This is a genomic window from Pseudomonas entomophila, assembly GCF_029478665.1.
GTDB lineage: Bacteria > Pseudomonadota > Gammaproteobacteria > Pseudomonadales > Pseudomonadaceae > Aquipseudomonas > Aquipseudomonas entomophila_F.
This window is the reverse complement of the sequence record NZ_JARPQB010000013.1, coordinates 1-57,077: the sequence shown is the minus strand read 5'-3', so window position 1 is coordinate 57,077 and position 57,077 is coordinate 1. Positions and strand designations below refer to the sequence as shown.

General features: G+C 62.6%; 52 protein-coding genes (1 of these 52 running past the window's edge). 34 read left to right on the top strand and 18 right to left on the bottom strand.

Features of this window, described 5'->3' with window-relative positions; all coding sequences use genetic code 11:
- From yidC to hcnC, 21 genes are all read left to right on the top strand, one after another.
- A protein-coding gene (gene yidC / locus P5705_RS08915; protein ID WP_011536513.1) for a membrane protein insertase YidC crosses the window boundary here: on the top strand, positions 1–1,171 show its 3' portion. The gene continues 515 nt to the left of window position 1, outside the view; only the last 1,171 of its 1,686 coding nucleotides appear in the window; its start codon lies beyond the left edge, outside the window; its stop codon occupies positions 1,169–1,171.
- A gap of 87 nt (positions 1,172–1,258) precedes the next feature.
- Positions 1,259–2,629, top strand: a complete 1,371-nt coding sequence (gene mnmE, locus P5705_RS08910; protein WP_277460469.1) for a tRNA uridine-5-carboxymethylaminomethyl(34) synthesis GTPase MnmE — start codon at positions 1,259–1,261, stop codon at positions 2,627–2,629.
- 545 nt (positions 2,630–3,174) lie between these two features.
- Positions 3,175–5,067 carry a tRNA uridine-5-carboxymethylaminomethyl(34) synthesis enzyme MnmG gene (mnmG, locus tag P5705_RS08905; protein WP_277460468.1) on the top strand — a complete coding sequence of 631 codons (1,893 nt, stop codon included), beginning with the start codon at positions 3,175–3,177 and terminating at the stop codon, positions 5,065–5,067.
- Positions 5,064–5,714 (top strand): 16S rRNA (guanine(527)-N(7))-methyltransferase RsmG, encoded by a 651-nt coding sequence (gene rsmG, locus P5705_RS08900; protein WP_011536510.1) that lies wholly within the window; start codon positions 5,064–5,066, stop codon positions 5,712–5,714. The genes mnmG and rsmG overlap by 4 nt, the downstream gene beginning before the upstream one ends.
- An 18-nt stretch (positions 5,715–5,732) precedes the next feature.
- Entirely contained in the window at positions 5,733–6,524 is a 792-nt protein-coding gene (locus P5705_RS08895; protein ID WP_011536509.1) for a ParA family protein, read from the top strand.
- Between the two features lie 9 nt (positions 6,525–6,533).
- Positions 6,534–7,406, top strand: coding sequence for a ParB/RepB/Spo0J family partition protein (locus P5705_RS08890; RefSeq protein WP_011536508.1), 873 nt, complete (start codon positions 6,534–6,536; stop codon positions 7,404–7,406).
- A gap of 149 nt (positions 7,407–7,555) precedes the next feature.
- A complete protein-coding gene (locus P5705_RS08885; RefSeq protein WP_011536507.1) occupies positions 7,556–7,963 on the top strand; it encodes a F0F1 ATP synthase subunit I in 408 nt (135 codons plus the stop codon).
- A 16-nt stretch (positions 7,964–7,979) separates the two neighbouring features.
- Complete coding sequence (gene atpB / locus P5705_RS08880) at positions 7,980–8,849, top strand: F0F1 ATP synthase subunit A (protein ID WP_277460467.1); 870 nt, start codon at positions 7,980–7,982, stop codon at positions 8,847–8,849.
- A gap of 143 nt (positions 8,850–8,992) precedes the next feature.
- Positions 8,993–9,250 carry a F0F1 ATP synthase subunit C gene (atpE, locus tag P5705_RS08875; protein ID WP_003097235.1) on the top strand — a complete coding sequence of 86 codons (258 nt, stop codon included), beginning with the start codon at positions 8,993–8,995 and terminating at the stop codon, positions 9,248–9,250.
- A gap of 58 nt (positions 9,251–9,308) precedes the next feature.
- A complete protein-coding gene (locus P5705_RS08870; protein WP_023383136.1) occupies positions 9,309–9,779 on the top strand; it encodes a F0F1 ATP synthase subunit B in 471 nt (156 codons plus the stop codon).
- Between the two features lie 12 nt (positions 9,780–9,791).
- Positions 9,792–10,328 carry a F0F1 ATP synthase subunit delta gene (locus P5705_RS08865; RefSeq protein WP_277460466.1) on the top strand — a complete coding sequence of 179 codons (537 nt, stop codon included), beginning with the start codon at positions 9,792–9,794 and terminating at the stop codon, positions 10,326–10,328.
- Positions 10,329–10,349: 21 nt separating this feature from the next.
- Positions 10,350–11,894, top strand: coding sequence for a F0F1 ATP synthase subunit alpha (atpA, locus tag P5705_RS08860; protein ID WP_277460465.1), 1,545 nt, complete (start codon positions 10,350–10,352; stop codon positions 11,892–11,894).
- A 48-nt stretch (positions 11,895–11,942) separates the two neighbouring features.
- Complete coding sequence (gene atpG / locus P5705_RS08855; RefSeq protein WP_028690020.1) at positions 11,943–12,803, top strand: F0F1 ATP synthase subunit gamma; 861 nt, start codon at positions 11,943–11,945, stop codon at positions 12,801–12,803.
- Positions 12,804–12,830: 27 nt separating this feature from the next.
- Positions 12,831–14,207, top strand: coding sequence for a F0F1 ATP synthase subunit beta (atpD, locus tag P5705_RS08850; protein WP_028690019.1), 1,377 nt, complete (start codon positions 12,831–12,833; stop codon positions 14,205–14,207).
- A 44-nt stretch (positions 14,208–14,251) separates the two neighbouring features.
- A complete protein-coding gene (locus P5705_RS08845) occupies positions 14,252–14,671 on the top strand; it encodes a F0F1 ATP synthase subunit epsilon (protein WP_028690018.1) in 420 nt (139 codons plus the stop codon).
- Between the two features lie 122 nt (positions 14,672–14,793).
- Positions 14,794–16,161 (top strand): bifunctional UDP-N-acetylglucosamine diphosphorylase/glucosamine-1-phosphate N-acetyltransferase GlmU, encoded by a 1,368-nt coding sequence (gene glmU, locus P5705_RS08840; protein ID WP_277460464.1) that lies wholly within the window; start codon positions 14,794–14,796, stop codon positions 16,159–16,161.
- Positions 16,162–16,421: 260 nt separating this feature from the next.
- Positions 16,422–17,198, top strand: a complete 777-nt coding sequence (locus tag P5705_RS08835; RefSeq protein ID WP_277460463.1) for a DeoR/GlpR family DNA-binding transcription regulator — start codon at positions 16,422–16,424, stop codon at positions 17,196–17,198.
- 2 nt (positions 17,199–17,200) lie between these two features.
- Positions 17,201–19,036, top strand: coding sequence for a glutamine--fructose-6-phosphate transaminase (isomerizing) (gene glmS, locus P5705_RS08830; protein ID WP_277460462.1), 1,836 nt, complete (start codon positions 17,201–17,203; stop codon positions 19,034–19,036).
- A 225-nt stretch (positions 19,037–19,261) separates the two neighbouring features.
- Positions 19,262–19,576 carry a cyanide-forming glycine dehydrogenase subunit HcnA gene (hcnA, locus tag P5705_RS08825; protein ID WP_277460461.1) on the top strand — a complete coding sequence of 105 codons (315 nt, stop codon included), beginning with the start codon at positions 19,262–19,264 and terminating at the stop codon, positions 19,574–19,576.
- A complete protein-coding gene (gene hcnB / locus P5705_RS08820) occupies positions 19,573–20,967 on the top strand; it encodes a cyanide-forming glycine dehydrogenase subunit HcnB (RefSeq protein ID WP_277460460.1) in 1,395 nt (464 codons plus the stop codon). Before hcnA ends, hcnB begins: the two co-directional genes overlap by 4 nt.
- Positions 20,968–20,969: 2 nt before the next feature.
- The gene (gene hcnC, locus P5705_RS08815) at positions 20,970–22,220 is read left to right on the top strand and encodes a cyanide-forming glycine dehydrogenase subunit HcnC (RefSeq protein WP_277460459.1); all 1,251 of its coding nucleotides are present in this window, start codon (positions 20,970–20,972) and stop codon (positions 22,218–22,220) included.
- A 56-nt stretch (positions 22,221–22,276) separates the two neighbouring features.
- On the opposite strand, the gene lpdA is transcribed toward hcnC, so the two are convergent.
- On the bottom strand, positions 22,277–23,677 hold the full coding sequence (lpdA, locus tag P5705_RS08810) for a dihydrolipoyl dehydrogenase (RefSeq protein ID WP_277460458.1): 1,401 nt from the start codon (positions 23,675–23,677) through the stop codon (positions 22,277–22,279).
- 209 nt (positions 23,678–23,886) lie between these two features.
- On the opposite strand from lpdA, the gene cfaB reads away from it, so the two are divergent.
- The gene (cfaB, locus tag P5705_RS08805; RefSeq protein WP_277460457.1) at positions 23,887–25,071 is read left to right on the top strand and encodes a C17 cyclopropane fatty acid synthase CfaB; all 1,185 of its coding nucleotides are present in this window, start codon (positions 23,887–23,889) and stop codon (positions 25,069–25,071) included.
- Positions 25,072–25,106: 35 nt separating this feature from the next.
- Here the strand turns inward: cfaB and cls are convergent, their stop codons facing one another.
- Entirely contained in the window at positions 25,107–26,546 is a 1,440-nt protein-coding gene (gene cls, locus P5705_RS08800; protein ID WP_277460456.1) for a cardiolipin synthase, read from the bottom strand.
- 130 nt (positions 26,547–26,676) lie between these two features.
- Between cls and P5705_RS08795 the strand changes: the two genes are divergently transcribed.
- Complete coding sequence (locus P5705_RS08795) at positions 26,677–27,204, top strand: DUF3617 domain-containing protein (protein WP_277460455.1); 528 nt, start codon at positions 26,677–26,679, stop codon at positions 27,202–27,204.
- Positions 27,205–27,209: 5 nt separating this feature from the next.
- Here P5705_RS08795 and folE2 read toward each other — a convergent pair whose 3' ends face one another.
- The gene (gene folE2, locus P5705_RS08790; protein WP_277460454.1) at positions 27,210–28,091 is read right to left on the bottom strand and encodes a GTP cyclohydrolase FolE2; all 882 of its coding nucleotides are present in this window, start codon (positions 28,089–28,091) and stop codon (positions 27,210–27,212) included.
- A 25-nt stretch (positions 28,092–28,116) separates the two neighbouring features.
- Positions 28,117–28,494 (bottom strand): glutamine synthetase, encoded by a 378-nt coding sequence (locus tag P5705_RS08785; protein WP_277460453.1) that lies wholly within the window; start codon positions 28,492–28,494, stop codon positions 28,117–28,119.
- Positions 28,495–28,604: 110 nt separating this feature from the next.
- Between P5705_RS08785 and zigA the strand changes: the two genes are divergently transcribed.
- The 3 genes from zigA (at position 28,605) to P5705_RS08770 (ending at position 31,543) form a co-directional block, all read left to right on the top strand.
- On the top strand, positions 28,605–29,813 hold the full coding sequence (gene zigA, locus P5705_RS08780) for a zinc metallochaperone GTPase ZigA (RefSeq protein ID WP_277460452.1): 1,209 nt from the start codon (positions 28,605–28,607) through the stop codon (positions 29,811–29,813).
- Complete coding sequence (locus tag P5705_RS08775; protein ID WP_277460451.1) at positions 29,810–30,430, top strand: DUF1826 domain-containing protein; 621 nt, start codon at positions 29,810–29,812, stop codon at positions 30,428–30,430. Before zigA ends, P5705_RS08775 begins: the two co-directional genes overlap by 4 nt.
- A gap of 138 nt (positions 30,431–30,568) precedes the next feature.
- On the top strand, positions 30,569–31,543 hold the full coding sequence (locus P5705_RS08770; RefSeq protein ID WP_277460568.1) for a CobW family GTP-binding protein: 975 nt from the start codon (positions 30,569–30,571) through the stop codon (positions 31,541–31,543).
- A 1-nt stretch (position 31,544) separates the two neighbouring features.
- On the opposite strand, the gene P5705_RS08765 is transcribed toward P5705_RS08770, so the two are convergent.
- Positions 31,545–31,937 (bottom strand): DUF3301 domain-containing protein, encoded by a 393-nt coding sequence (locus P5705_RS08765; protein ID WP_166889607.1) that lies wholly within the window; start codon positions 31,935–31,937, stop codon positions 31,545–31,547.
- A gap of 120 nt (positions 31,938–32,057) precedes the next feature.
- On the opposite strand from P5705_RS08765, the gene pdxY reads away from it, so the two are divergent.
- Positions 32,058–32,930 carry a pyridoxal kinase PdxY gene (gene pdxY / locus P5705_RS08760; protein ID WP_277460450.1) on the top strand — a complete coding sequence of 291 codons (873 nt, stop codon included), beginning with the start codon at positions 32,058–32,060 and terminating at the stop codon, positions 32,928–32,930.
- Here the strand turns inward: pdxY and P5705_RS08755 are convergent.
- Complete coding sequence (locus P5705_RS08755) at positions 32,927–33,412, bottom strand: acyl-CoA thioesterase (RefSeq protein ID WP_011536469.1); 486 nt, start codon at positions 33,410–33,412, stop codon at positions 32,927–32,929. The genes pdxY and P5705_RS08755 overlap by 4 nt on opposite strands.
- A 324-nt stretch (positions 33,413–33,736) precedes the next feature.
- Here P5705_RS08755 and P5705_RS08750 point away from each other — a divergent pair, with 324 nt between their 5' ends.
- Positions 33,737–35,497 (top strand): cation:proton antiporter, encoded by a 1,761-nt coding sequence (locus P5705_RS08750; protein ID WP_277460449.1) that lies wholly within the window; start codon positions 33,737–33,739, stop codon positions 35,495–35,497.
- Positions 35,498–35,635: 138 nt separating this feature from the next.
- Here P5705_RS08750 and P5705_RS08745 read toward each other — a convergent pair whose 3' ends face one another.
- The 3 genes from P5705_RS08745 to uvrD all read right to left on the bottom strand — a co-directional run bounded on the left by P5705_RS08745 (position 35,636) and on the right by uvrD (position 39,393).
- Complete coding sequence (locus P5705_RS08745) at positions 35,636–36,043, bottom strand: SMI1/KNR4 family protein (RefSeq protein ID WP_277460448.1); 408 nt, start codon at positions 36,041–36,043, stop codon at positions 35,636–35,638.
- A gap of 114 nt (positions 36,044–36,157) precedes the next feature.
- Positions 36,158–37,003 carry a Tim44 domain-containing protein gene (locus P5705_RS08740; protein ID WP_277460447.1) on the bottom strand — a complete coding sequence of 282 codons (846 nt, stop codon included), beginning with the start codon at positions 37,001–37,003 and terminating at the stop codon, positions 36,158–36,160.
- 206 nt (positions 37,004–37,209) lie between these two features.
- Positions 37,210–39,393 (bottom strand): DNA helicase II, encoded by a 2,184-nt coding sequence (gene uvrD / locus P5705_RS08735; RefSeq protein WP_277460445.1) that lies wholly within the window; start codon positions 39,391–39,393, stop codon positions 37,210–37,212.
- Positions 39,394–39,648: 255 nt separating this feature from the next.
- Here uvrD and P5705_RS08730 point away from each other — a divergent pair, with 255 nt between their 5' ends.
- Positions 39,649–42,510, top strand: a complete 2,862-nt coding sequence (locus P5705_RS08730; RefSeq protein ID WP_277460444.1) for an EAL domain-containing protein — start codon at positions 39,649–39,651, stop codon at positions 42,508–42,510.
- A 128-nt stretch (positions 42,511–42,638) separates the two neighbouring features.
- Here the strand turns inward: P5705_RS08730 and zwf are convergent, their stop codons facing one another.
- A complete protein-coding gene (gene zwf, locus P5705_RS08725) occupies positions 42,639–44,081 on the bottom strand; it encodes a glucose-6-phosphate dehydrogenase (protein WP_277460443.1) in 1,443 nt (480 codons plus the stop codon).
- Between the two features lie 103 nt (positions 44,082–44,184).
- Here zwf and hexR point away from each other — a divergent pair, with 103 nt between their 5' ends.
- Both hexR and P5705_RS08715 read left to right on the top strand, forming a co-directional pair.
- On the top strand, positions 44,185–45,051 hold the full coding sequence (hexR, locus tag P5705_RS08720; RefSeq protein ID WP_011536461.1) for a transcriptional regulator HexR: 867 nt from the start codon (positions 44,185–44,187) through the stop codon (positions 45,049–45,051).
- Between the two features lie 181 nt (positions 45,052–45,232).
- Positions 45,233–45,451 carry a PA3496 family putative envelope integrity protein gene (locus P5705_RS08715; RefSeq protein ID WP_277460442.1) on the top strand — a complete coding sequence of 73 codons (219 nt, stop codon included), beginning with the start codon at positions 45,233–45,235 and terminating at the stop codon, positions 45,449–45,451.
- Here the strand turns inward: P5705_RS08715 and P5705_RS08710 are convergent.
- The gene (locus P5705_RS08710; RefSeq protein ID WP_277460441.1) at positions 45,393–46,355 is read right to left on the bottom strand and encodes a LysR family transcriptional regulator; all 963 of its coding nucleotides are present in this window, start codon (positions 46,353–46,355) and stop codon (positions 45,393–45,395) included. The genes P5705_RS08715 and P5705_RS08710 overlap by 59 nt on opposite strands.
- 189 nt (positions 46,356–46,544) lie before the next feature.
- On the opposite strand from P5705_RS08710, the gene P5705_RS08705 reads away from it, so the two are divergent.
- Positions 46,545–47,960: an acetyl-CoA carboxylase biotin carboxylase subunit gene (locus P5705_RS08705; RefSeq protein WP_277460440.1), complete on the top strand. Its 1,416-nt coding sequence runs from the start codon at positions 46,545–46,547 to the stop codon at positions 47,958–47,960.
- A gap of 11 nt (positions 47,961–47,971) precedes the next feature.
- A complete protein-coding gene (gene oadA / locus P5705_RS08700; RefSeq protein WP_277460439.1) occupies positions 47,972–49,780 on the top strand; it encodes a sodium-extruding oxaloacetate decarboxylase subunit alpha in 1,809 nt (602 codons plus the stop codon).
- A 145-nt stretch (positions 49,781–49,925) separates the two neighbouring features.
- On the opposite strand, the gene P5705_RS08695 is transcribed toward oadA, so the two are convergent.
- From P5705_RS08695 to P5705_RS08685, 3 genes are read right to left on the bottom strand one after another with little or no spacing between them, the layout of a single operon-like run.
- On the bottom strand, positions 49,926–50,597 hold the full coding sequence (locus tag P5705_RS08695) for a GNAT family N-acetyltransferase (RefSeq protein ID WP_277460438.1): 672 nt from the start codon (positions 50,595–50,597) through the stop codon (positions 49,926–49,928).
- Between the two features lie 7 nt (positions 50,598–50,604).
- Positions 50,605–51,051 carry a GNAT family N-acetyltransferase gene (locus tag P5705_RS08690; RefSeq protein ID WP_277460437.1) on the bottom strand — a complete coding sequence of 149 codons (447 nt, stop codon included), beginning with the start codon at positions 51,049–51,051 and terminating at the stop codon, positions 50,605–50,607.
- Positions 51,052–51,063: 12 nt separating this feature from the next.
- Positions 51,064–51,693: an FMN-binding negative transcriptional regulator gene (locus tag P5705_RS08685; RefSeq protein ID WP_277460436.1), complete on the bottom strand. Its 630-nt coding sequence runs from the start codon at positions 51,691–51,693 to the stop codon at positions 51,064–51,066.
- Positions 51,694–51,783: 90 nt separating this feature from the next.
- Between P5705_RS08685 and P5705_RS08680 the strand changes: the two genes are divergently transcribed.
- Positions 51,784–53,310, top strand: a complete 1,527-nt coding sequence (locus tag P5705_RS08680) for a PLP-dependent aminotransferase family protein (RefSeq protein WP_277460435.1) — start codon at positions 51,784–51,786, stop codon at positions 53,308–53,310.
- Between the two features lie 48 nt (positions 53,311–53,358).
- Here P5705_RS08680 and P5705_RS08675 read toward each other — a convergent pair whose 3' ends face one another.
- The 4 genes from P5705_RS08675 to P5705_RS26370 all read right to left on the bottom strand — a co-directional run.
- The gene (locus tag P5705_RS08675) at positions 53,359–54,462 is read right to left on the bottom strand and encodes an extracellular solute-binding protein (protein ID WP_277460434.1); all 1,104 of its coding nucleotides are present in this window, start codon (positions 54,460–54,462) and stop codon (positions 53,359–53,361) included.
- Positions 54,463–54,464: 2 nt separating this feature from the next.
- Entirely contained in the window at positions 54,465–55,505 is a 1,041-nt protein-coding gene (locus P5705_RS08670) for a histone deacetylase family protein (RefSeq protein WP_277460433.1), read from the bottom strand.
- Between the two features lie 165 nt (positions 55,506–55,670).
- Positions 55,671–56,663 (bottom strand): AraC family transcriptional regulator, encoded by a 993-nt coding sequence (locus tag P5705_RS08665; protein WP_277460432.1) that lies wholly within the window; start codon positions 56,661–56,663, stop codon positions 55,671–55,673.
- A gap of 223 nt (positions 56,664–56,886) precedes the next feature.
- A partial coding sequence (locus tag P5705_RS26370; protein ID WP_431196934.1) for a hypothetical protein occupies positions 56,887–57,077 on the bottom strand: 191 nt, incomplete at its 5' end.

Sequence of the window (57,077 nt, the reverse complement as noted above, 5' to 3'; positions counted from 1 at the left end):
CGACCTGAAGTTCAGCGAGAACGGCGTCAACTACATCAAGCGCTTCAGCTTGAAGCGCGGCGAGTATGACCTGACCGTCAGCTACCTGATCGACAACCAGAGCGCCCAGGCCTGGAGCGGCAACATGTTTGCCCAGCTCAAGCGTGACGCCAGCTCCGATCCGTCGTCGAGCACCGCCACCGGCACCGCGACTTACCTGGGCGCCGCCCTGTGGACAGCTTCCGAGCCGTACAAGAAAGTGTCGATGAAGGACATGGACAAGGGCGGGCTGCAGGAAAACGTCGCTGGTGGCTGGGTCGCCTGGCTGCAGCACTACTTCGTGACCGCCTGGATCCCGAGCAAGTCGGACAACAACGCCGTCCAGACCCGCAAGGACAGCCAGGGCAACTACATCATCGGTTACACCGGCCCTGCGCTTAACGTCCCTGCCGGCGGCAAGGTCGAAACCAGCGCCATGCTGTATGCCGGCCCGAAGATCCAGTCCAAGCTCAAGGAGTTGTCCCCAGGCCTGGAACTGACCGTCGACTACGGCTTCCTGTGGTTCATCGCCCAACCGATCTTCTGGCTGCTGCAACATATCCACAGCCTGCTGGGCAACTGGGGCTGGTCGATCATCGTCCTGACCATGCTCATCAAGGGCCTGTTCTTCCCGCTGTCGGCCGCCAGCTACCGCTCGATGGCGCGCATGCGTGCCGTGGCGCCGAAGCTTGCCCAGCTCAAGGAACGCTTCGGTGACGATCGCCAGAAGATGTCCCAGGCGATGATGGAGCTGTACAAGAAAGAGAAGATCAACCCGCTGGGCGGCTGCCTGCCGATCCTGGTGCAGATGCCGGTGTTCCTGGCCCTGTACTGGGTACTGCTGGAAAGCGTCGAGATGCGCCAGGCCCCGTGGATGCTGTGGATCACCGACCTGTCGATCAAGGATCCGTTCTTCATCCTGCCGATCATCATGGGCGCCACCATGTTCATCCAGCAGCGCCTGAACCCGACGCCGCCGGATCCGATGCAGGCGAAGGTCATGAAAATGATGCCGATCATCTTCACCTTCTTCTTCCTGTGGTTCCCGGCTGGCCTGGTGCTGTACTGGGTTGTGAACAACTGCCTGTCGATCGCACAGCAGTGGTACATCACCCGTAGCATCGAAGCGGCGACCAAAAAAGCTGCCGCTTGACGGGCAACCCGGTTTGCCTGTGAATAAAAACGCCCCCTAGTGGGGCGTTTTTGCTATCTGACGAATTCGTTGTAGAGGCTTTCGAGCATGAACACTGTGCGTGAAACCATTGCCGCCATCGCTACCGCCCAGGGCCGCGGTGGTGTCGGTATCGTCCGCTTGTCCGGGCCGTTGGCCAGCCAGGCCGGGCTGTCCATCACTGGCCGCACGCTGACGCCGCGGCACGCCCACTATGGCCCGTTCCGCGACGCCGATGGCTTGGTCCTGGACGAAGGCATCGCCTTGTTCTTCCCCGGCCCGAACTCGTTCACCGGTGAAGATGTGCTGGAACTGCAGGGCCATGGCGGCCCGGTGGTGATGGACATGCTGCTGCAGCGTTGCCTGCAGTTGGGCTGCCGCCTGGCACGGCCTGGCGAGTTCAGCGAACGTGCGTTCCTCAACGACAAGCTCGATCTGGCCCAGGCCGAAGCCATCGCCGACCTGATCGAAGCCAGTTCCACCCAGGCCGCCCGCAACGCCCTGCGTTCGCTGCAGGGGGCGTTCTCCAAGCGTGTGCATGGGCTGACCGAGGCGTTGATTGCCTTGCGTATCTACGTCGAGGCGGCGATCGACTTCCCTGAGGAAGAGATCGACTTTCTCGCTGACGGCCATGTGTTGCGCATGCTCGATGATGTGCGCAGCGAGTTGTCCACAGTGCAGCGTGAGGCCGGGCAAGGTGCCCTGTTGCGCGACGGCATGACCGTGGTCATCGCCGGCCGTCCGAATGCCGGCAAATCCAGCCTGCTCAACCAGCTGGCCGGGCGCGAGGCGGCGATCGTCACCGATATCGCCGGCACCACCCGGGATATTCTGCGTGAACATATCCACATTGATGGCATGCCGCTGCATGTGGTCGACACCGCGGGCTTGCGCGACACCGACGATCATGTGGAAAAGATCGGGGTGGAAAGGGCGCTCAAGGCCATCGGCGAGGCAGATCGTGTGCTGCTGGTGGTCGATTCGACCGCACCGGAAGCCAGTGACCCCTTCGCGCTGTGGCCGGAGTTCCTCGATCAACGCCCTGATGTGGCAAAGGTCACGCTCATCCGTAACAAGGCCGACTTGAGCGGTGAGCGCGTGGGCATGGAGCAGAGTGACGATGGGCACGTGACGATTACCCTGAGTGCCCGCGAAGACGACATGGGGCTGGATCTGCTGCGAGATCACCTCAAGGCTTGCATGGGTTATGAACAGACGGCGGAAAGCAGCTTCAGCGCCCGTCGTCGGCACCTGGAGGCGCTGCGCCAGGCCAGTGCGCACCTGGAGCATGGTCGGGCACAGCTGACCCTGGCGGGTGCCGGAGAGCTGCTGGCAGAGGATCTGCGCCAGGCACAGCAGGCGTTGGGAGAGATCACCGGGGCGTTCAGCTCTGATGACCTGCTTGGTAGGATTTTCTCGAGCTTCTGCATCGGTAAATAGTCCACAACCCAGCGATACCAAGGCCGCTCCTCTCTGGAGCGGCTTTTTTTTGCCTCTGATTTACAGGTCAGCGCGTCGCATGACACCGGCGTGCCGGTGATCGCGGGTAAACCGCTCCTACAGGGTTTCAGGATTTCATCAACAGATGCGAACGACCGCTCAGGAGCTCTGTGGAAAAGTCGCCTTCAGCTCCGTTGATAAGTGGCCTTTTTTTCTGAGGACAAACGCGCCTGTGGGTAAGCGTCACTTTAATCCACAGGTTACACGCCGTTATCCAGAACCCTCAGCCCTACTACGCCACAGGGTTATGATTCCAGCAAAGCCACGTAGAATTTGGGCTAAAGCCACTTATCCACATGTGAATAGGTGCCTAAACATAAACATAAAAACAAAGCTTTTATAAATTTTTCCTCTTTGTTTACTTTTGCCTGCCACTCATCCACAGCCTGGTCAAATTTTGCTCAGAAGGTTCCTTTGAAGGGGGTGAATTCCCTATACTTGTCCGCTTACCTTCTCTATTCGCAAAAACAGGCACGAGGTGCGTGGTGGATTTCCCTTCCCGTTTTGAAGTGATCGTCATCGGCGGCGGCCATGCCGGTACCGAGGCTGCGCTTGCGTCCGCACGCATGGGGGTGAAGACCCTGCTGCTGACCCATAACGTGGAAACCCTCGGTCACATGAGCTGCAACCCGGCCATCGGTGGCATCGGCAAGAGCCACCTGGTCAAGGAGATCGATGCGCTCGGCGGCGCCATGGCGCTGGCCACCGACAAGAGCGGCATCCAGTTCCGCGTTCTGAACAACCGCAAGGGCCCGGCCGTGCGCGCCACCCGTGCACAGGCCGACCGCGCCATCTACAAGGCGGTCGTGCGTGAGATCCTGGAAAACCAGCCGAACCTGTGGATATTCCAGCAGTCGTGCGATGACCTGATCGTCGAGCAGGACCAGGTCAAAGGCGTGGTCACGCAAATGGGCCTGCGTTTCTTCGCCGATTCCGTGGTCCTGACCAGCGGCACCTTCCTCGGCGGACTTATCCACATCGGCCTGCAGAACTACTCCGGTGGCCGCGCCGGTGATCCACCCGCCAACGCCCTGGCTCAACGCATGCGTGAACTGCCGCTGCGCGTCGGCCGTCTGAAGACCGGTACGCCACCGCGTATCGATGGCCGTTCGGTGGACTTCTCGGTAATGACCGAGCAGCCAGGCGATACACCGATCCCGGTGATGTCGTTCATGGGCAATGCCGAGATGCACCCTCGCCAGGTGAGCTGCTGGATCACCCACACCAACGCCCGCACCCACGAGATCATTGCCTCGAACCTCGACCGTTCGCCGATGTACTCGGGCGTGATCGAAGGCATCGGCCCACGCTACTGCCCATCGATCGAGGACAAGATCCATCGCTTCGCCGACAAGGAAAGCCACCAGGTGTTCATCGAGCCGGAAGGCCTGACCACCCATGAGCTGTACCCCAACGGTATCTCGACTTCGCTGCCGTTCGACGTGCAGTTGGAGATCGTGCGCTCGATCCGCGGCATGGAGAACGCCCACATCGTGCGCCCGGGCTATGCCATCGAGTACGACTACTTCGACCCCCGAGACCTGAAGTACAGCCTCGAGACCAAGGTCATCGGTGGCCTGTTCTTCGCTGGCCAGATCAACGGCACCACCGGTTACGAAGAGGCCGGCGCCCAGGGCCTGCTGGCCGGTACCAACGCCGCGCTGCGTGCGCAGGGCCGCGAAAGCTGGTGCCCACGTCGCGACGAGGCCTACATCGGTGTACTGGTCGACGACCTGATCACCCTGGGCACCCAAGAGCCCTACCGGATGTTCACTTCGCGCGCCGAATACCGTTTGATCCTGCGCGAGGACAATGCCGACCTGCGTCTGACCGAGAAAGGTCGCGAGCTGGGTCTGATCGACGATGCGCGCTGGGCGGCTTTCTGCGCCAAGCGCGAGGGTATCGAACGTGAAGAGCAACGGCTGAAGAGCACCTGGGTTCGCCCAGGCACGCCGCAAGGCCAGGCCGTTGTGGATAAGTTCGGCACCCCGTTGGCACATGAATACAGCCTGCTGAACCTGCTTGCCCGTCCGGAAGTCGACTACGCTGGGCTGATCGAGGCCACGGGGGGCGAGGTCATCGATCCACAGGTCGCCGAGCAGGTCGAGATCAAGACCAAGTACGCCGGCTACATCGACCGCCAGCAGGAAGAGATCGCCCGTCTGCGCGCCAGTGAAGACACATGCCTGCCTGTGGATATCGACTACACCACGATTTCCGGTCTGTCCAAGGAGATCCAGGGCAAGCTCGGGCAGACCCGTCCGCAAACCCTGGGCCAGGCTTCGCGCATCCCGGGCGTCACCCCGGCGGCGATTTCCCTGTTGCTGATTCACTTGAAAAAACGCGGCGCAGGCCGCGAATTGGAGCAAAGCGCTTGAGTTCCCTGGTCACCCCGCAACACGCCGAAGAGTTGTCCACAGGTGCGCGCCAGCTCGGTGTCGAGCTGAGCGCGCAGCAGCACGAACTGCTGCTGGGTTACCTGGCCCTGCTGATCAAATGGAACAAGGCCTACAACCTGACCGCGGTGCGCGACCCGGACGAGATGGTCTCGCGCCACCTGCTCGACAGCCTGAGTGTCATGCCGTTTATCCACAATGACACCCAGCGTTGGCTGGATGTGGGCAGCGGCGGCGGCATGCCCGGCATCCCGCTGGCCATCCTGCATCCGCACAAGCAGGTGACCGTGCTCGACAGCAATGGCAAGAAGACTCGCTTCCTGACGCAAGTGAAGATGGAACTGAAACTGGACAACCTCACGGTTATCCACAGCCGGGTGGAAGAGGTCCAGCCCGAGCAGCCGTTCTGCGGGATCATCTCCCGCGCCTTCAGCAGCATGGAGAATTTCACCAACTGGACCCGCCACCTGGGTGACAGCCGCACGCAATGGCTTGCAATGAAGGGGCTGCATCCTGCCGATGAACTGGTAGCATTGCCCGCAGACTTCACAGTGGAAAGCGAGCAGGCCCTGACCGTTCCAGGTTGCCAGGGCCAGCGCCATCTGCTGATACTGCGCCGCAAGGCATGACTGGGAACACACGCAACAATGGCTAAGGTATTCGCAATCGCGAACCAGAAAGGTGGTGTGGGCAAAACCACCACCTGCATCAATCTCGCCGCATCGCTGGCCGCGACCAAGCGTCGCGTGCTGCTGATCGACCTCGATCCACAGGGCAACGCCACCATGGGCAGCGGTGTGGATAAACACGAGCTCGAACACTCGGTTTACGACCTGCTCATCGGGGAATGCGACCTGGCCCAGGCCATGCACTATTCCGAGCACGGCGGCTACCAGCTGTTGCCGGCCAACCGCGACCTGACCGCCGCGGAAGTGGTCCTGCTGGAAATGCAGATGAAGGAGAGCCGCCTGCGCAACGCACTGGCGCCGATCCGCGAGAACTACGACTACATCCTCATCGACTGCCCGCCGTCGCTGTCGATGCTGACGCTCAACGCCCTGGTCGCCTCCGATGGCGTGATCATCCCCATGCAGTGCGAGTACTACGCGCTGGAAGGTCTCAGCGACCTTGTGGATAACATCAAGCGCATCGCCGCCCGGTTGAACCCGGAGCTGAAGATCGAAGGCCTGCTGCGGACCATGTACGACCCGCGGCTGAGCCTGAACAACGATGTCTCGGCCCAGCTCAAGGAACACTTCGGCGATCAGCTGTACGACACGGTGATCCCGCGTAACATCCGCCTGGCCGAGGCGCCGAGCTTTGGCATGCCAGCCCTGGCCTACGACAAGCAATCCCGTGGCGCGCTCGCCTACCTGGCGCTGGCCGGGGAACTGGTACGCCGCCAGCGCCGTCCATCACGCATTGCACAAACAACTTAAGGAATCCGCATGGCCATCAAGAAACGCGGTCTCGGACGTGGGTTGGATGCACTGCTCAGTGGTCCTTCCGTCAGCGCGCTCGAGGCGCAGGCTGTCAAGATCGACCAGAAAGAACTGCAACAGCTGCCGGTCGAGCTGATCCAGCGCGGCAAGTACCAGCCGCGCCGCGACATGGATCCCGAGGCGCTGGAAGAACTGGCGCACTCGATCCGCACCCATGGCGTCATGCAACCGATCGTGGTGCGCCCGATCGGCGACAACCGCTACGAGATCATCGCCGGTGAACGCCGCTGGCGCGCCACGCAGCAGGCCGGCCTGGACACCGTTCCGGCCATGGTCCGCGAAGTGCCCGACGAAGCCGCCATCGCCATGGCGCTGATCGAGAACATCCAGCGCGAGGACCTCAACCCGCTGGAAGAGGCACTTGCCCTGCAGCGCCTGCAGCAAGAGTTCGAGCTCACGCAACAGCAAGTGGCCGACGCCGTCGGCAAGTCGCGGGTGACCGTGGCCAACCTGCTGCGCCTGATCTCGCTGCCCGAGGCGATCAAGACCATGCTTGCCCACGGTGACCTGGAGATGGGCCACGCCCGCGCCTTGCTCGGCCTCGAGGAAGATCGCCAGGAAGAAGGGGCGCGTCATGTTGTCGCACGTGGCCTCACCGTGCGCCAAACCGAGGCATTGGTGCGCCAGTGGCTCAATGGCAAGCCTGAGCCGGTCGAAGCGAGCAAACCTGATCCGGATATCGCTCGCCTCGAACAGCGTCTGGCAGAGCGCCTGGGCTCGGCGGTGCAAATACGCCATGGCAACAAGGGCAAGGGCCAGTTGGTTATACGCTACAACTCGCTTGACGAGTTGCAAGGCGTGCTTGCTCACATCCGCTGAAACAATTCCCGTTGTAGCGCGCAGTCGGAAATCACTACCGAAGAGTTGAATAGGGGTTAATCCACCCCTATACTCTGCGCGCATTTTGTCGGCACAAATTATGCCAAGTCATTGCTGACTAGGCGGTCGACTTTCGAGGAGCAGTTGTGATGGAAATCCGCACGCCAAACCGCCTGCCTTTCCATCGCTGGGCGGTTTTTCCGGTACTGCTGGCTCAATTTGTCGTGCTGCTGCTGGCAACGTTGGTGTTGTGGCAGTGGAAAGGGGTGGTCAGTGGATATTCAGGCCTCTGCGGAGGGCTGATTGCCTGGCTACCCAATGTGTATTTCGCCTGGAAGGCTTTTCGCTTCAGCGGAGCCCGGGCGGCGCAGGCCATCGTCAAGTCGTTCTACGCGGGCGAGGCAGGCAAGATGATTTTGACGGCAGTGCTTTTTGCACTGACCTTCGCAGGAGTGAAGCCATTGGCGCCGTTGGCAGTATTCGGCGTCTTCGTGCTGACCCTTTTGGTCAGCTGGTTCGCGCCCCTGCTGATGAATAAAAGACTTTCGAGACCTTAGGGCGTTTGAGGCAACCATGGCAGCAGAAACCGCTTCGGGCTATATCCAGCACCACTTGCAGAACCTGACCTACGGTCAACTACCAGACGGCAGCTGGGGCTTCGCCCATTCGGCTGCGGAAGCCAAGGCAATGGGCTTCTGGGCGTTCCACGTGGACACCCTCGGCTGGTCCGTTGCGCTGGGTCTGATCTTCCTGTTCATCTTCCGCATGGCGGCCAAGAAGGCGACTTCCGGCCAACCGAGCGGTCTGCAGAACTTCGTGGAAGTGCTGGTGGACTTCGTCAACGGCAGTGTCAAGGACTCGTTCCACGGCCGTAGCCCGGTGATCGCCCCACTGGCGCTGACCATCTTCGTCTGGGTCTTCCTGATGAACGCCATCGACCTGGTACCGGTCGACTGGATCCCTCAGCTGGCGATTCTCATCTCCGGTGATCCGCACATTCCGTTCCGCGCTGTATCGACCACCGACCCGAACGCCACGCTGGCCATGGCCTTCAGCGTGTTCGCCCTGATCATCTTCTACAGCATCAAGGTCAAGGGCCTGGGCGGCTTCCTCGGCGAGCTCACGCTCCACCCGTTCGGCAGCAAGAACATCTTCGTTCAGATCCTGCTGATCCCGGTGAACTTCCTGCTCGAATTCGTCACCCTGATCGCCAAGCCGATCTCGCTGGCCCTGCGTCTGTTCGGCAACATGTACGCCGGCGAGCTGGTGTTCATCCTGATCGCCGTGATGTTCGGCGCCGGCATCCTCTGGCTCAGCGGCCTGGGTGTGGTGCTGCAGTGGGCGTGGGCGGTGTTCCACATCCTGATCATCACCCTGCAAGCCTTCATCTTCATGATGCTGACCATCGTCTACCTGTCGATGGCGCACGAAGATAACCATTAAGACCGCCTGGCGTGTCTGATAGCCTTCCCCGCCCGTTCGGGGGGAGGGCTTAAAAAGTCCGCAAGGGCAGCTGTACCAAACGATTTGTTTTACCGCTTCAAACTAAAAACCTAACCAATACGACGTAAAAGTCGGGAGGAAAGATGGAAACTGTAGTTGGTCTGACCGCTATCGCTGTTGCTCTGCTGATCGGCCTGGGTGCTCTGGGTACCGCCATTGGTTTCGGCCTGCTGGGCGGCAAGTTCCTGGAAGGCGCTGCTCGTCAACCAGAAATGGTTCCGATGCTGCAGGTCAAAATGTTCATCGTTGCCGGCCTGCTCGACGCCGTGACCATGATCGGTGTTGGTATCGCTCTGTTCTTCACCTTCGCAAACCCCTTCGTTGGTCAGATCGCCGGCTAATCACTCGTTTTTTACGAGTTGATTGCTGTGATGAACAAAGACCGAGCGAGGTGTTGGCGTGAACATTAATGCAACCCTGATTGGCCAATCCGTTGCTTTCCTGATTTTTGTACTCTTCTGCATGAAGTACGTATGGCCTCCGGTCATCACTGCTCTGCAAGAGCGCCAAAAGAAGATTGCCGACGGCTTGGACGCTGCCAACCGCGCAGCTCGCGACCTGGAGCTGGCCCAAGAGAAAGCGGGTCAGCAACTGCGTGAAGCGAAGGCACAGGCAGCCGAAATCATTGAGCAAAGCAAGAAACGCGCTGCTCAGCTTGTCGAGGAAGCCCGTGAACAGGCCCGCGTCGAAGCTGACCGTGTGAAGGCTCAGGCTCAAGCCGAGATCGAACAGGAACTGAACAGCGTCAAAGACGCCCTGCGTGCCCAAGTGGGTGCCCTGGCCGTTGGCGGTGCTGAAAAGATCCTTGGCGCCACAATCGATCAAAACGCGCATGCGGAGCTGGTTAACAAACTGGCCGCTGAAATTTAAGCGAGGGCGATCATGGCAGAACTGACCACGTTGGCCCGACCTTACGCTAAGGCGGCCTTCGAGCACGCCCAGGCCCATCAGCAACTGGCCAATTGGTCAGCCATGCTCGGCCTGGCTGCTGCGGTGTCGGAAGACGACACCATGCAGCGCCTGCTCAAGGCCCCGCAACTGACTAGCGCAGAAAAGGCCGCCGCATTCATTGAAGTGTGCGGTGACAAGTTTGACGCCCAGGCACAGAATTTCATTCATGTTGCCGCGGAAAACGAACGTCTCCTGCTTCTGCCGGAGATTTCGACTCTGTTCGACCTGTACAAGGCCGAGCAAGAGAAGTCCGTGGACGTGGAAGTCACCAGTGCTTTTGCGTTGAACCAAGAACAGCAAGACAAACTCGCCAAGGTTCTCAGTGCACGGTTAGGCCAGGAAGTGCGCCTGCACGCGTCGGAGGATGCCAGCCTGATCGGCGGCGTCGTCATCCGCGCCGGCGACCTGGTAATCGATGGCTCGGTTCGCGGCAAGATCGCGAAACTGGCCGAAGCATTGAAATCTTGAGTTTGAAGGGGCAGCAGAGCAATGCAGCAACTCAATCCTTCCGAAATTAGTGAAATCATCAAGGGCCGCATCGAGAAACTCGATGTCAGCTCCCAAGCCCGTAACGAAGGTACCGTCGTAAGCGTTTCCGACGGTATCGTACGGATCCACGGTCTGGCCGACGTCATGTACGGCGAAATGATCGAGTTCCCGGGCAGCGTCTTCGGTATGGCACTGAACCTGGAGCAAGACTCCGTAGGTGCAGTGATCCTGGGTGCCTATGACACCCTCGCCGAAGGCATGAGCGCCAAGTGCACCGGCCGCATCCTGGAAGTTCCGGTTGGTAAGGAACTGCTGGGTCGCGTCGTCGACGCACTGGGTAACCCGATCGACGGCAAAGGTCCTCTGGGCAACACCCAGACCGACGCGGTCGAGAAAGTAGCTCCAGGCGTGATCTGGCGTAAGTCGGTAGACCAGCCTGTACAGACTGGCTACAAGTCCGTCGACGCCATGATCCCTGTCGGCCGTGGCCAGCGCGAGCTGATCATCGGTGACCGTCAGATCGGCAAGACCGCCATGGCCATCGACGCCATCATCAACCAGAAAGACTCCGGTATTTTCTGTGTTTATGTTGCAGTCGGCCAGAAGCGTTCCACCGTTGCCAACATCGTTCGCAAGCTGGAAGAAGCTGGCGCCCTGGCCAACACCATCGTGGTCGTTGCCAGTGCTTCGGAATCCGCCGCGCTGCAGTTCCTGGCGCCTTACGCCGGCTGCACCATGGGCGAGTTCTTCCGTGACCGCGGTGAAGACGCCCTGATCGTTTACGATGACCTGTCCAAGCAGGCCGTTGCCTACCGTCAGATCTCCCTGCTGCTGCGCCGTCCACCAGGACGTGAAGCGTACCCAGGCGACGTGTTCTATCTCCACTCCCGTCTGCTGGAGCGTGCATCGCGCGTTTCCGAAGAGTACGTCGAGAAGTTCACCAACGGTGCCGTAACCGGCAAGACTGGCTCGCTGACCGCTCTGCCGATCATCGAAACCCAGGCTGGCGACGTTTCCGCGTTCGTTCCAACCAACGTGATCTCGATCACCGACGGTCAGATCTTCCTGGAATCGGCCATGTTCAACGCAGGCATCCGTCCTGCCGTTAACGCCGGTGTGTCGGTATCCCGTGTTGGTGGTGCCGCCCAGACCAAGATCATCAAGAAGCTGTCCGGTGGTATCCGTACCGCCCTGGCTCAGTACCGTGAACTGGCGGCATTCGCTCAGTTCGCTTCTGACCTGGACGAGGCTACCCGCAAGCAGCTGGAGCATGGTCAGCGCGTTACCGAGCTGATGAAGCAGAAGCAGTACGCGCCAATGTCGATCGCCGACATGGCCCTGTCGCTGTACGCCGCTGAGCGTGGTTTCCTGACCGACGTAGAAGTCGCCAAGGTCGGTAGCTTCGAGCAAGCTCTGATCGCCTACTTCAACCGTGATCACGCCGAACTGATGGCGAAGATCAACGTGAAGGGTGACTTCAACGACGAAATCGACGCTGGCATGAAAGCCGGTATCGAGAAGTTCAAGGCCACCCAGACCTGGTAAGCCGCAGCGGGGGCTCCGGCCCCCGCTTGCTAACCTGATAGGTGATACATGGCAGGCGCAAAAGAGATTCGCAGTAAGATTGCGAGCATCAAAAGCACGCAAAAAATTACCAGCGCCATGGAGAAAGTGGCGGTCAGCAAGATGCGCAAGGCACAAATGCGCATGGCTGCTAGCCGTCCTTACGCGGAGCGTATCCGCCAGGTGATCGGTCATCTGGCCAACGCCAACCCGGAATACCGCCACCCGTTCATGATCGAGCGCCCTGTAAAGCGCGCCGGTTATATCGTGGTGAGCAGTGACCGTGGTCTGTGCGGTGGCTTGAATACCAACCTGTTCAAGGCCCTGGTCAAGGACATGAACGAAAACCGCGAACAGGGCGTGGAAATCGACCTGTGCGTGATCGGCAGCAAGGGTGCGACTTTCTTCCGCATCTTTGGCGGCAACGTCGTAGCCGCGATCAGCCACCTGGGCGAAGAGCCATCGATCAATGATCTGATCGGCTCCGTCAAAGTGATGCTGGACGCCTACCTGGACGGCCGTATCGATCGCCTCTCGGTGGTTTCGAACAAGTTCATCAACACCATGACCCAAAAACCGACGGTAGAGCAGTTGGTACCGTTGGTGGCAACCCCGGATCAGGAACTCAAGCACCACTGGGACTACCTGTACGAACCCGACGCAAAAGAGCTGCTGGACGGCTTGATGGTGCGTTACGTGGAGTCGCAGGTGTACCAGGCGGTGGTCGAGAACAACGCTGCTGAACAAGCGGCCCGGATGATCGCCATGAAGAACGCCACAGACAACGCCGGTGATTTGATCAAAGAGCTTCAGTTGATCTACAACAAGGCGCGTCAGGCTGCGATCACCCAGGAGATCTCGGAAATCGTCGGCGGCGCTGCCGCGGTTTAACGGTTCAAAAATTCAGAGGATCCAGCTATGAGTAGCGGACGTATCGTTCAAATCATCGGCGCCGTCATCGACGTGGAATTCCCACGTGATGCCGTGCCGAGTGTTTACAACGCGCTGAAAGTACAAGGCGCGGAAACCACCCTGGAAGTTCAGCAGCAGCTGGGCGACGGCGTGGTTCGTACCATTGCGATGGGCTCGACCGAAGGTCTGAAGCGCGGTCTGGATGTCGTCGACACCAAGGCTGCCATCTCGGTACCTGTCGGCAAGGCAACCCTGGGCCGTATCATGGACGTCCTGGGCAACCCGATCGACGAAGCCGGCCCGATCGGCGAAGAAGAGCGTCGCGGTATCCACCAGCCAGCGCCTTCGTTCTCGGACCAGGCAGGCGGCAACGACCTGCTGGAAACCGGCATCAAGGTTATCGACCTGGTCTGCCCGTTCGCCAAGGGTGGTAAGGTTGGTCTGTTCGGTGGTGCCGGCGTCGGCAAGACCGTGAACATGATGGAACTGATCCGTAACATCGCCATGGAACACAGCGGTTATTCCGTGTTCGCTGGTGTGGGTGAGCGTACTCGTGAGGGTAACGACTTCTACCACGAGATGAAGGACTCCAACGTTCTCGACAAGGTAGCGCTGGTCTACGGTCAGATGAACGAGCCACCAGGAAACCGTCTGCGCGTAGCGCTGACCGGCCTGACCATGGCTGAGAAGTTCCGTGACGAAGGTAACGACGTTCTGCTGTTCGTCGACAACATCTATCGTTACACCCTGGCCGGTACCGAAGTATCCGCACTGCTGGGCCGTATGCCTTCGGCAGTAGGTTACCAGCCGACCCTGGCCGAAGAGATGGGCGTTCTGCAAGAGCGTATCACTTCGACCAAAGAAGGTTCGATCACCTCCGTTCAGGCCGTATACGTACCTGCGGACGACCTGACCGACCCGTCGCCAGCGACCACCTTCGCCCACTTGGACGCCACCGTCGTTCTGTCCCGTGACATCGCTTCCCTGGGTATCTACCCAGCGGTCGACCCACTGGACTCGACTTCGCGCCAGCTGGACCCGAACGTGATTGGCACCGAGCACTACGAGACCGCTCGTGGCGTTCAGTATGTTCTGCAGCGTTACAAAGAGCTGAAGGACATCATCGCGATCCTGGGTATGGACGAACTGTCTGAAGCCGACAAGCAACTGGTTGCCCGCGCTCGTAAGATCCAGCGCTTCCTGTCGCAGCCGTTCTTCGTGGCCGAAGTCTTCACCGGCTCGCCAGGCAAGTACGTTTCGCTCAAGGACACCATCGCTGGCTTCAGCGGTATCCTCAAAGGTGACTACGACCACCTGCCAGAACAAGCGTTCTACATGGTCGGCAGCATCGACGAAGCGATCGAGAAAGCCAAGAAACTGTAATCCCGGCGCCCCGCAAGGGGCGCTTTTCAGGTTGAGGCAAGCAGATGGCTATGACAGTCCATTGCGATATCGTCAGCGCGGAAGGAGAGATCTTCTCCGGCCTGGTCGAGATGGTAGTAGCGCACGGCAACCTGGGCGATCTGGGTATCGCTCCAGGCCACGCGCCGCTGATCACCAATCTCAAGCCTGGTCCGATCACGCTGACCAAGCAGGGTGGCACTCAAGAGGTGTATTACATCTCCGGTGGCTTCCTCGAAGTGCAGCCGAACATGGTCAAGGTTCTTGCCGACACCGTGCAGCGCGCTGCCGACCTGGACGAAGCTCAGGCTCAGGAAGCCCTCAAGGCTGCCGAGAACGCGCTGAACACTAAAGGCTCGGACTTCGACTACGGCGCTGCTGCCGCACGTCTGGCCGAGGCTGCAGCTCAGCTGCGTACTGTCCAGCAATTGCGCAAAGGCAAGTAATCTGGCTTTGGCCGGTCACTTCCATTGCGATTGAGTTAAAGGGTAGCCTCGGCTACCCTTTTTCTTTTTCTGAAACTCCCTCTTCGGTCACGTCCCTGACCGCCCAGGATTGGTAGCCAGTCATGTCCCTCGATATTGTCATTCTCGCCGCAGGCCAGGGCACCCGCATGCGTTCCGCACTGCCCAAGGTGCTGCACCCGGTCGCCGGCAACTCCATGCTTGGCCACGTTATCCACAGCGCGCGCCAACTGCAGCCGCAAGGTATCCACGTGGTCATCGGCCATGGTGCCGAGCAGGTACGTGAGCGACTGGCCGCTGACGATCTGAACTTCGTCATGCAGGATAAACAACTGGGTACCGGCCATGCCGTGGCCCAGGCGCTGCCGGCCATTACTGCCGACACCGTGCTGGTGCTGTACGGTGATGTGCCGCTGATCGAGGTGGAGACCTTGCAGCGCCTGCTGGCCAAGGTCAGCGAGCAGCAATTGGGCCTGCTCACCGTAACGTTGCAGGACCCGACCGGTTACGGTCGCATCGTGCGTGACGCGGTGGGTAACGTGACCGCTATCGTCGAGCACAAGGACGCCAGTGACGCGCAGAAGGCGATCAAGGAAGGCAATACCGGCATTCTTGCCTTGCCCGCAGCACGCTTGGCCGACTGGATGGGCCGCTTGTCCAACAACAATGCCCAGGGCGAGTACTACCTCACCGATGTGATCGCCATGGCCGTGGCCGATGGCTTGGTGGTAGCTACCGAGCAACCCCACGATCCGATGGAAGTGCAGGGGGCGAACGACCGTCGCCAGCTGGCTGAACTCGAGCGTCACTACCAGCTGCGTGAAGGCCGTCGCCTGATGGCCCAGGGTGTGACCCTGCGTGATCCAGCGCGTTTCGATGTGCGTGGCGAAGTCACCGTTGGCCGCGATGTACTGATCGATATCAACGTGATTCTCGAAGGCAAGGTGGTCATCGAGGATGATGTGCAGATCGGCCCTAACTGCGTGATCAAGGACAGTACTCTGCGCAAGGGCGTGGTAATCAAAGCCAACAGCCACATCGAAGGCGCGGTGATGGGTGAAGGCAGTGATGCCGGCCCGTTCGCTCGCCTGCGCCCAGGCAGCGTGCTTGAAGCCAAGGCCCATGTGGGTAACTTCGTCGAGCTGAAGAACGCGCACCTGGGCGAAGGCGCCAAGGCCGGTCACCTGACCTACCTGGGTGACGCCGAGATCGGCGCGCGCACCAACATCGGCGCCGGTACCATTACCTGCAACTACGATGGCGCCAACAAGTTCCGCACCGTGATGGGCGAGGATGTGTTCATCGGCTCCAACAACTCGTTGGTGGCACCTGTGGAAATCCAGGCCGGCGCCACCACAGCGGCGGGTTCGACCATCACCCAGACTGTGGAAGCCGGGCAACTGGGCGTGGCGCGAGCTCGCCAACGCAATATCGAAGGCTGGAAGCGGCCGAAGAAGATCAAGAAGAGCTGATTATCCACAGCCCTTTCGATCGAAAGCCGACTTACTTGAGTAAGTCGGCTTTTTTATTGTTCGTGATGGCCTCTTCGCCGGCAAGGCCGGCTCCTACAGCTGGCGCTATACCTGTAGGAGCCGGCCTTGCCGGCGAATGGGCCAGCGTTACCGTCAGCCATTTATCCACAGCCTGCATTTTCTGATCAGTAGCCTTGACGAATCCTTCATCTTAGGTTTTGATTGCAACCCATATCTTTCGAATCGAAACTTAAGCGCCAATGTCGAAACGAAACACGCCCCAACGCCGCCGTAACATACTGGCCTTGCTCAGCGAGAAGGGCGAGGTAAGTGTGGATGCGCTGGCCAAGCGCTTCGAAACCTCGGAAGTGACTATCCGCAAGGATCTCGCGGCGCTGGAATCCCATGGCCTATTGCTGCGTCGTTATGGTGGCGCGGTACCCGTTCCGCAAGAGATGCTGGGCGAACCCGCGCAGCCTGTCTCGGCCTACAAGAAAGCCATCGCCCGGGCCGCCGTGGGCCGGATTCGTGAACACGCGCGCATCATCATCGACAGCGGCAGCACCACGGCCGCCATGATCCCGGAACTGGGCCGCCAGCCGGGCCTGGTGGTGATGACCAACTCCTTGAACGTGGCCCGTGCCATCAGCGAGCTCGAGCATGAGCCAGTGCTGCTGATGACCGGTGGTACCTGGGATCCGCATTCCGAATCGTTCCAGGGGCAGGTCGCCGAGCAGGTTCTGCGCTCCTACGATTTCGACCAGTTGTTCATTGGTGCCGACGGCATCGACCTCAACCGTGGCACTACGACCTTCAATGAACTGCTCGGCCTGAGCCGGGTCATGGCCGAGGTGGCCCGTGAGGTGATCGTGATGGTCGAATCCGACAAGGTCGGGCGCAAGATCCCCAACCTCGAGCTGCCCTGGGGCAGCGTGCATACCCTTATTACAGACGAACGCCTGCCCACAGCGGCACGCGAACACATTCAAGCCCGCGGCATCAACCTGATCTGTGCCGCGATCAGCCAGGAGCAATAACCATGTGTGGAATCGTTGGTGCCGTAGCCGAGCGCAACATCACGGCCATCCTCATCGAAGGTCTCAAACGCCTCGAGTACCGTGGCTATGACAGCGCCGGCCTGGCTGTCTACACCCAGCAGGGTGAACTGCAGCGTCGCCGCCGCATCGGCAAGGTCGCCGAACTGGACGCCGCCAATGCCGCCGACCCGCTGGTCGGCCAGCTGGGCATCGCCCACACCCGTTGGGCCACCCATGGTGCGCCGACCGAGGGCAATGCCCACCCGCACTTCTCTGGCAGCGATGTAGCGGTGGTGCACAACGGCATCATCGAAAACCACGAAGAGCTGCGTGAGGAGCTCAAGGGGCTGGGTTATGTGTTCGTCTCGCAGACCGACACCGAGGTCATCGTCCATCTGATTCACCACACCCTCAAGAGCATCCCGGACCTCACCGATGCCCTCAAGTCTGTAGTCAAGCGCCTGCACGGCGCCTATGGCCTGGCGTTGATCAACAAGGCGCAGCCCGATCGCCTGGTGGCTGCGCGCAGTGGCAGCCCGCTGGTGATCGGCTTGGGTCTCGGTGAGAACTTCCTCGCCTCCGACCAGTTGGCCCTGCGCCAGGTCACCGACCGCTTCATGTACCTGGAGGAGGGCGACATCGCCGAGATCCGCCGCGACCAGGTGAAGGTCTGGGATCAGGCCGGCCACCCCGTCCAGCGTGAAACCGTGCAGTATCACGAAGGCGCCGAAGCAGCCGACAAGGGTGCGTTCCGCCACTTCATGCTCAAGGAGATCCATGAGCAGCCGACCGTGGTACAGCGCACCCTGGAAGGTCGCCTGGGCAAGGACCACGTGATGGTCCAGGCCTTCGGCCCGAAGGCGGCCGAGCTGTTCGCCAAAGTGCGTAATGTGCAGATCGTCGCCTGCGGCACCAGCTACCACGCCGGCATGGTTGCCCGTTACTGGCTCGAAAGCCTGGCCGGTATTCCGTGCCAGGTGGAAGTGGCCAGCGAGTTCCGCTACCGCAAGGTCGTGGTGCAGCCAGACACCCTGTTCGTCTCCATCTCCCAGTCGGGCGAGACCGCCGATACCCTGGCAGCCCTGCGCAATGCCAAGGAGCTGGGCTTCCTGGGCAGCCTGGCGATCTGCAACGTCGGCATCAGTTCGTTGGTACGTGAATCCGACCTGACCCTGCTGACCCTGGCAGGCCCGGAAATCGGCGTGGCTTCGACCAAGGCCTTCACCACTCAGCTGGTGTCGCTGATGTTGCTGACCCTGGCCCTCGGCCAAGTGCGCGGCACCCTGGAAGCCGGTGTCGAAGCCGAGCTGGTGGAAGAGCTGCGTCGCCTGCCGGCTCGCCTGGGTGAGGCGCTGGCGATGGACAGCGTGGTGGAGAAGACAGCCGAGCTGTTCGCCGACAAGCACCACACCCTGTTCCTCGGCCGCGGTGCCCAGTACCCGGTGGCGATGGAAGGTGCGCTCAAGCTCAAGGAAATCTCCTACATCCACGCTGAAGCCTACCCGGCCGGTGAGCTCAAGCACGGCCCGCTGGCGCTGGTGGACAACGATATGCCGGTGGTCACTGTGGCGCCGAACAACGAGCTGCTGGAAAAGCTCAAGTCCAACCTGCAGGAAGTACGCGCCCGTGGTGGCGAGCTGGTGGTGTTCGCCGACGAGAACGCCGGCATGAGCAATGGCGAGGGCACCCATGTGATCAAGGTGCCACACATCAATGACGCCCTCGCGCCGATCCTCTACACCATCCCGCTGCAGCTGCTGTCGTACTACGTCGCGGTGCTCAAGGGCACCGATGTCGACCAGCCGCGCAACCTGGCCAAGTCGGTGACGGTCGAGTAAGGCCATCACAATATTCGCTGCCGAGAAAACGCCCCTGCTAGCCAGGGGCGTTTTCATTTGCGGCGGCCGCATCGGCATAGCCAAACATTCCGTCCGGATCGTGACCCAGGTTGCAGTTCGTCATCTGAGGAAAACCCCTACGACTGGCATCTGGCATGGATCAATGTTTTCACATTGCGTTTCACCTAACGTCGCCGTCTCACGAGCCACCAAGGACGACAGGAAATGCAGATTCTGGAACGAAAGTACGATATTCAGCCGCTGGAGGACGCCGAGATGACCTTGCTGGTCAACGGCCTGCCCACCGTGGCGAGCGCGGGCGAAACCGTCCTCAGTGTGCTCAATGCGGTCGGCCTGCGCCAGTTGGCGCTCAATGATCATGGCCAGCTCAGCGGTGCCTATTGCGGCATGGGCGTCTGCCACTGCTGCCTGGTGCAGATCGATGGCCGGCCCAAGCGGCGCGCCTGCCAGACCGTGGTGAGGCCCGGCATGCGCGTGGAGACCGAGGTCAACCGTGTGCAAGAGGAGGAGCGTCCATGAGCCTGCGTCCTGTGATCGTCGGTGGTGGCTCGGCCGGCATGGGGGCGGCCATCGAGCTGGCCGAGCATGGTGTCGATTGCCTGTTGTTCGACGAAGCGTCACGCCCTGGCGGGGTGGTCTATCGCGGCCCGCTGCGCGCGGGTGTCGACCTGGGCTACCTGGGGCCACGCTACACCAAGGCACTGAACAAGCTGCACGAGGATTTCGCCGCCAGCGCCCAACACATCGACTTGCGCCTGAACCACCGGGTTGTGGGTGGGGACGATCAACGCTTGATGGTGCTCGACGGCGATGAGCACCTGCACGAGATCGACTATTCCCACCTGTTGTTGGCCGCCGGTTGCCACGAACGCAACGTGCCGTTCCCGGGCTGGACGCTACCGGGTGTCATCCTGCTGGGTGGGCTGCAGCTGCAAATCAAGAGCGGCGTGGTCAAACCCCTGGGCAGTACCCTGATCGCCGGCACCGGGCCGCTGCTGCCGCTGGTGGCTTGCCAGCTGCACGCCGCTGGCGCCAAGGTTGCCGGCGTATACGAAGCCTGTTCGTTCAACCGCATTGCCAAGGAAAGCCTGGCGCTGATGAACAAGCCGCAGTTGTTCCTCGATGGCTTGAGCATGCTTGCCTACATGAAGCTCAACGGTATCCCCATGCACTACGGCTGGGGTGTGGTTGGCGCCACCGGGGAAGGGGAGTTGCGCGAAGTCAGCGTCGCGCCCTACACCCAGGACTGGAAGCCGGACATGACCCGCGTCCAGCGCGAGTCGGTGCAGACCCTGGCCGTGGGCTACGGTTTCATTCCGCGTACCCAGCTCAGCCAGCAGTTGGGGCTGGCGCATGGCTTCAGCGAGGACGGCTATCTGCGTGCCGAGTGCAACGTCTGGCAGCAGAGCAGCCGAGCCAATGTGCACCTGGCCGGTGACATGGCCGGGATTCGTGGCGGTGAGGCAGCCATGCTGACCGGGCGTATCGCCGCGGTGTCGATGCTCCAGCAGATGGGCAAGCTTGATGCCGAGAATGCTATCGAACGGCGCGAGCAGTACCTGGGCAAGCTGGCGGCGATCAAGCGTTTCCGCTCTGGTGTGGAACGCTACACCGCGCGTGGCGCCGCACAGATCGACCTGCCCCAGGCCGATACAGTGATCTGCCGCTGCGAGCATGTGACCCGCGACCAGATCGACCTGGCCCTGGAGCAGGGCGTGCAGGACATGGCCAGCCTGAAGATGCGCACCCGGGTGAGCATGGGCGATTGCCAGGGGCGCATGTGCGTCGGCTATTGCAGCGATCGCCTGCGCAGCGCCACCGGGCGCAAGGACGTGGGCTGGCTGCGGCCGCGCTTCCCGGTGGACCCGATTCCGTTTTCCGCATTCGAACAACTGGCCACGGAGGCCTGAGCATGAACAAGCATTACGACATCATCATCGCGGGCGGCGGGGTGATCGGCGCGTCCTGTGCCTACCAGTTGTCCAAGCGCGGCAACCTGAAGATCGCGCTGATCGACTGCAAGCGGCCAGGCAATGCGACGCGCGCCTCGGCGGGCGGGCTATGGGCCATCGGTGAATCGGTGGGGTTGGGGTGCGGGGTGATCTTCTTCCGCATGATGTCCACGCGCAGCAAGCGTGAAGCCCATGGCGCGGCCGTGGCGGTGGATTCCAGCACGCCGCATATCCTGCCGCAGTGCTTCTTCGATTTCGCCCTGCAGTCCAACGCGATTTATCCACAGCTGCACCAGGAACTGATCGAGCGCCACGGCATGGACTTCAAGTTCGAGCGCACCGGGCTCAAGTACATCATCCAGGATGAAGAGGACCAGTTGTACGCCGAACACATCGTCAAGCAGATCCCCCACCTGGCCGACCAGGTACGCTGGCTTGACCGCGATGCACTGCGTGCCACTGAGCCTGCGGTGACATTGAAGGCCACCGGTGCGCTGGAGTTCCTGTGCGATCACCAGGTCAGCCCGTTCCGCCTGGGCGATGCGTTCATGGAGGCGGCGCGGCAGAACGGCGTCGACCTTTACCCCAACGTGAACATCACCGGCGTACTGCACGAAGGTTCGCGGATCAAGGGCGTGCGCACCGCCGAAGCCGGCGAGTTCCACTGCGGCACATTGATCAACGCCGCTGGCGCCTGGGCGGCCGAACTCAGCGAATGGGCGACGGGGGAGAGCATTCCGGTCAAGCCGGTGAAGGGGCAGATCGTCCTGACCGAGCGCCTGCCCAAGCTGCTCGATGGCTGCCTGACCACCAGCGATTGCTACATGGCGCAGAAGGACAACGGCGAGATCCTGATCGGCAGTACGACCGAGGAGAAGGGTTTCGATGTCAGCAACACCTTCCCGGAGATCAATGGGTTGGTGCAGGGGGCGATACGGTGCGTGCCGCAGCTGGCGCAGGTCAACCTCAAGCGCACCTGGGCCGGACTGCGTCCGGGATCGCCGGATGAACTACCGATCCTCGGGCCTGTGGATAATGTCCAGGGCTATTTCAATGCCTGTGGACACTTCCGTACCGGGATCCTCACGTCGGCCATTACCGGGGTGCTGCTGGACAAGGTTGTCCACAACGAGCCGTTGCCGCTGGATATCACGCCGTTCCTGGCCTCACGGTTTCGGGAGGGGGTGGACAAGAAGCGGGTGCACGGCTGAAGACGGTTCGCCGGCAAGCCGGCTCCTACGGGGGAGCAAGCCTGCCGGCGGGTCGATCAGATCTGCATTGCCTTGCCATCCACGTTCATCGCCGCCTGGCGCAGGGCCTCGGAGCGGGTCGGGTGCGGGTGGCAGATCAGGGCGATGTCTTCGGCGGAGGCGGCGAACTCCATCGCCACGCAGAACTCGCCGATCATCTCGCTCACGCTCGGGCCGACCAGGTGCACGCCCAGCACTTCGTCGGTGTTGGCGTCGGCGATGACCTTGGCGAAGCCTTCGGTCTCGTGGTTGATCTTGGCGCGGCTGTTGGCGGTGAAGGGGAACTTGCCGACCTTGTAGGCGCGGCCCTCGGCCTTGAGCTGCTCTTCGGTCTTGCCGACCGTGGCCAGTTCGGGGCGGGTATAGATGACGCCCGGGATCAGGTTGTAGTTGACCTCGTGGGGCTTGCCGGCGATGCGCTCGATGCAGGCGACCGCTTCGTCCTCGGCCTTGTGCGCCAGCATGGGGCCTGAGGTGACGTCGCCGATCACCCAGATGCCAGGCACCGAACTGCGGTGGTGATCGTTGGCGAGCATGCCGCGCTTGTCGGTTTCCAGCCCCACGCTTTCCAGGTTCAGGCCTTGGGTGTACGGGCGTCGGCCGATGGCCACCAGCACGTAGTCGGCTTGCAGGGTTTCGGCGGTGCCACCGGCGGCGGGCTCCAGGGTCAGGCTGACGCCGTCGGCCGAGGCCGTGGCCTGGGTGACTTTGCTGCCGAGCTTGAAGGTCATGCCCTGCTTGGCCAAGGCCTTCTGCAGCGTCTTGGCAGTCTCGTTGTCGGTGCCCGGGCAGATGCGGTCCAGGTACTCGATCACGGTCACTTCGGCACCCAGGCGACGCCATACCGAACCCAGCTCCAGGCCGATCACGCCGGCACCGATCACCACCAGGTGCTTGGGAACCTGGGGCAGGGCGAGCGCGCCGGTGGAGTCGATGATGCGCTGGTTGTCGATGGTCACGCCGGGCAGCGGCGTGGGTTCGGAGCCGGTGGCGATGACGATGTCCTTGGCCTGCAGGGTGGTTTCGCTGCCGTCCTCGGCCTTGACGACCACCTTGCCAACGCCATCCAGACGACCCCAACCCTTGACCCAGTCGACCTTGTTCTTGCGAAACAGGTACTCGATGCCCTTGGTCAGGCCGGTCACGCTCTCGTCCTTCTGCTTCATCATCTGGGCCAGGTTCAGGGTCGGCTTGACCTCGATACCCAGGTGCGCGAACTCCTCGCCACTGGCCGCCTCGAACAGCTCGGAGGCATGCAGCAGTGCCTTGGAGGGCATGCAGCCCACGTTCAGGCAGGTGCCGCCGAGGGTCGAACGGCCTTCGACACAGGCCACGCTCAGGCCCAGCTGGCCGGCGCGGATGGCTGCGTTGTAGCCGCCGGGGCCGCCGCCGATGATCACCACGTCATAGGATTTCATGGGTTCTACTCCAGAGTGAGGAAGCGAAGAGGGGCACAAGGTTAGTCCGAGCGCGAAGGATTGTATACAATCTGTTGGGCTCGCCGCGCCAGAAGGTGCTAGACCATGGTTTCGATTAACGGAAACTTCGCACGAATGAACTACCCTGATCCGGTGACGTCCGTAATGTAAGGCGTGGCGTCCCGAATCAAAGATAGGGAGGGTCATGAATGCTTGCGCAACTTCCACCCGCGTTGCAGAGCCTGCACTTGCCTTTGCGCGTCAAGCTGTGGGACGGCAACCACTTCGATCTCGGGCCCAGCCCCCAGGTCACCATCCTGGTCAAGGAACCCCAACTGATCGCCCAGCTCACTCACCCCAGCCTGGCCGAGCTCGGCGCGGCCTTCGTCGAGGGCAAGCTGGACCTGGAGGGCGATATCGGTGAGGTCATCCGCGTGTGTGACGAGCTCAGTGAAGCGCTGCTCAAGGGGGAAGACGAACCTCAAGCCGTCCGTACTGCGCATGACAAGCGCACCGACGCCGAAGCCATCTCCTATCACTACGACCTGTCCAACGCGTTCTATCAGCTCTGGCTGGATCCGGACATGGCTTACTCCTGCGCCTACTTCAAGGAACCGGACAACACCCTGGCCCAGGCGCAACAGGACAAGTTCGATCTCCTGTGTCGCAAGCTGCGCTTGCAGGCCGGGGACTACCTGCTCGATGTCGGTTGCGGCTGGGGTGGGCTGGCGCGTTTCGCCGCCCGTGAATATGGCGCCAGGGTGTTCGGTATCACCCTGAGCAAGGAGCAATTGCAGTTGGCCCGTGCACGGGTCAAGGAAGAGGGGCTGGACGACAAGGTCGATCTGCAGATACTCGACTACCGCGACTTGCCCGAGGATGGCCGTTTCGACAAGGTGGTCAGTGTGGGCATGTTCGAACATGTCGGGCACGCCAACCTGGAACTGTATTGCCGGAAGTTGTTCAGCGCGGTGCGTGAGGGCGGCCTGGTGATGAACCATGGAATCACCGCCAAGCATGTGGACGGCCGCCCGGTCGGGCGTGGCGCGGGTGAGTTCATCGACCGCTATGTCTTCCCCCACGGCGAGCTGCCGCACATCTCGATGATCACCGCCAGCATTGGTGAAGTGGGCCTGGAGGTGGTCGATGTGGAGAGCTTGCGCCTGCACTACGCCAAGACCCTCAACCATTGGAGCGAGAACCTGGAGAACCAGCTGCACCGCGCGGCAGCGCTGGTGCCTGAGCAGGCCCTGCGTATCTGGCGCCTGTACTTGGCCGGCTGTGCCTACGCGTTCTCCAAGGGTTGGATCAACCTGCACCAGATTCTCGCTGTGAAGCCCTACGCGGACGGCCACCATGACCTGCCGTGGACGCGTGAGGATCTCTACCGCTGAGACAACAAGGGCCTGCTTCAAGCAGGCCCTTGGTTTTACAGGATCGGTGAAATCAATCGGGCGATGCGCATCCCCAACTGTTGCAGGCGGTGGGTGTCGCGACTGTCCTCCGCAGTGATCTCCCGTGCCTGGTCGAAGTCGCTCCGCAGCATTTGTTCCACCTGGTCCGCGAAGGCGCGATCCACGGTCAGCAGGGTGATCTCGAAGTTCAGACGGAAGGAGCGGTTGTCCAGGTTGGCGCTGCCGATGGCGCTCACCTCATCGTCCACCAGCACCACCTTCTGGTGCAGGAACCCCGGCTGGTAACGGAACATGCGCACCCCAGCGCGCACCGCTTCGAAGGCGAACAGGCTGGAGGCGGCATAGACGATGCGATGATCTGGGCGCGAGGGGATCAGGACGCGAACATCCACCCCGCGCAACACAGCCAGGCGCAGGGCCGCGAAAATCGCTTCGTCGGGGATGAAGTAGGGGCTGGTGATCCACACGCGGCGGGTGGCCGAGTGGATGGCCTCCAGGAAGAACAGCGCACAGGTTTCCTGCGGGTCCGCCGGGCCACTGGCCAGCGCCTGACAGAGCACGCCGTTCTCGGGGTAGGTATCTGGCAGGATCAACGGTGGCAGCTGGCGTGTGGCCCAGTACCAATCTTCGGCGAACGACTCCTGCAGGCAGGCCAGCACCGGGCCGGCGATCTGCACATGGGTGTCGCGCCAGGGCGACAGATGGGGATTGGCGCCGAGGTACTCATCCCCCACGTTGTGCCCACCGAGGAAACCACGCACGCCATCCACCACCACGATCTTGCGGTGGTTGCGGAAGTTGACCTGGAAGCGGTTGAACCATCCGCGGCGGGTGGCGAACGCGTGGATCTGTACACCGCCGTCCCGCAGCACCTGGCTGTAGCTACCCGGCAAGGCGTGGCTGCCGACCCGGTCATAGAGCACGAATACCTGTACCCCTTCGGCGGCCTTGCGTATCAGCAACTGTTGCAACTGCCTGCCCAGGGTATCGTCGTGGATGATGAAGAACTGCACCAGCACCGTGTTCCGGGCGGCCTCGATGGCAGAGAAGATAGCCTTGAAGGTGGCTTTGCCGTCGATCAGCAGCTTGACTTCATTATTGGCCAGGCAAGGCATTCGCCCGAGCTTGGGCATCGCTCGCAAGGCTGCGTAACTGTCGGACTCGCGCGCGGTCAACGCCTCTTCGACCCAGGGACGCCAGTTGAGGTTGGCCATGGCCACGTGCATTTCCTGGTTGGCCTGGCGACGCGCCTGGATGTAGGCGTAGAACGAGCGGGCACCGAAGATCAGGTAGGGGATGAGGGTGAAGTAGGGGATGAACAGCAATGACAAGGCCCAGGCGATTGCGCCTTGGGCGGTACGCACGGTGAACACCGCATGCAGCGCGGCGATGATGCCGAACAGATGAATCAGGCCGATCAAGTAACCGAAGAAGTAGGGGCTGTGGTAATCCATACGCATCCTGCTTGCCAATCACACTGCTGCCTAACAGACCACGTTCGTGGGGTGGGCTGCAACCTGCAGGGGAAAATGACGTCTAACGGCACAGTCCGGCCGGAGCCGGTATTTCGAGGAGCCTAGATCCATGAAGATTCGTCTGCCACTGCTTGCCCTGGTCCTGGGGCTGGGCAGCCCGCTGGTACATGCGCAGATGTTGCAACCCGGCTTGTGGGAACTGACCACCAGCAACATGCAGGTCGATGGCAAGCAATTGCCGGACATGGCCTTCATGCTGGGCCAACTGAAGAACCTGCCGCCCGAACAACGGGCAATGATGGAGGGGGTGCTGGCCAAGCAGGGCATCAGCGTGGGTGGCAAGGGCGTGCGCTCGTGCCTGACGCCGGAGCAGGTTCGCACCAATGACATCCCGCTGCAGGACCCGCAATCCGGGTGCACCCAGAAGATCACCGAGCGCACTGGCAATGTCTGGAAGTTCCAGTTCAGCTGCCCGAAGGCCCAGGGGCAAGGCCAGGCCACGTTCCTCAGCGACCGAGAGTTCCTGACCAAGGTCAACGGCACCTTCAATGCATCCGGGGTACAGCAGGCGGGCAGCATGGACACCCGCGCGGTATGGTTGGGCAACGACTGTGGAACAGTGAAACCGCGCAGCTGATCGTCCTACCTCTGGAACCGACTCACCGCCACCGCGTCGTGGGCATGCAGGCTTTCTGCATGTTCCACGCGCACTGTGAACTCGCTTAACCAGTCAATCTGGCGCAAGGCCAGGTTCAGGCGCCGGGCGGCATCTTCGCAGAACATCAGGTTCTGGCCATTGGCCAAGGCGAACGCCTGCTCGTCGGCACGTTTCACGGCAGTCTGGACCGCTGTGCCCAAGGCCGCTTCGGCCTTGTCGATCAGTACGGTAATAGGCAGTTCATCCCCCACCAGGCGAACCTGTAGCTTCGCCATGCTGCGCTGGCTATGGGGGGTGGCAACGATCCCGCTGCTGCTGCCAAGCCATGCCCTCACGCCTTGTCGGTCCACCGCTTGTCCCGAGAAGTCCTTGTCGAACTGCTCCTGGATAAGCTGCCGGGCGAGCGCCGCCGAACATGGGCAGGTCGAGGAATAGGGAATCTCCACGGATAGTTCCACGTGGAACATTTCAGCTTTCAACCATGCATCGATGGTCACCGGGTAGTGTTTCCACCCTGCCAGCTGGCTGACCAGCGCTGGGCGCTTGAGCAGGTGATGGAACTGCAGACGGAGGTTGGCGCTTGTTGAAAGGCCTTCGTGGCTGAACAGAAACTGCTCGAGTACCTGGCGAATGAGCCGTGGGGTGAGCGTGTCTCGTTCCAGTGCTTCCAGCGCCAGGTACAGCCGCGACATATGGATGCCACGCGATGCACCGTCATCAAGGCTCACCCCTGCATCGGCAAGCGCGCTCACTTGGCGCCCCTCGAACTGCACCGGCATGGCGATGCCGCACATGCCTACCCAGTCCAGCGGCATTGGCTGCTGGGCACTCTGTGCGGCGATGTCGGGAAGGGTGAGGCTGGTCATGGCGAGATCCTGGTCTTAGGGGTGTTCAACGGCAGCCACCAATCAGGCTGCAATGCAGATCGAAGCGTTGGCCGCTGGAACTGGAAACACGGTTGAGGGTGGTCCAGCCGACGCGCCGGCTGTAGCCGACCCAAGCTTCACCGTCGCTGGCCAACCCAGTGAAGAAAGTCAGCGGGCCATAGCGGCTGTTGGTTTGCGCCCACAATCGTTTACCTGCCACTTCATAGCCGCGCAGGTAGAAGGTGCTGCCTTCGGTGCGAACGCTGTAGTAGTTGCCCTGGCTGTCCTGGCAGGCGAGCAAGGTTGCACTGCGGGTGCAAAGGGCAAGGCCGGTGTGGGGCATGGCGAGTACTGGCACCGGCAGGGCAAGCAGCAGCAACGCAACGATGCCAAGTGATTTCATGACGCTCTCCAGACAACCATTCGGCCAAAGCGGCTTGGCTAAATTGTATTGTTATAATATAACATTGTGCAATGCATCGTTTCGAATGCGCCCGCCCGATGAGGTCCGTCATGCCCAACCGTCTTCCCGTCACCGTGCTGTCCGGCTTTCTGGGGGCCGGCAAGAGCACACTGCTTAACCATGTCCTGCGCAATCGCGACGACCTGCGTGTCGCCGTGATCGTCAACGACATGAGTGAGATCAACATCGATGCCAGTGAAGTCCAGCGCAACGTGAGCCTCAACCGCGCCGAGGAGAAACTGGTGGAGATGAGCAATGGCTGCATCTGCTGCACCCTGCGCGAGGACCTGCTGGAGGAAGTTGCCCGGCTGGCGCGGGAGGGGCGCTTCGATTACCTGCTGATCGAATCGACAGGCATCTCCGAGCCTCTGCCGGTTGCCGAGACGTTCACCTTCCGCGATGAGCAGGGCCGTAGCCTGTCCGACATGGCACGGTTGGACACCATGGTCACGGTAGTCGACGGCCTGAATTTCCTGCGCGACTACCAGGCTGCCGACAGCCTTGCCAGCCGTGGTGAAACCTTGGGTGAAGAGGATGAGCGTTCGATCAGCGACCTGTTGATTGAACAGGTCGAATTCGCCGATGTGCTGTTGCTGAGCAAGATCGACCTGATCAGCCAGCACGAACGTGAAGAATTGATCGCCATTCTGCGCAGCCTCAATGCCCGGGCTCAGATACTGCCCATGGTGATGGGCCAGGTCGCGCTTTCGCGCATCCTCGACACCGGTCTGTTCGATTTCGACCAGGCCGCCCAAGCGCCAGGATGGTTGAAGGAGCTGCGCGGCGAGCATGTGCCGGAAACCGAGGAGTACGGTATCGCTGCCACCACCTGGCAGGCGCGTCGGCCATTCCATCCGCAACGCTTCCATGACTTTATCCACAAGCCCTGGAGCAATGGACGCTTGCTGCGCTCAAAGGGGTTCTTCTGGCTTGCCAGCAAGTATCAGGAAGCCGGCAGTTGGTCCCAGGCCGGCGGCATGATGCGCCATGGCCTGGCAGGGCGCTGGTGGCGCTTTGTGCCCCGTGAGCAGTGGCCGCAGGATGAAGATAGCCGGGCAGCGATTCTCAAGCAGTGGTCGGCCGAAGCGGGCGACTGCCGGCAGGAACTGGTGTTCATCGGGCAGAACATCGACTTTGCAAGGTTATCCACAGAGCTGGATGCCTGCCTGCTCGATGATGACGAAATGGAACTGGGAGCGCTGGCCTGGTTACGGCTGCCTGATCCGTTCGGTGCCTGGGACGAAGAGGAAGCTGCGTGAGGGCTGTGGATATCCGCCAGGCTTTCGGCGAGTCGCCCCAGATCATGACGGAGATTCTTCAGGACGGCGTCAACCTGGCGGTATGGCAGCGTCGCCTGCCCGCCCAGGTGGAAGACTTCGCCGCGCTGGTACTCAGCCTTGGCCAGCTTCTGGCGGATGAGCGGGTGATCGAGGTGGATGAATGTCAGCCACCCCGGCTGCCAGGTTTGCTCAGGGAGGCGCAGAACCTGCATGGCTATGACGGCTTTGTCGCCGACGTGTGCTGGCTGGTAGAAGCCTACACCTGCCTGTTGGGCGCTCGACGGGTCGGGTTGCGTCTGCGCGTGCTGGACAGTGCGATGTGCCCCCGTTTCCATGTGGATCATGTGCCGCTGCGGTTGCTGAGCAGTTATGCAGGCGCAGGCAGCGAGTGGTTGAAAGAAGGCGCAATTGATCGATCACGCTTGCTCCGTGACCAACCGCCTGTGGATAACATTCGTCGCCTGGCGGTGGGTGATGTCGCGTTGCTCAAGGGCGAGAAATGGCTGGGCAACGAGGGTGCCGGACTTATCCACCGTTCGCCGCAGGCTTCTTCAGGAGATCGGCGGTTACTGCTGAGCCTGGATTGGCTGGCCTGAGTCTGTAGGAGCGGCTTTAGCCGCGATGCAGCCAACGCGGTGCCTGCATCGCGGCTGAAGCCGCTCCTACAAGGAGTGTGTGTCGCGTTGCTGCGGGCTCGCGATAGACTTGCACCAACCCCGACCCGACACCGAGCCATGCTGCAGAACATCCCCACCCATGTGATCGCCGGCCCGCTGGGGGCCGGCAAGACCAGCTTGATCCGCCATCTGATGAGCCAGCGTCCGGCTAACGAACGCTGGGCGGTGCTGGTCAATGAATTCGGGCAGATTGGCCTGGATGCCGCCCTGTTGGCAGGCGATGAAGACGGCATTGCCATTGGCGAAGTGGCGGGGGGCTGCCTTTGCTGCGTCAACGGCGCGCCGTTCCAAGTCGGGCTGGGGCGTCTCCTGCGCAAGGCACGCCCCGATCGCTTGTTCATCGAGCCTTCGGGGCTGGGTCATCCCCAGCAGTTGCTTCAACAACTGGAGCAAGCACCCTGGACGGATGTATTGGTCGTGCAACCACTGCTCATGGTGCTGGATGCCCAGGCCCTGGCCCGTGGCGAAGCCTTGCCTGAAGCGCAGCAATTGGCGTTGCCTGCTTCAGGGTTGCTGGTGTTGAACAAGTCGTCCTCTGTGGACAACAAGCTCCGCCTGTTGATAACTGAGAGATTGCCCGAGCTACCTAAGGTTTGGGTCGATCATGGCGCGCTGCCGTTAATCCGGCTGCCGGGTTTTTCCACAGAAGGGAAGGCTTGTTCTGATACAAGCCGACAGGTTGTGGACAATCCAGGTCCGGCGCTTGCTGCCCTGTGGACAGACCCAAGTCGGCCGCTATGCCAGGCCCAGCAGGGCGAAGGTGGCTGGAGCATCGGCTGGCGCTGGCACCCCAGCCAACGCTTCGACACGGCAAGATTGCGTGCCTTTCTCCAGGCCTGGCCATGGCGCCGGGCCAAGGGTGTTATCCACAGCGACCTGGGCTGGCTGTCGTTCAATGGGCTCGATGGGCAGTTGCCCGGCTGGCAGCCGAGCGAGTGGCGCAAGGATTCACGGATGGAACTGATTTTCACCGAGGCGCAGCCCGTGGACGAGTTGCAGGAGGCGCTTGCCGCGTGCCGGCTGGGCGCCTGAGTCAGTTACGCCAGCGATTGTGCTCCTGGCGCCACTGCTGCATCTCAATGACGTTGTCGGTGCGTGGCGGCGTCTTGATCTCGAAGGGGTAGGGCGCGAGTTCGATCTGCATGGTGTGGGCGCCGAACTGCGTGACAGTGCCGGGATGGCGCTGCTCTCCGGTAACGGTGAATTCGAAGTTGTAGATGCGCGCCAGGCGCTTCTTGCCATTGGCGTCGCGCACGAAGGCGATGCGCTTGAGCGCCACGGCGTCGTCGAGCAGTTCCAGGTCGAGCTTGGCGCAATGCTGCTTGACCCGGGCCAGGGCCTTTTCGCGCAGCCCGTGGTTGTGCCACAGCCAGGCGCCTGCGGTCGCCACCAGCATCAGGACGAAAAGGTTTTCCAGGGTCAGCATTTGCGTAAGCTCCAGACAGGTCGATCCAGCTTAACTGCGTCTCTGGCCTGTCGTACAGATGGCAATCGGGTTCATACTGCGGGCCGCACACTTATCCACACAGTTTTGGAATAGCCCTGCATGAAACGTACGCCGCACTTGCTCGCCATTCAGTCCCACGTGGTCTTTGGACACGCCGGCAACAGCGCCGCGGTGTTTCCCATGCAGCGGGTCGGGGTCAATGTCTGGCCGCTCAACACCGTGCAGTTCTCCAACCATACTCAGTATGGACAGTGGGCCGGGGAAGTGCTTGCCCCAGCGCAAATTCCCGCGTTGGTGGAAGGCATTTCCAATATCGGCGAGCTGGGCAACTGCGACGCGGTGTTGTCGGGTTACCTGGGCAGCGCCGAGCAGGGCCGGGCGATCCTGGCCGGGGTCGCGCGCATCAAGGCGGTCAACCCCAGGGCGTTGTACCTGTGCGACCCGGTCATGGGGCATGCCGAAAAGGGCTGCATCGTCCCTGCCGAGGTGAGCGAGTTCCTGCTCGAGGAGGCCGTCGCCAAGGCCGACATACTCTGCCCCAACCAGCTTGAGCTGGACAGCTTCTGCGGCCGGCGTGCCGAGTCCCTCGAAGATTGCGTGGGCATGGCCCGTGGCCTGCAGGAGCGTGGGCCGCGCATCGTGCTGGTCAAGCACCTGAACTACCCTGGGCGCGCCGATGACGCGTTCGAAATGCTGCTGGTGACGAGCAAGGAGAGCTGGCACCTGCGCCGGCCTCTGCTGGCCTTCCCACGCCAGCCGGTCGGGGTGGGCGACCTGACCTCGGGGCTGTTCCTGGCCCGGCTGCTGCTGGGTGACAGCGCTGTACAGGCGTTCGAATTCGCGGCGGCGGCAGTGCATGAGGTGCTGTTGGAAACCCAGGCCTGCGCCAGCTACGAACTGCAGCTGGTACGGGCCCAGGATCGCATCGCCCATCCACGGGTGCGCTTCGAGGCGCAGCGACTCCAGTACTAGATCGCGTCGGTCTTCAGGTCCTGGTAGCGCTGCTCCAGCTCCTGGCGGATCTGGCGGCGCTGCTGGCCCTGCAGGAAGCGGCGCTTTTCTTCGCTGGACTGGGGCTGGCGCGGTGGCACTTTCACCGGGCGGCGGTCGTCGTCGACCGCGACCATGGTGAAGAAGCAGCTGTTGGAGTGGCGCACCGAGCGTTCACGGATGTTCTCGGTGACCACCTTGATACCCACTTCCATCGAGGTGTTACCGGTGTAGTTGACCGACGCCAGGAAGGTTACCAGCTCCCCGACATGCACGGGCTCGCGGAAGATCACCTGGTCCACCGAAAGAGTGACCACGTAGGTGCCGGCATAACGGCTGGCGCAAGCATAGGCCACTTCGTCGAGGTACTTGAGCAGGGTGCCGCCGTGTACGTTGCCAGAGAAGTTGGCCATGTCCGGTGTCATCAGGACAGTCATGGTCAACTGGGCGTTTCCAGGTTCCATAGAGAGCTCACGGTGAATTTGCGCTGAATCGGGGCGGGTATCTGCAGACACTTCTGTTCCCCTCTTTGAGGTTTCCCATCCTGGTACGGGACGTCGGCTGACGCTCCATCGTCACGACAATTTTGCCATCGACGGTGTCGAATCGGCCGATCTGTTTCTGCATATTGCATCGGCCATTTGTGGCAAGGCGCGATGTTAACCTGACGACGCCCATGCAACGTGGGCTTTTCCGTCCATCAAAACAGTATGTGCCTGCTCCACGCTCAGGGTTTTCCGGCTGAGGAGCGGTTGGCCCCGTGCATCGAGAACAAGGAGTACCACGCCATGCATGCCATCAGCTTCATCCAGGATCTGGCGGTGATCATGCTGGTCGCCGGGGTGGTCACCATTCTCTTCCACCGTCTCAAGCAGCCCGTGGTGCTGGGCTACATTGTCGCCGGCTTCATCATCGGCCCGCACACCCCGCCGTTCGGGCTGATTCACGACGAAGACACGATCAAGACCCTGGCTGAACTGGGGGTGATCTTCCTGATGTTCTGCCTGGGGCTGGAGTTCAGCCTGCGCAAGCTGTTCAAGGTGGGGGCCACGGCATTTATCGCCGCCTTCCTGGAAATCGTCCTGATGATCTGGATCGGTTTCGAGATCGGCCGTTGGTTCGGCTGGAACACCATGGATTCGCTGTTCCTCGGGGCGATCCTGGCGATCTCCTCGACCACCATCATCGTCAAGGCGCTCAACGACCTGAAGATGAAGAACGAGCGCTTCGCCCAACTGATCTTCGGCGTGCTGATCGTCGAGGACATCTTGGGTATTGGCATCATCGCGCTGCTGTCGGGCATCGCCGTCAGCGGCACGGTCAGCTCCGGCGAGGTGTTCTCCACCGTGGGCAAGCTGTCGCTGTTCATGATCGTCGCATTGGTCATCGGCATCCTGCTGGTGCCGCGGCTGCTGGCCTACGTGGCCAAGTTCGAAAGCAACGAGATGCTGCTGATCACTGTGCTGGGGCTGTGCTTCGGCTTCTGCCTGCTGGTGGTCAAACTTGAGTACAGCATGGTGCTCGGCGCCTTCCTGATCGGCGCGATCATGGCCGAATCGCGCCAGTTGCTGAAGATAGAACGCTTGATCGAGCCGGTTCGCGACCTGTTCAGTGCGATCTTCTTCGTCGCCATTGGCTTGATGATCGACCCGGCAATCCTTGTCGAGTACGCCTGGCCAATCGTGGTGATCACCCTGGCGGTGGTGTTGGGCAAGATGCTCTCCTGCGGCATGGGGGCTTTCATCGCCGGCAACGACGGGCGCACTTCGCTGCGTGTGGGCATGGGGCTTTCGCAGATTGGCGAGTTCTCGTTCATCATTGCGGCGCTGGGCATGACCCTGCAGGTCACCAGCGATTTTCTCTACCCCGTCGCGGTGGCGGTATCGGCGATCACCACCTTGTTGACGCCTTACCTGATCCGCGCGGCCGACCCGTTGTCGCTGAAGCTCGGCAAGGTGGTGCCGAGCCGCCTGGCACGGGTGCTGTCGTTGTACGGTGAATGGCTGCGCAGCATCCAGCCCCAGGGTGAAGGGGCCATGCTGGCGGCGATGATCCGGCGCATCCTTTTGCAGGTGGGGGTGAACCTGGCGCTGGTGATCGCCATCTTCTTCAGTGGTGGCTACTTCGCCGGTCGCATCGGCATTTGGCTCAGCGAGTGGGTCGATGATGTGAGCCAGCAGAAGGCGTTGATCTGGGGCGCAGCCTTGTTGCTGTCGTTGCCGTTCCTGATTGCGGCCTACCGCAAGCTCAAGGCGTTGTCGATGTTGCTGGCGGAGATGGGGGTCAAGCCGGAGATGGCCGGGCGGCACACCCAGCGCGTGCGTCGCGTGATCGCCGAGGTGATTCCGCTGCTGTCGCTGCTGGTGATCTTCCTGCTGCTGTCGGCGTTGTCGGCGAGCATCCTGCCGACCAATGAACTGTTGCTGATCATTGCGGTGGTCGCGGCAGTGGTGGTGGCGTTGCTATGGCGCTGGTTCATCCGCGTGCATACACGTATGCAGGTCGCGTTGCTGGAGACGCTGGAGAACAGCCGGGAAAATTCGCACTGAGGAGTTAACGCCTTCTGCGCGAGACTTCACCGTCGTCCGAGGGGATGGAGCGGTAGCGATGTCGCCAGGCGCAGAGAGCCTGGCGATTCTACGAGGCCTGATAGCTAAGAGCCATTATTTTGTGCGGGTATTTCTCATTCAGCTTTCCAGCCAGACATCCCGGGCCCAGTGCCACACCGATTCCCAGTTTTCTTCGGTGACGATCTCTTCTTCGCCGGACCACAGCACCACGGTGCCGTCTTCCTCGACGCAGTAGTAATCGTCGCCGTCCTGGCAGATCGGGATGAGATCGCGAGGGACGCCGGCATCCCAGGCATTGGCGGCCACTTCCGGCAGGTAGGTGTGGGATTGCGGGTCGGTGGCGGTCACCGGCTCCAGGCTGCCATACACCACGTCACTGACGGTCAGCAGGAATTCCTTGAACACGAAGGGAATGTTGATGAACAGCTGTTCCTCGACCTCGATCAACTGATCCTCGTCCGGCAAATCCAGCGGCACCGGCACCGGTTCGTTGGCTTCACGGAGTTGTTCGATCACTTCTTCCACGGTTCACTTCCTCTGACCTAGATGACAACGCTGCGCGTTATACCCTAGTAGTCGAGTCTGGCAAAAGCAAAAACCCCGGGACAGGCCCGGGGTTTTTTGTGCAACGTGCGACGGTTAACCGTTTTGACGGATACCGGCCAGCAGCCAAGGCTGGTTTTCGCCCTGTGCGCGTTCCATGTGCCAGCTCTCGTTGAACACCTCGCCCTGGTCGAAGCGCGAGGTCTTCGACACGCCACGGAAGGTGAGGGTGGCGATGGTCTTGTCGGCGCGGTCGTCGACGCCTTCCAGTTGCACATCGAGGTCGTCGATGTAGGTGGACTGGAAGCCTTCACCTTCTTCAGCGCGTTCGCGCTTGAGGAAGTCGAGCATCTGTGGCGTGACGAACTCGGCGATCTTGTCCATTTCGTTGGCGTCCCAGTGCTGCTGCAGCGACTGGAAGTGCGAACGGGCGGCGGCCAGGAAGCTGGCTTCGTTGAACCAGGCCGGGGCGTTGATCACAGGCGAGGCGACCGGTGCGGCGGAACCGCCGAAGATCGACTGCGGAGCAGCCTGCGGCTGGGCTTCACGCTGGTACGGGGCGTGACCGGCGGCAGCGTGTTGCGGCTGCTGCTGGCGACGGCGCGCGGCGATGAAGCGGAACACCAGGAAGGCGATCAGGCCCATGAGCAGGAAGTCGAGGATCTGCATGCCCTCGAAGCCGTCGCCCATGAACATGGAGGCCAGCAGGCCACCGGCGGCGATGCCGGCCAGCGGGCCCAGCCAGCGAGAAGCGCCGCTGGCGGCCGGCGCACGGCCTGGAACGGTCGGTGCGGCGGCTGGCGTGGCCGGGGTGGCCTGGCGGGTCTGGTGGATTGGCGCGGAGCCCGAGCTCTTGCCACCACCGAAGCGCTTGGCGTTGGCGTCGAGGCTCAGCGTCAGGCCGACGCAGAGCGCCAGAGCGATGCTAAGAAAACGTTGCATAAGTTGGGGGTTCCCATTTTTGTGGATTGCACGCGCGCCATGGTGCACATGAAGCAGCAGACATGGCCAGCGACAAGATGTTTCGAGCTTTTGCCTGATTGTCAGGCGGGGGGCGCGTCATTGTAGGAGCCGGCCTTGCCGGCGAACCGGCGCAGCCGGTGCCATCCACCGCGTCGCCTGGTTCGCCAGCAAGGCTGGCGCCTACGTCAGATGGCTTCCAGCTTGGCGTAGCCGAGCATCAGCCACTTGCTGCCCTCGGAGAAGTTCACCTGCACCCGCGCCTGGGCGCCGGCCCCCTCGAAGTTGAGGATCACGCCCTCGCCGAACACCGCGTGCTGCACCCGCTGGCCAAGGCTGAAGGCGGTCTGCGGGATGCTGGCGTTGGCGAACAGGCTGCTGGCAGGCGTCTTGGCGCCGCCGAAGGGGCGGCTGACGGAATTCGACAGGCGTACTTCCTGCACCAGGCCCGCCGGGATCTCGCGGACGAAGCGCGACACCTTGTTGTATGTCTCGCTGCCATACAGGCGACGAGTCTCGGCGTAGGTCATGACCAGCTGACGCATGGCCCGGGTAATGCCCACATAGGCCAGGCGGCGCTCCTCTTCCAGACGGCCGGGCTCTTCCAGGCTCATCTTGTGCGGGAACAGCCCTTCCTCCATGCCCACCAGGAACACGTAGGGGAATTCCAGGCCCTTGGCGCTGTGCAGGGTCATCAGCTGGATGCTGTCCTCGTGCTCGTCGGCCTGGCTGTCGCCGGCCTCCAGCGAGGCGTGGCCGAGGAACGCCGACAACGGCGTCAGGTCGGCATCCTCGTCGCTGGTCTCGAAGTTGCGCGCGGCGCTGACCAGTTCCTCAAGGTTTTCCACCCGTGCCTGGCCTTTTTCGCCCTTTTCTTCCTGGTGGTAGATGATCAGGCCGGATTGCTCGATGACCGTCTGGGTCATCAGGTGCAGCGGCATGTCCAGCACCTTGGCGGCGAGGTTCTCGAGCAGTTCGATGAACGCCCCCAGGGCACTGGCGGCGCGGCCCTTGAGGGCCTTGGCGGCGAGCAGCTGGCACATCGCGTCCCACATCGACGACTGGCTGTGACGGGCATGCTCGCGAATGGCTTCGACGGTCTTCTCGCCGATACCACGTGGCGGCACGTTGATCACCCGCTCAAGCGCCGCGTCGTTGCCGCGGCCTTCGAGCAGGCGCAGATAGGCCATGGCGTTCTTGATCTCGGCGCGTTCGAAGAAGCGCTGGCCGCCATAGATGCGATAAGGGATGCGCTCGCGCAGCAAGGCTTCTTCCAACACCCGCGACTGGGCGTTGGAGCGGTACAGGATGGCGATATCGTTGCGCGCGTTACCTTGCTTGATCAGGCTTTCGATGGTCTCGACCACGTAGCGCGCTTCGTCATGCTCGTTGAAGGCGGCATAGAGCGTCAGCGGTTCGCCTTCGCCCAGGTCGGTCCACAGCTCCTTGCCCAGGCGCCCGCTGTTGTTGGCGATCAGGGCATTGGCGGCCTTGAGGATGCCGCCGGTGGAGCGGTAGTTCTGCTCCAGGCGGATCAGCTCGGCGTCCGGGAAGTCGGCGGTGTACTGGTGGATGTTTTCGATCTTGGCGCCGCGCCAGCCGTAGATCGACTGGTCGTCGTCACCCACCGCCATCAGGCTGTCGCCGCCGCCGGCCAGCAGGCGCAACCAGGCGTACTGCACGGCGTTGGTGTCCTGGAACTCGTCCACCAGGATATGCCGGAAGCGGCGCTGGTAGTGCTCGAGCAGCCCTGGCTGGTCGCGCCACAGGTCCAGGGCGCGCAGCAGCAGCTCGGAGAAATCGATGACCCCGGCGCGCTCGCAGGCTTGCTCGTAAGCGCTGTAGATGTCGCGCATGGTGGTCAGGAACAGGTCGCCGCTGGCCTGGATATGCCGCGGGCGCAGGCCCTCGTCCTTCTGCCCGTTGATGAACCACTGGACCTGGCGCGCGGGCCATTTCTGCTCGTCGAGGCCCATTTCGCGGATCACCCGCTTGATCAGGCGCTGCTGGTCGTCGCTGTCGAGGATCTGGAAGTTCTGCGCCAGCCCCGCTTCCTGCCAGTGCGCCCGCAACAGGCGGTGGGCCAGGCCGTGGAAGGTACCGACCCACATGCCGGCCGGGCTGATGCCCAATAGTTGCTCGATGCGGTGGCGCATTTCCGCCGCGGCTTTGTTGGTGAACGTCACCGACAGGATCGAGTGCGGCGAGGCCTGCACGACCTGGATCAGCCAGGCGATACGGTGCACCAGCACGCGGGTCTTGCCCGAGCCGGCGCCGGCCAGCACCAGTTGCCGCCCGACCTGGGCCGCTACGGCCTGGCGTTGAGCGTCGTTGAGGGAGTTCAGCAGGAGGGAGAGGTCATCATTGCGCATCCGGCCATTCTAGGGCCGGGCGGGGGGCAGGGGCAAACGCCCGCGGTGCAAATCGTCTCGCTGGCGCTGCGCCGTTCATCGGCCAATGCGGTTGGCTGGCGTGGTTGAGCGGTCGCACTTCGACGCACAAGACATTTTCGAAATCATGACGCAGAGCAGTTTGGTCCGGTGCGCCGCTTGTGTATGCTCGCTGCACATTTGCGGTCTGCCATAACAAGAACACAACAAGAACCCAGCCCTATGACCCAGGATTGCATGGCGATCGGAGCATCGCCGGAGACGACACGGAGCGTTCGCAGGCAATTCGCCCCCCAGCTGTCGGTCGAGCGCACCCGCCTGTTGTACCAAGGCTCCCTGTTGCCCACGCTGTTCATGTTGATCACCGGCCTGCTGAGTGCCTGGCTGTTGTGGAGCCCTGCGCGCTATCTGCTGGTCGGCGTGTGGATGACCTGGCTGCTGGCGCTGGTGGCCTTGCGGGTGATCCAGGTGGCGGCCTTCGACGCCGCGACGCCCGGGCGCCAGGCCAGGCCGACCTGGCGGCGGATGTTCCTGTGCGGGTCTGCATTCAGCGGATTGACGCTCGCCAGCGCGGCGATCGCCCTGGTGCCAGTGGACAACTTCGTGCAGCAGGCCTGGGTCTTTGGCCTGCTGGGGACGGCGGCGTTGTCGGCCAGTGTCGCCTACGCCGTGAGCCTGCCAGCATTCCTCAGTTTCGCCTTGCCCTGCCTGCTGCCGCCGATCGTTTTCCTGTTCGTCTATGACACGGGTCAGCAACGGGGCTGGGGCTGGCTCGGGCTGATCCTGCTAGGGGCACTGATGGTGGTGGCCTGGCAGGTCAACCGGCTGATCGAGCGTGGCCTGCTGCGGCGCTTCCAGAACCAGGCGCTGATCGAGCACCTGCAAAGTGCCCAGCGCCATGGCGAGGACCTCAACCATCAACTCAGCGCCGAAGTCCGCCAGCGTCGCCAGGCTGAAGAAGAACTGCGCCTGGCCCATGCGGGCCTGGAGTTGCGTGTGGCGCAGCGCAGCCATGAACTGGACCTGGCCAACCAGGCGCTGAGCAAGAGCGAGGAACGCCTGGCCTTGGCACTCGAGGCGAGCGAGCTGGGGTTGTGGGACTGGAACCTGGAGACCGACGAGGTTCATCACACGCAGTTGCAGGCGTTGTTCGGCCTGGACTCCGACCAGGTGCGCTCGGTGCGCGCCGACCTCAAGCCGCGCCTGCACCCTGACGACTTGCCGCTGCTGCGGCGAACGCTGGTCGAGCACCTGAAAGGCCGTACCGAAGACTACCGGGTCGAGTACCGCATACGTCACGTCCAGGGCCATTGGTGCTGGATCGAGGACCGGGGACGGGCGGTGGAGCGTTCACCGGACGGCAAGGTGACACGCATGCTGGGGACCCGGCGCGATATCACTGCCCGCAAGGAACAGGAAGAACAGCAGCGCCTGGCCGCGACGGTGTTCGAGGCGGCCAGCGAAGGCATCGCCATCCTGGGGGCCGACTATCAGTTGCTGGCGGTCAACCAGGCATTCTGCGACGTCACCGGCTACGGTCGCGCCGAACTGATTGCCCGCAACGCCCTGGAGCTGCCCTGCAGCCGTGACGCACGCCGCCACAGCCAGGCGATCGACCAGGCGCTGGAGCAGCATGGCGGCTGGCAGGGCGAGTTGGTCGAAGCGCGCAAGAATGGCGAGCTCTACCCGCAATGGCTGCAGCTCAACAGCGTGCGCGACGCCCGGGGCAGGATCGTCAACATAGTCGGCTTTTTCACCGACCTGTCGGCGCGCCGCGAATCGGAAGAACGCCTGCGCTACCTGGCCCACTACGACGACCTCACCGGGCTGGCCAACCGTGCCCTGTTCCGCCTGCGCCTGCACGACGCCGCCCAGCGCCTACGCCTGAACGGACGAAGCCTGGCCTTGCTGCACGTCGACCTCGACCGCTTCAAGCTGCTCAACGAAAGCCTCGGCCATGAGTTGGCCGACGAGCTGTTGAAGAGGATGGCGCAACGCATCGCCAACGCGGTGCCGGAAGCCGACACCGTGGCACGCCTGTCGGGTGACGAGTTCGCCATCCTGTTCGATGGCTACACCAATCTGTCGAGCCTGGTGCGGGTGACCACACGTCTGCTGGACAAACTGCGAGTGCCGCAGCGGCTGGGTGGCCATGAGCTGGTGGTCAGCGCGTCGGTGGGCATCAGCGTGCTGGCGGACGCCACCTTCGACATCAATGCGCTGGTCAGCCAGGCCGACATGGCCAAGCAGCACGCCAAGCACTTGGGGGGCGACAACTTCCAGTTCTATACCGAGAGCCTGCGCGCCAGCACTCTGGAGCGCCTGCAACTGGAGAACCAACTGCGCAAGGCCATCGATGAAGGCCAGCTGCTGGTGTACTACCAACCCAAGCTGTGCCTGCGCACAGGGCAACTGCATGCGGCCGAGGCGCTGGTGCGCTGGCAGCATCCGCAATGGGGCATGGTCCCGCCCGGCGAGTTCATCGGGCTGGCGGAGGAGACCGGGCTTATCGCGCCGATGGGCGAGTTCGTCCTGCGCCAGGCGTGCTGGCAAGCCTGCGAATGGTTGCGCCAGGGGCTGGAGGTGCGGGTCTCGGTCAACCTGTCGGTGTACCAGCTGCGCCAGGGCAAACTGGTCAGCCTGGTGCGCCAGGTCCTGCAGGAGTCCGGGCTGGCGCCGCACCTGCTGGAGCTGGAATTGACCGAAAGCCAGTTGCTGGACAGCGTGGAGCACATCATCGCCACCTTCGAGCAGTTGCATGCGCTGGGCGTGAAGCTGGCCATCGACGATTTTGGTACCGGCTACTCGTCGCTGAGCTACCTCAAGCGTTTTCCGGTGGACTACGTGAAGATCGACCAGGCCTTCATCCGTGGCTTGCTCGAAGGCAGCCAGGACGCGGCCATCACCCGGGCGATCATTGCCATGGCCAAGAGCCTGCAGCTCAAGGTGGTCGCGGAGGGAGTGGAGACGCTCGAGCAGTTGCAGTTCCTGCGTGAGCACGGCTGTGACGAAGTGCAGGGCTATCTGATCAGCCGGCCGGTCGATGCGGCGTCTTTCCTGGCGTTGCTGCAACACTCGACAGCCGATCTGTTCCACTAGTACAGACCGGGCAATGGGGCTGCGTGGCAGCCCTTTTGCGGCACGAGGCCGCTCCTACAGGGATTGCGCAGTACTGTAGGAGCGGCCTCGTGCCGCGAAAGGGTCGCGCAGCGGCCCCTGGCTGGCGCTCAAAGGTGCCAGGCCTGGCCCGCGCGCGTCAGCAGGCTGTTGGCCTGGTCCGGGCCATTGCTACCGGCCGGGTAGGGGCGTGGTGCCTGGAAGTGTTCCTCCCAGCCCTGCAGGATCGGATCGATCCAGGCCCAGGCCGCCTCGACCTCGTCGCGGCGCATGAACAGCGTCGAGTCGCCCTCCAGCACATCCAGCAGCAAGCGTTCGTAAGCCTCCCAGCGCCGGGTCTGGGCGAAGGCCTGGGCCAGGTTGAGGTCCAGTTCGACCGGCGCCAGGCGCATCCCCTTGCCCGGGCTCTTGGTCATCATGCGCAGGCTGATGTGTTCATCCGGTTGCAGCTGGATCAGCAACTGGTTGACCTGGCCGCCGCTGAACAGCTCATGCGGCACTGGCTTGAACTGGATGACGATCTGCGAAGAGCGGCGCGCCATGCGCTTGCCGGTGCGCAGGTAGAACGGCACGCCGGCCCAGCGCCAGTTGTCGATGTGTGCCTGGACCGCGACGAAGGTCTCGGTGTCGCTGTCGTTGTCCACATCCTTCTCGAAGTAGTAGGCCGGCACTTCCTGACCACCGATCTTGCCGGCGCCGTACTGGCCGCGCACGGTCTTGTCCTGCACGTCCTGCCCGGTGATGGGCTTGAGGGCGCGGAGAATCTTCACTTTTTCGTCGCGCACGGCCTCGGCCTCGAACTGCGCGGGCGGCTCCATGGCCACCAGGCACAGCAGCTGCAGCAGGTGGTTCTGCAGCATGTCGCGGGTGGCCCCGGCGCGGTCGTAATAGGCGCCACGGTTCTCGACCCCGAGCGTCTCGCAGACGCTGATCTGCACATGGTCGACCTGGCTGCTGCGCCACACGGGCTCCAGCAGGGCATTGGCAAAGCGCAGAGCCATGAGGTTCTGCACCGTCTCCTTACCCAGGTAATGGTCGATGCGGAACACCTGGGACTCGTCGAACACGTCGCCGATGGCCTCGTTGATCGAGGTGGCCGACTCCAGCGAATGGCCGATGGGCTTTTCCAGGACGATGCGCGCCTCGCGGTCGGCCAACCCGGCGATACGCAGATGGTTGGCGATTGGTACGAACAGCTGGGGCGCGGTGGCCAGGTAGTAGATGCGCGTCAGCCCGCCGGGTTCGCCGAGGTAGCGGGCCAGGCGGCCGAAGTCGGCGCTTTGCGCGGCGTCCATCGGGAAGTAGTCCAGGCGTGCCGAGAAGCGCTGCCACACGTCCTCGTCGAAGTCCTGGCGGGCGATCTGTGCCCGGCAGTGGCGCTCGGCGAGTTTGACGTAGTCGTTGCGCGGCAACGGCCTTCGGGCCAGGGAGATGATCCGCACGGCGTTGTGCAGGCGGGCCTCGCGATACAGGTGGTAAAGCGCCGGTAGCAGTTTGTGCAGGGCAAGATCGCCGGTGCCGCCGAAAACCAGGATGTCGCAAGGAATAGTCAAGCCACCACACTCCACGTTCGTTTAGCTGGGCGGGTTGGCAAGCATGTAGTATAACTACAAGAAAGCTACATCCCGGCCAGCCGATCATAACCGAGTCCAGCCCGTGAATCTGTTGCAACATATCGCCCAATCGCGCCACCTGCTGCGCAAATCGGAACTCAAAGTGGCCGACCACGTGCTGCTCGATCCGGCTGCCGTCATGCACAGCTCCATGGCCGACCTGGCGCACAGCGTGGGCATCAGCGAGCCGACCATCGTGCGTTTCTGCCGGGCGATCGGCTGCTCAGGCTTCCAGGACCTCAAGCTCAAGCTGGCGCAGAGCCTGGCCGCGGGCGCCAGTTTCGGCCAGTTCGCCATCCATGAAGACGACTCGGTCGCCGACTACAGCCTGAAGATCTTCGACACCACCCTGCACACGCTGATGGAGGTGCGCGAACACCTCGACCCACAAGCGCTGCAGCAGGCGGTGACGGCCATGGCCCAGGCCCAGCGCGTGGAGTTCTATGGGTTTGGCGCATCGGGCGCGGTGGCCGCCGACGCCCAGCACAAGTTCTTCCGCCTGCTGCTCAGCGCCGCCGCCTATTCCGACCCGCACATGCAGGCGATGTCGGCGGTCACCTTGAAGCCTGGCGATGTGGCGGTGTGCATTTCGCAGTCGGGGCGTTCCAAGGACCTGCTGATCACCGCCAACCTGGTGCGTGAGAGCGGCGCCAACCTGATCACCCTGTGCCCGAGCCAGACGCCGCTGGCGGAGCTGTCGACCGTCAACCTGGCCATCGACGTGCATGAAGACACCGAGATCTACACGCCGTTGACCTCGCGCATCGCCCACCTTGTAGTGATCGATGTGCTGGCCATGGGCGTGGCCATGGCCCGTGGACCGAGCCTGGTCAACCACCTCAAGAGCGTAAAGCGCAGTTTGCGCAGCCTGCGGTTGTCGCCCAAATCGATCAAGGCTACCGACGACTGATCGCATGGGCCCCTTCGCCGGTAAGGCCGGCTCCTACAGACGTAATCGCAGGAGCCGGCCTTGCCGGCGAAGGGGCCGTTGAACGCTGCGAAAATTCACGATTCTGTCACCATTCCACCGCCAAACCGTAAACCCCTGAGGCCAGTCTGAAACTCCCCGCATCCTATCTGGGAGACAGGCAATGGCACGTGATCACGACGGTGTGTACCAACCCAACGCCAAAGCTCGCAAGCAGCAGGAAAAGGACCAGCGCCGCATGGAGTTCCGCCGCGCTATCGAAAGCTACTGCGACCAGCGCCAGCTGCTGCGTGAACTGGCCGACTACCCCGACTTGCAAGACTTCACGGTGTGGCAGGTATCGGCGGCAACTTCCCCGAGAAGCGCTCCACAAGCCCGCTGATCTTCGCACGTTCGCCGCGGATGAATGCCTGGAACGCCAGCGCCACCGGTGATTGCCGTTTGGTCTTCGATTGCACCAGGCACCAACTGCGGTACAGCGGCAGTTCTTCCACCGGCAGCTCCTTGAGCACGCCGGTGGCCAGCTCCAGGTTCACCGCATGGCGGGTCAGCATCGCGATGCCCAGGCCGGCCACCACGCACTCGCGCTGGGCATCGGTGGAGGCCACTTCGAGGGTCTGGGTGAAGTGCACACGCTTATCCTTGAAGAACTCCTCGCAGGCCTTGCGCGTGCCCGACCCCTGCTCGCGGACCAGCAGGGTATGAGGCTCGAGGTCTTGCAGGCGCGGCTGTTCGAGCTTGCACAGCGGATGGTCCGGTGGCGCCACGGCGACGATCGGGTTGTTGAGAAAAGGCAGGAACTCCAGGCCCATGTCCTGGGGCACCATGGACATGATGGTCAGGTCGTCGCGGTTGTCCGACAGACGCCGGATCGCCTGGGCCCGGTTGACCACCGTCAGGGTGAGGTTGACCTCCGGGTGCTGCTGCTTGAAGGCGGCGAACAGGTGTGGCACGAAGTACTTGGCGCTGGACTCGATCGCCAGTTTCAGTTGCCCCTGCAGTGAGCCCTGCATGTCCGACAGCTGCATGTCGAGGTTCTCCAGGCGCCCGAAAATGTCCCGGCTGGCGCGCTGCAGCGCCTCGGCGGCCTCGGTCAGGTAGAGCTTCTTGCCGACATATTCGAACAGTGGCTGACCGACCAGCTCCTCGAGCTGACGGATCTGTAGACTAACGGCGGGTTGCGTCAGTGACATCTCCTCGGCGGCCCGGCTGTAGGAGCGCAAATCGCACACCTCGTTGAATACCTGAAGCTGACGTAAAGTCATACGCATCAAGGACTTACGCATTTTGTTTCGAACTCCGGCAAAACCTTGTTACCTGACTATAAGCTTTTGCTAATACTGCCTCTAACAAATATTGATTTTTGTTTATCGACCTTCAGCGCTAGGGTGAATATGCGACTGGCCAGCGACGTCTGGTCACGCGCCGACCGGTAGAACCGGATCGTCTGTTCCTACGGCTTTGGGAAGACTCCAGTGATAACAAAAATCCTGATCGCCAACCGGGGTGAAATCGCAGTTCGGATCGTGCGTGCCTGCGCCGAGATGGGTATTCGCTCCGTGGCGATCTATGCCGACGCCGACCGCCACGCCCTGCACGTCAAGCGCGCCGACGAGGCCTACAGCATCGGTGCCGAGCCCCTGGCCGGCTACCTGAACCCGCGCAAGCTGGTGAACCTTGCTGTCGAGACCGGCTGCGATGCCTTGCATCCGGGCTACGGTTTCCTGTCGGAAAACGCTGAACTTGCCGAGATCTGCGCCGAACGCGGAATCAAGTTCATCGGCCCGGCCGCCGACGTCATTCGCCGCATGGGCGACAAGACCGAAGCGCGCCGCACCATGATCGCGGCTGGCGTGCCGGTTACCCCGGGCACCGAAGGCAACGTCGCCGATATCCACGAAGCGTTGCAGGAAGGCGACCGCATCGGTTACCCGGTGATGCTCAAGGCCACTTCCGGTGGCGGCGGCCGCGGTATCCGCCGTTGCAACAGCCGTGAGGAGCTGGAGCAGAACTTCCCCCGGGTGATCTCCGAGGCCACCAAGGCCTTCGGTTCGGCGGAAGTGTTCCTGGAGAAGTGCATCGTCAACCCCAAGCACATCGAGGCGCAGATCCTGGGTGACAGCTTTGGTAACGTGGTGCACCTGTTCGAGCGCGACTGCTCGATCCAGCGCCGCAACCAGAAGCTCATCGAGATCGCCCCGAGCCCGCAGCTGACCCCCGAACAGCGCGCCTACATCGGCGACCTGGCGGTGCGCGCGGCCAAGGCGGTGAACTACGAGAACGCCGGTACCGTGGAGTTCCTGCTCGCCGATGGCGAGGTGTACTTCATGGAGATGAACACCCGGGTGCAGGTGGAGCACACCATCACCGAGGAAATCACCGGCATCGACATCGTCCGCGAGCAGATCCGCATCGCCTCGGGCTTGCCGCTGTCGATCAAGCAGGAAGACATCCAGCACCGCGGCTTTGCCCTGCAGTTCCGCATCAACGCCGAAGACCCGAAGAACAACTTCCTGCCCAGCTTCGGCAAGATCACCCGCTACTACGCGCCCGGCGGCCCCGGCGTGCGCACCGACACGGCGATCTACACCGGCTACACCATCCCGCCGTTCTACGACTCCATGTGCCTGAAACTGGTGGTCTGGGCGCTGACCTGGGAAGAAGCCATGGACCGCGGCCTGCGGGCCCTGGACGACATGCGCGTGCAAGGGGTGAAGACCACCGCCGCGTATTACCAGGAAATCCTGCGCAACCCGGAATTCCGCAGCGGCCAGTTCAACACCAGCTTCGTCGAAAGCCACCCTGAACTGACCAACTACTCGATCAAGCGCAAACCCGAAGAGCTGGCCCTGGCCATCGCCGCCGCCATCGCCGCGCACGCAGGCCTGTGAGGAACCGAACAATGTCCAAGAAAATCTTTGTCACCGACACGATCCTGCGCGACGCCCACCAGTCCCTGCTGGCCACCCGCATGCGCACCGAAGACATGCTGCCCATCTGCGACAAGCTCGACAAGGTCGGCTACTGGTCGCTGGAAGTCTGGGGCGGCGCCACCTTCGACGCCTGCGTACGCTTCCTCAAGGAAGACCCGTGGGAGCGCCTGCGCAAGCTGCGTGCCGCGCTGCCGAACACGCGCCTGCAGATGCTCCTGCGTGGCCAGAACCTGCTGGGTTACCGCCACTACAGCGACGACGTGGTCAAGGCCTTCGTTGCCAAGGCCGCGGTCAACGGCATCGACGTGTTCCGCATCTTCGACGCCATGAACGACGTGCGTAACCTGCGCGTGGCCATCGAGGCGGTGAAGGCCGCCGGCAAACATGCCCAGGGCACCATCGCCTACACCACCAGCCCGGTGCACACCATCGACGCCTTCGTGCAGCAGGCCAAGCAGATGGAAGCCATGGGCTGCGACTCGGTGGCAATCAAGGACATGGCCGGCCTGCTCACGCCATTCGCCACCGGCGAACTGGTCAAGGCGCTGAAGGCCGAGCAGTCGCTGCCGGTGTTCATCCACTCCCACGATACCGCCGGCCTGGCTGCCATGTGTCAGCTCAAGGCGGTGGAAAACGGCGCCGACCACATCGACACCGCGATCTCCAGCTTCGCCTGGGGCACCAGCCACCCGGGCACCGAATCGATGGTCGCCGCGCTCAAGGGCAGTGAGTTCGACACCGGCCTGGACCTGGAGCTGCTGCAGGAAATCGGCCTGTACTTCTACGCCGTGCGCAAGAAGTACCACCAGTTCGAGAGTGAGTTCACCGCCGTGGATACCCGCGTGCAGGTCAACCAGGTCCCGGGCGGGATGATTTCCAACCTGGCCAACCAGCTCAAGGAGCAGGGCGCGCTCAGCCGCATGAACGAAGTGCTGGCGGAGATCCCGCGCGTTCGTGAAGACCTCGGCTTCCCGCCACTGGTAACGCCGACCTCGCAGATCGTCGGTACCCAGGCGTTCTTCAACGTGCTGGCCGGCGAGCGCTACAAGACCATCACCAACGAAGTGAAGCTGTACCTGCAGGGTGGTTACGGCAAGGCCCCGGGCGTGGTCAACGAGCAGCTGCGCCGCCAGGCCATTGGTAGCGAGGAAGTGATCGACGTGCGCCCGGCCGACCTGCTCAAGCCGGAAATGGCCAAGCTGCGTGCCGATATCGGCAGCCTGGCGCAATCCGAGGAAGACGTGCTGACCTTCGCCATGTTCCCCGACATCGGCCGCAAGTTCCTCGAGGAGCGTGAAGCCGGCACCCTCAAGCCCGAAGCCCTGCTGCCGATTCCGGAAGCCGGCGCGGTGGGCGCGGTGGGCGGTGAGGGTGTGCCGACCGAGTTCGTCATCGACGTGCACGGCGAGACCTACCGCGTCGACATCACTGGCGTGGGCGTCAAGGCCGAGGGCAAGCGCCACTTCTACCTGTCCATCGACGGCATGCCGGAAGAAGTGGTGTTCGAGCCGCTCAACGACTTCGTCGGCGGTGGCGGCAGCAAGCGCAAGCAGGCCAGTGAGCCGGGCCACATCAGCACCAGCATGCCGGGCAACATCGTCGATGTGCTGGTCAAGGAAGGCGATGTGGTCAAGGCTGGGCAGGCGGTGCTGATCACCGAGGCGATGAAGATGGAGACCGAGGTCCAGGCGGCGATCGCCGGCAAGGTCGTGGCCATCCATGTGGCCAAGGGCGACCGGGTGACCCCGGGCGAAATCCTGATCGAGATCGAGGGCTGACAGAAGCCTTCATCTGCAAGCGGTTAACCTCTGGGGAGCGAATGCTCCCCTTTTTTTGTGCTGGTTTTCGGCCTGTTCGCCGGCAAGCCGGCTCCTACAGGTTGGGCATTCCTCTGTAGGAGCCGGCTTGCCGGCGAATAGGCCATCAGCCTTTGCGGCAAGCTTCCAGCGATCGCACCTGGCCTTCGGGCTGCTGGTTCTCCACGCTCAACCAGCGCTCGAACCCAGCCGCCACCGCCGGCCATTCGGCATCGGTGATCGCATACCACGCCGTGTCCCGATTGCGATCCTTCACCACCATGTGGTTGCGGAACACCCCCTCGAAGACAAAGCCGAAACGCTCCGCCGCCCGCTTGGAGCGCGCATTGGCATTGTTGCACTTCCATTCCAGCCGACGGTTGCCCAGCTCGAAGCCGAGCTTGCCCAGCAGGTACACCGCCTCGGTGCCCTTCGGCGTGCGCTGCATGGCAGCCCCGAAGGCGATATGGCCAATCTCGAAGCGCCCCTGCTCAGGGACGATCGACATGTAGCTGAGGATGCCCTGGACCTGGCCGTTGGCTCGGTCGATGACGCTGTAGAACAGTGGGTCGCGGCTGGCGGCGTTACCCTCCAGCCAGCGGTCGAAGCGGGTGCGTTCAGGGAACGGCCCATAAGGCAGGTAGTCCCACAGCACCGGGTCCGAGCCCGGCCCCTGCAACACGTCCCAGAGATCATCGCCATGGCGGGCGGGGTCGAGCTTTTCCAGGCGGATGAAACGCCCCTCGATGGGCTCGGCCTTGGGTGTGCCAGCAGGTTTCCAGTTCAATGCGTCGGTCATGGTCGGCCTACAGTGGCTTGCGGAATTGGATGAAGCCCGGCCGCTCGGCGACCTGCTCGTACAGGCCGATGGCGGTGGCGTTGGTTTCGTGGGTCAGCCAGTGCACCTTGATGCAGCCTGCGGCCTTGGCCGTGGCGTACACATGCTCGATCAACTGGCGGCCGATGCCCAGGCCACGGACTTCGCTGTCCACGTAGAGGTCCTGCAGGTAGCAGGAGTTCTCGATGCTCCAGTTGGAGCGATGGTAGATGAAGTTGACCATGCCCACCGCCTTGCCATCGACCCACGCCAGTGCCGAGTGAGTAGGCTCGTTGGGGTCGAGCAGGCGCTGCCAGGTGCTTGTACTGATCGCGTCGGCCAGTTCGGTTTCGTAGAACTTCAGATAGGCGTTCCACAGTGGCAGCCAGGCAGCTTGGTCGTTGGCGCCTACCGGGCGCAAAGTAACGGTGGTCATCGGTCTTTTCCCTCAGAGATCGCGCATGTGCGCGGCGAGTTGGTTGTCCAGAGTGTCGGTGCTGGCGCCGAGGCCTTCGCGCACGCCGGCGATATCCTGCGCCGAACGGTTCTGGCTCAGCTTGCGCGCGCCTTGCAGGCGGGCAATGGGCATGCGGATGCCGACGATGGCGCGGAGCATGCCTTCCAGGTAGTCGCTGGGTGCGTCGGCCACTGTCCAGGGGTCACTGCGACCCTGCTCATGGCGGTCGGTCAGGCGGCTGACGATGTCCAGCAGCGGCTGCGCATTGTGGATAACTTCGATTGGGCCGTAGGCGTGCACGGACAGGTAGTTCCAGGTCGGTACCACCTTGGGGTTGTCCGCCTTGCTGGGGTAATAGCCTGGGCTGACATAGGCGTCGGCGCCGGGAAACACCAGCAGCGCTTCACCTCCCTGTTCCAGGTCCCGCCATTGCGGGTTGGCGCGGGCCAGGTGTCCATAAATGGTGCCGAACTCGCCATCAGCGGTGTCGACCAGCACCGGCAGGTGGGTGGCCAGCAGGCCCTGTTCGCCATGGCTGACCAGCAATGCCAGGCGTGTTTCCAGCATGTGCCGGTGCAGGCGGGCGAGGTCGTGTTCCTGATGGGGCTTGCTGTTGTACATGCCGGAGTTCCTTGTGCTGTGGCTCCATCCTAGGCAGGCTATTGGCTCTGTGTAAGAGCCATTTACCTCTGTTTTCATAGGTCCAATGCCATGAGCGAACGTTCCTACGCCTTGCCCTTCGACCCAGCTGGCATCGTGCTCGACCGTCGGCGAGGGCTCAGCCAACAGCTTTACCAGGCGCTGCGCGTGCGCGTACTGGACGGGCGCCTGGGCAGCGGCACGCGGCTGCCGGCGACGCGGGACCTGGCAGCGGTGCTGGCGCTGTCGCGCAACAGCGTGGTGCGGGCCTATGACCAGTTGTATGCCGAGGGCTTCATTGAGAGCCGGGTAGGGGATGGCACTTATGTGAGCCAGCTACCGAAACTATCCACACAACTATCCACAGGGTTATCCCGGGGTTTATCAACAGACTTATCCACATTTCGTGCTTCTGACACTGAGGATTTATCCAGTTTAGGTGATACCGACGAGCCTTTTGGACGCCTGAAAAATCACCAACTGCCGCTACCAAGAGGTGGTTCTCCTAAGGCGTTTCGTGTGGGAGTGCCTGCGTTCGATCTCTTCCCGTTCGAGGTGTGGGCCAAGCTGCAAGCGGGTTTCTGGCGAAACCCCGACCCGGCGTTGCTGGGTTATGGCGACCCGGCAGGTGAGCCGCAGCTGCGTGAACTGATCGCCACCTACCTGCGCCGCTCTCGGGGCCTGTCGTGCACGGCTGAACAAATTGTGATCACCAGTGGTTCGCAGGAAGCAATTAACCTTTGTGCACAGTTGCTGTTGCGGCCTGGCGATGGCGTGGCTGTGGAAAACCCCGGGTACCGTGCCGCCGGGCATGCCTTCGCGATGGCCGGGGCGCAGCTTCGGGGCGTGCCGGTGGACGAAGAGGGCATGGATTGCGCGAGGCTGGGCGAGTTGCCCGAATGCCGGCTGGCCTATGTGACGCCGGCCCACCAGTACCCCACCGGGGTCACAATGAGCCTGGCCCGGCGCCTGGCGCTGCTGGCCTGGGCCGAGCGCCGGGAGGGCTGGATCATCGAGGATGATTACGACGGCGAGTACCGTTACAGCGGTGCGCCCCTGGCGCCGCTGGCCGCGTTGGACCGGGTGGGACGTGTGCTTTACGTCGGCACCTTCGGCAAGATCGCCTTTCCCGCGTTGCGCCTGGGCTACCTGGTGCTGCCTCGTGGGCTGGTGCAGGCCTTCAGCCAGGCAAGGGCGCTGGCGGTGCGCCATTCCGAGGTGGGCACCCAGTGCGTCATGGCGCAGTTCATGGCCCAGGGGCATTTCCAGCGGCATATCCGGCGCATGCGGCGTGCCGCGCTGGCGCGGCGCAATGTGCTCAAGGCCGGCTGGCCGATGGATGTGCCGGGCTTGGGGCCGATGCCGGAGGTGGCGGCGGGGCTGCACGTGAAAGTGGATGTGGATAACTTTGCGCGGGAGCAGGAGCTGGTACAGCGGGCCGAAGCGGTAGGGGTGGAGGTCAATCCTTTGAGCGGGTACTGGCTGGAAGACAGCGAGGTGCCTGTGGATAAGCGGGCGGGGCTGGTGCTGGGCTTTGCGGCGGTGGCGGAAGCCGGGATTGCGGATGCGCTGATGCGCTTGCGCAAGGCCTGGAGATAGTTCGCCGGCAAGCCGGCTCCTACACGGAGCCGGCTTGCCGGCGAAGGCTCAAGTCCCGGACTTGATCTTGGTCCAGGCCCGCGTGCGCGCACGTTCTGCATCCCGCGCCAACGGCTTGAGCGTGTATAGCGTGGCCATCGCCTCTGCTGTCGGATACAGGTTGGGGTTGTTGCGAATCGCCGGGCTAACCTTGTCGGTCGCATCCTTGTTCGGGTTCGGGTAGCCGACGAAATCGCTGATCGGCGCGATCACCTCAGGCCGCAGCAGGTAATTGATGAACGCGTGGGCATCCTCGGGGTTGGTCGCGTTCTTCGGGATCGCCAGCATGTCGAACCAGATCGGCGCCCCTTCCTTGGGCAGGCGCATGTCCACCGTCACACCGTTTTTTGCCTCGCGGGCACGGTTGGCGGCCTGGGAGAAGCTGCCCGAATAGCCCACCGCCACGCAGATATCGCCATTGGCGATGTCGGCCATGTATTTGGAGGAGTGGAAGTAGGTGATGTGCGGGCGGATCTTCAGCAGCAGGTCCTGGGCTTTCTGGTAGTCGGCCGGCTTGTTGCTGTTGGGGTCCAGGCCCAGGTACTTCAGGGCCAGGGGCAGGACCTCGGACGGCGAGTCCAGCAGCGCCACGCCGCATTGCTTGAGTTTGGCGATGTTCTCTTCCTTGAAGATCAGGTCCCAGCTGTCCACCGGGGCATTTTCGCCGAGCACGGCCTTGACCTTGTCCGGGTTGAAGCCGATCAGCACGGTGCCGTACATGTAGGGCGCGGCGAATTTGTTGCCGGGGTCGTTGGCCTCGATCAGCTTCATCAACGCCGGGTCCAGGTGCTGCCAGTTGGGCAGCTTCGAGCGATCGAGCGGCTGGAACACGCCCGCCTCGATCTGTTTGGCGAGGAACACGTTGGACGGCACCACCACGTCGTAGCCGGAATTGCCGGTCAGCAGCTTGGCTTCCAGCGCCTCGTTGGTGTCGAAGATGTCGTATACCAGCTTCACAGCGCTGTCTTTCTGGAAGTCGGTGAGGGTCTGCGGGGTGATGTAGTCGAACCAGTTGTACACCCGCAGGGTGCGCTGGTCGGCGTGGGCCTGGAGCGCGCCGGCGAGCAGGCCGGCGGTGATGAGCGGGGCGAGCAGACGCTTGAGTCGGACCATGTTCAGGCTCCTGGCTGGGCGCGCTGGAAACCTTCCAGCACATTGACCGCATTGATGCCGATTTCTTCCACGGCGTAGCCACCCTCCATCACGAACAGGGTCGGCTTGCCGAGCTGGGCGATGCGCTTGCCCATCGCCAGGTAGTCGGGGCTGTCGAGCTTGAACTGGGAGATCGGGTCGTCCTTGAAGGTGTCCACGCCCAGGGAGATCACCAGCACGTCGGCGTCGTAGGCGGCGATGCGCTGGCAGGCTTCTTCCAGGGCGACGCTCCAGGCGGCCCAGTCGCTGCCAGCGGGCAGCGGGTAGTTGACGTTGCAGCCTTCGCCCGCGCCTTCACCGACTTCGTCGGCGTAACCCAGGAAGAACGGGAACTCGTCCTGCGGGTCGCCGTGGATCGAGGCGAAGAACACATCGTCGCGGGTGTAGAAGATGTCCTGGGTGCCGTTGCCGTGGTGGTAGTCGACATCGAGGATGGCCACCTTGCGCCGGCCCTGATCGAGGAAGGCCTGGGCGGCGATGGCGGCGTTGTTCAGGTAGCAGTAGCCGCCCATCACCTCGGCGGCGGCGTGGTGCCCCGGCGGGCGGCACAGGGCGAAGGCCGCATGGGCGCCCTGCTGGATCGCGGCCTGGGCGGTGAGGGCCACCTGCGCGGCACTGTAGGCGGCCTGCCAGGTGCCGGCGGTGATCGGCGCGCCGGCGTCGAAGCTGTAGTAGCCCAGTTCGCCGTGCAGGCCGGTGGGCTTGAGCTGGCGCAGGGTGCGCGCCGGCCAGGTGAAGGGCAGCAGGTCGCCATCGTGGCCCAGCGCCGCCCAGCGGGCCCAGGCACCTTCGAAGAAATTCAGGTAGTCGGCGCTGTGGATGCGCTGCAGCGGGGCGCGGCCGAAATCGGTGGGGCCTTGCACGGGGCCGAGATTGCGCTGCTTCACCTGCTGGAGGACGTGGTCGGCGCGGGAGGGCATCTCGAAGCAGGGCATCAGCTGGCCGTCGATCAGCTCGCAGCGGCCGTGGTGCAGGCGGTGGTCATCGGAATAGATCGTCAGCACGTGTTGTTCTCCGTTTATGACTGGCGTGGGGCCATTCTGGTGGGCGGCCAAGCCAGGGAGAACGACGCAAACGGCCAAAAGGGGATCGATGTGGCCATGGCACAAATATTGAGCGCGGTGCTGACCCTGTAGGAGCGGGTTTACCCGCGAAACGGCCGGTACAGATCACCCGCGAAAATGGCTCGGCGCCACGCCACTCCAGCGCTGAAACGCATGCCTGAAACTGGCGGTCTCGCTGAACCCCAGTGTTTCCGCAATGCGATAGATCGGCATCTGGTCCTCGGCCAGCAACTGCTTGGCCCGCTCGAAGCGCAGCTCATCCAGCAGCTGTTGATAACTGCTGCCCAGCGCCTGCAGGTGCCGGCGCAAGGTGCGCGACGAGCAGTTCATCTGCCGGGCCAGCCCGTCCAGCCCGGGCGCCGCGTCCAGTTGCTGCAGCAGCAGTTGGCGAATTCGCCCCAGCCAGGCCTGGCGCCCGGTGAACTCCAGGTTCAGGCGCCGGCAGCGCTCGCCCATGGCCTTGTGGGTGATCGGGTCGGCCAGTGGCAGCGGCATGTCCAGCCAGCGGCGTTCGAAGGCAAAGGCGTTGTCCCGGGCGTCGAACCCCAGCGGGCACTGGAATGCTCCGTCGTAGAGCGCGTGATAGCCGGGCCGGGCATGTTCGAAGCGTGCCGCCAGCAGCGGCAGCGGGCGGCCCAGCAGGTCGTCGCAGATCACCTTGAGCGACACCAGGCAGAACTCGGCATTGAAGGCCGCCAGCCCCGGCGCGTCGTGATGGTCGCTGGCGCACAGCCAGACCCGCTGGCCATCGTCGACCAGGCGCAGCTGGAAGACTGTTCCCAGCAGTGCCGGATAGCTCAGCGCCAGGCGCAGGGCGTCACCCAAAGTGGCACTGGAGAGCAGGGCGTAACCGAGCATGCCGTAGCACGACACATGCATGCGCCGGCCCAGCTCCAGGCCGATGTCCTCGCGCCGGGCCACGGCGTTGGCGCACACCTGCAGCTCCTGCTGGGTGGTGATGCGCGCATCGGCGTGGCCCAGGTCCGCCGGGCCAATGCCGCTGCCGGCGAGCAGCTGCCGCGGGTCGACGCCGGCCTCCTGGAATACCTGGAGGATCAGCGAAACCGCGTTGAGGGTGGTGAGATGGCTGTGCAGCATGCTCGGTATCCCGTGGGGCTGAGGGGAATCAGCAGCAATTTGCGTGCCTCGTGGCTTAGTAAACGCCCTACACCTCTCAAGGAAAGCTCCTACGCGAGCTCGGATCGGTCCTGCATATCTGGTTGAGAAGTTCCGCTAGCGTGGCGGTTTTCCCCACTTTGCAAGGGGCAATGCTGCACCCCGGCCAAGGTGGCCCAACCAGGGACAACGGATGTTCGAATCATTACCCCCCGACCGCCTGCGTTTTCATGTACCGGCAGTCCAGCCTGAGCTTCAGGTCCTGAAATTCGACGGCGACGAATACATCAGCAGGCTCTTCCGCTTCGAGCTCGAACTGGTCAGCGAAAATGCCCGCCTGCCGCTCGAGCGGATGCTCAACCAACCGGCCTTTCTCGCTTTCGATGGCGAGGACTG

What these genes read in the sequence shown, in the direction of transcription:
- P5705_RS08835 (WP_277460463.1), top strand. Translation starts at nt 16,422, where the DNA reads ATGTCGAAACGAAACACGCCCCAACGCCGCCGTAACATACTGGCCTTG.
- P5705_RS08685 (WP_277460436.1), bottom strand. Translation starts at nt 51,693, where the DNA reads ATGTACAACAGCAAGCCCCATCAGGAACACGACCTCGCCCGCCTGCAC.
- P5705_RS08895 (WP_011536509.1), top strand. Translation starts at nt 5,733, where the DNA reads ATGGCTAAGGTATTCGCAATCGCGAACCAGAAAGGTGGTGTGGGCAAA.
- P5705_RS08750 (WP_277460449.1), top strand. Translation starts at nt 33,737, where the DNA reads ATGCATGCCATCAGCTTCATCCAGGATCTGGCGGTGATCATGCTGGTC.
- P5705_RS08690 (WP_277460437.1), bottom strand. Translation starts at nt 51,051, where the DNA reads ATGACCACCGTTACTTTGCGCCCGGTAGGCGCCAACGACCAAGCTGCC.
- P5705_RS08865 (WP_277460466.1), top strand. Translation starts at nt 9,792, where the DNA reads ATGGCAGAACTGACCACGTTGGCCCGACCTTACGCTAAGGCGGCCTTC.
- zigA (WP_277460452.1), top strand. Translation starts at nt 28,605, where the DNA reads ATGCCCAACCGTCTTCCCGTCACCGTGCTGTCCGGCTTTCTGGGGGCC.
- P5705_RS08710 (WP_277460441.1), bottom strand. Translation starts at nt 46,355, where the DNA reads ATGCGTAAGTCCTTGATGCGTATGACTTTACGTCAGCTTCAGGTATTC.
- uvrD (WP_277460445.1), bottom strand. Translation starts at nt 39,393, where the DNA reads ATGCGCAATGATGACCTCTCCCTCCTGCTGAACTCCCTCAACGACGCT.
- atpE (WP_003097235.1), top strand. Translation starts at nt 8,993, where the DNA reads ATGGAAACTGTAGTTGGTCTGACCGCTATCGCTGTTGCTCTGCTGATC.
- atpA (WP_277460465.1), top strand. Translation starts at nt 10,350, where the DNA reads ATGCAGCAACTCAATCCTTCCGAAATTAGTGAAATCATCAAGGGCCGC.
- P5705_RS08890 (WP_011536508.1), top strand. Translation starts at nt 6,534, where the DNA reads ATGGCCATCAAGAAACGCGGTCTCGGACGTGGGTTGGATGCACTGCTC.
- P5705_RS08695 (WP_277460438.1), bottom strand. Translation starts at nt 50,597, where the DNA reads ATGACCGACGCATTGAACTGGAAACCTGCTGGCACACCCAAGGCCGAG.
- glmS (WP_277460462.1), top strand. Translation starts at nt 17,201, where the DNA reads ATGTGTGGAATCGTTGGTGCCGTAGCCGAGCGCAACATCACGGCCATC.
- atpD (WP_028690019.1), top strand. Translation starts at nt 12,831, where the DNA reads ATGAGTAGCGGACGTATCGTTCAAATCATCGGCGCCGTCATCGACGTG.
- P5705_RS08755 (WP_011536469.1), bottom strand. Translation starts at nt 33,412, where the DNA reads ATGGAACCTGGAAACGCCCAGTTGACCATGACTGTCCTGATGACACCG.
- cls (WP_277460456.1), bottom strand. Translation starts at nt 26,546, where the DNA reads ATGGATTACCACAGCCCCTACTTCTTCGGTTACTTGATCGGCCTGATT.
- atpB (WP_277460467.1), top strand. Translation starts at nt 7,980, where the DNA reads ATGGCAGCAGAAACCGCTTCGGGCTATATCCAGCACCACTTGCAGAAC.
- P5705_RS08885 (WP_011536507.1), top strand. Translation starts at nt 7,556, where the DNA reads ATGGAAATCCGCACGCCAAACCGCCTGCCTTTCCATCGCTGGGCGGTT.
- P5705_RS08740 (WP_277460447.1), bottom strand. Translation starts at nt 37,003, where the DNA reads ATGCAACGTTTTCTTAGCATCGCTCTGGCGCTCTGCGTCGGCCTGACG.
- P5705_RS08770 (WP_277460568.1), top strand. Translation starts at nt 30,569, where the DNA reads ATGCTGCAGAACATCCCCACCCATGTGATCGCCGGCCCGCTGGGGGCC.
- hcnB (WP_277460460.1), top strand. Translation starts at nt 19,573, where the DNA reads ATGAGCCTGCGTCCTGTGATCGTCGGTGGTGGCTCGGCCGGCATGGGG.
- P5705_RS08730 (WP_277460444.1), top strand. Translation starts at nt 39,649, where the DNA reads ATGGCGATCGGAGCATCGCCGGAGACGACACGGAGCGTTCGCAGGCAA.
- P5705_RS08795 (WP_277460455.1), top strand. Translation starts at nt 26,677, where the DNA reads ATGAAGATTCGTCTGCCACTGCTTGCCCTGGTCCTGGGGCTGGGCAGC.
- lpdA (WP_277460458.1), bottom strand. Translation starts at nt 23,677, where the DNA reads ATGAAATCCTATGACGTGGTGATCATCGGCGGCGGCCCCGGCGGCTAC.
- atpG (WP_028690020.1), top strand. Translation starts at nt 11,943, where the DNA reads ATGGCAGGCGCAAAAGAGATTCGCAGTAAGATTGCGAGCATCAAAAGC.
- mnmE (WP_277460469.1), top strand. Translation starts at nt 1,259, where the DNA reads ATGAACACTGTGCGTGAAACCATTGCCGCCATCGCTACCGCCCAGGGC.
- P5705_RS08665 (WP_277460432.1), bottom strand. Translation starts at nt 56,663, where the DNA reads ATGCTGCACAGCCATCTCACCACCCTCAACGCGGTTTCGCTGATCCTC.
- hcnC (WP_277460459.1), top strand. Translation starts at nt 20,970, where the DNA reads ATGAACAAGCATTACGACATCATCATCGCGGGCGGCGGGGTGATCGGC.
- cfaB (WP_277460457.1), top strand. Translation starts at nt 23,887, where the DNA reads ATGCTTGCGCAACTTCCACCCGCGTTGCAGAGCCTGCACTTGCCTTTG.
- P5705_RS08785 (WP_277460453.1), bottom strand. Translation starts at nt 28,494, where the DNA reads ATGAAATCACTTGGCATCGTTGCGTTGCTGCTGCTTGCCCTGCCGGTG.
- P5705_RS08715 (WP_277460442.1), top strand. Translation starts at nt 45,233, where the DNA reads ATGGCACGTGATCACGACGGTGTGTACCAACCCAACGCCAAAGCTCGC.
- oadA (WP_277460439.1), top strand. Translation starts at nt 47,972, where the DNA reads ATGTCCAAGAAAATCTTTGTCACCGACACGATCCTGCGCGACGCCCAC.
- P5705_RS08675 (WP_277460434.1), bottom strand. Translation starts at nt 54,462, where the DNA reads ATGGTCCGACTCAAGCGTCTGCTCGCCCCGCTCATCACCGCCGGCCTG.
- P5705_RS08845 (WP_028690018.1), top strand. Translation starts at nt 14,252, where the DNA reads ATGGCTATGACAGTCCATTGCGATATCGTCAGCGCGGAAGGAGAGATC.
- hcnA (WP_277460461.1), top strand. Translation starts at nt 19,262, where the DNA reads ATGCAGATTCTGGAACGAAAGTACGATATTCAGCCGCTGGAGGACGCC.
- glmU (WP_277460464.1), top strand. Translation starts at nt 14,794, where the DNA reads ATGTCCCTCGATATTGTCATTCTCGCCGCAGGCCAGGGCACCCGCATG.
- folE2 (WP_277460454.1), bottom strand. Translation starts at nt 28,091, where the DNA reads ATGACCAGCCTCACCCTTCCCGACATCGCCGCACAGAGTGCCCAGCAG.
- pdxY (WP_277460450.1), top strand. Translation starts at nt 32,058, where the DNA reads ATGAAACGTACGCCGCACTTGCTCGCCATTCAGTCCCACGTGGTCTTT.
- P5705_RS08680 (WP_277460435.1), top strand. Translation starts at nt 51,784, where the DNA reads ATGAGCGAACGTTCCTACGCCTTGCCCTTCGACCCAGCTGGCATCGTG.
- P5705_RS08765 (WP_166889607.1), bottom strand. Translation starts at nt 31,937, where the DNA reads ATGCTGACCCTGGAAAACCTTTTCGTCCTGATGCTGGTGGCGACCGCA.